This window comes from Paracoccus sp. (in: a-proteobacteria), assembly GCF_046289755.1.
In the GTDB taxonomy this organism is placed as follows: Bacteria; Pseudomonadota; Alphaproteobacteria; order Rhodobacterales; family Rhodobacteraceae; genus Paracoccus.
On sequence record NZ_JBKBVD010000009.1, the window covers coordinates 57,295 to 103,042 of the forward strand.

The 45,748-nt window shown below is 68.2% G+C and carries 30 protein-coding genes; 16 read left to right on the top strand and 14 right to left on the bottom strand.

Translation table 11 applies throughout. The annotated features are described in order from the left end of the window. Positions 1–85 precede the first annotated feature (85 nt). The 4 genes from ACK41U_RS05185 to ACK41U_RS05200 all read right to left on the bottom strand — a co-directional run bounded on the left by ACK41U_RS05185 (position 86) and on the right by ACK41U_RS05200 (position 4,472). Positions 86–1,324 carry a glycosyltransferase family 4 protein gene (locus ACK41U_RS05185; protein WP_409676934.1) on the bottom strand — a complete coding sequence of 413 codons (1,239 nt, stop codon included), beginning with the start codon at positions 1,322–1,324 and terminating at the stop codon, positions 86–88. Positions 1,325–1,700: 376 nt separating this feature from the next. Beyond that, the gene (locus ACK41U_RS05190) at positions 1,701–2,378 is read right to left on the bottom strand and encodes a sugar transferase (protein WP_409676935.1); all 678 of its coding nucleotides are present in this window, start codon (positions 2,376–2,378) and stop codon (positions 1,701–1,703) included. 262 nt (positions 2,379–2,640) lie between these two features. After that, on the bottom strand, positions 2,641–3,483 hold the full coding sequence (locus ACK41U_RS05195) for a glycosyltransferase (RefSeq protein WP_409676937.1): 843 nt from the start codon (positions 3,481–3,483) through the stop codon (positions 2,641–2,643). After that, positions 3,480–4,472 carry a glycosyltransferase family 2 protein gene (locus tag ACK41U_RS05200; RefSeq protein ID WP_409676992.1) on the bottom strand — a complete coding sequence of 331 codons (993 nt, stop codon included), beginning with the start codon at positions 4,470–4,472 and terminating at the stop codon, positions 3,480–3,482. Before ACK41U_RS05200 ends, ACK41U_RS05195 begins: the two co-directional genes overlap by 4 nt. 110 nt (positions 4,473–4,582) lie before the next feature. On the opposite strand from ACK41U_RS05200, the gene ACK41U_RS05205 reads away from it, so the two are divergent. After that, positions 4,583–5,290 (top strand): hypothetical protein, encoded by a 708-nt coding sequence (locus ACK41U_RS05205; RefSeq protein ID WP_409676938.1) that lies wholly within the window; start codon positions 4,583–4,585, stop codon positions 5,288–5,290. Between the two features lie 36 nt (positions 5,291–5,326). Next, positions 5,327–6,754, top strand: a complete 1,428-nt coding sequence (locus ACK41U_RS05210) for a hypothetical protein (protein ID WP_409676940.1) — start codon at positions 5,327–5,329, stop codon at positions 6,752–6,754. 59 nt (positions 6,755–6,813) lie between these two features. Here ACK41U_RS05210 and rfbA read toward each other — a convergent pair whose 3' ends face one another. From rfbA to rfbC, 4 genes are read right to left on the bottom strand one after another with little or no spacing between them, the layout of a single operon-like run. Beyond that, complete coding sequence (gene rfbA, locus ACK41U_RS05215; RefSeq protein WP_409676942.1) at positions 6,814–7,686, bottom strand: glucose-1-phosphate thymidylyltransferase RfbA; 873 nt, start codon at positions 7,684–7,686, stop codon at positions 6,814–6,816. Further along, a complete protein-coding gene (rfbD, locus tag ACK41U_RS05220) occupies positions 7,683–8,540 on the bottom strand; it encodes a dTDP-4-dehydrorhamnose reductase (protein ID WP_409676943.1) in 858 nt (285 codons plus the stop codon). Before rfbD ends, rfbA begins: the two co-directional genes overlap by 4 nt. Continuing rightward, a complete protein-coding gene (gene rfbB / locus ACK41U_RS05225; protein ID WP_409676945.1) occupies positions 8,537–9,574 on the bottom strand; it encodes a dTDP-glucose 4,6-dehydratase in 1,038 nt (345 codons plus the stop codon). The genes rfbD and rfbB overlap by 4 nt, the downstream gene beginning before the upstream one ends. Continuing rightward, positions 9,571–10,131, bottom strand: coding sequence for a dTDP-4-dehydrorhamnose 3,5-epimerase (rfbC, locus tag ACK41U_RS05230; RefSeq protein ID WP_409676946.1), 561 nt, complete (start codon positions 10,129–10,131; stop codon positions 9,571–9,573). The genes rfbB and rfbC overlap by 4 nt, the downstream gene beginning before the upstream one ends. 245 nt (positions 10,132–10,376) lie before the next feature. On the opposite strand from rfbC, the gene ACK41U_RS05235 reads away from it, so the two are divergent. The 3 genes from ACK41U_RS05235 to ACK41U_RS05245 all read left to right on the top strand — a co-directional run bounded on the left by ACK41U_RS05235 (position 10,377) and on the right by ACK41U_RS05245 (position 16,470). Then, positions 10,377–14,336, top strand: a complete 3,960-nt coding sequence (locus ACK41U_RS05235) for a non-ribosomal peptide synthetase (RefSeq protein WP_409676948.1) — start codon at positions 10,377–10,379, stop codon at positions 14,334–14,336. Positions 14,337–14,518: 182 nt separating this feature from the next. After that, entirely contained in the window at positions 14,519–15,289 is a 771-nt protein-coding gene (locus ACK41U_RS05240) for a WecB/TagA/CpsF family glycosyltransferase (protein ID WP_409676950.1), read from the top strand. Continuing rightward, positions 15,286–16,470, top strand: a complete 1,185-nt coding sequence (locus tag ACK41U_RS05245; RefSeq protein ID WP_409676952.1) for a glycosyltransferase family 4 protein — start codon at positions 15,286–15,288, stop codon at positions 16,468–16,470. Before ACK41U_RS05240 ends, ACK41U_RS05245 begins: the two co-directional genes overlap by 4 nt. On the opposite strand, the gene ACK41U_RS05250 is transcribed toward ACK41U_RS05245, so the two are convergent. The 3 genes from ACK41U_RS05250 to ACK41U_RS05260 all read right to left on the bottom strand — a co-directional run bounded on the left by ACK41U_RS05250 (position 16,467) and on the right by ACK41U_RS05260 (position 21,199). Then, positions 16,467–17,792 (bottom strand): oligosaccharide flippase family protein, encoded by a 1,326-nt coding sequence (locus tag ACK41U_RS05250; protein WP_409676954.1) that lies wholly within the window; start codon positions 17,790–17,792, stop codon positions 16,467–16,469. The two genes, ACK41U_RS05245 and ACK41U_RS05250, sit on opposite strands and share 4 nt — an antisense overlap. Before the next feature lie 177 nt (positions 17,793–17,969). Next, the gene (locus tag ACK41U_RS05255) at positions 17,970–19,673 is read right to left on the bottom strand and encodes a GMC oxidoreductase (protein ID WP_409676956.1); all 1,704 of its coding nucleotides are present in this window, start codon (positions 19,671–19,673) and stop codon (positions 17,970–17,972) included. A gap of 122 nt (positions 19,674–19,795) precedes the next feature. After that, entirely contained in the window at positions 19,796–21,199 is a 1,404-nt protein-coding gene (locus tag ACK41U_RS05260) for a hypothetical protein (protein WP_409676958.1), read from the bottom strand. A 178-nt stretch (positions 21,200–21,377) separates the two neighbouring features. Between ACK41U_RS05260 and ACK41U_RS05265 the strand changes: the two genes are divergently transcribed. From ACK41U_RS05265 to ACK41U_RS05280, 4 genes are read left to right on the top strand one after another with little or no spacing between them, the layout of a single operon-like run. Next, positions 21,378–27,755: a type I polyketide synthase gene (locus ACK41U_RS05265; protein WP_409676994.1), complete on the top strand. Its 6,378-nt coding sequence runs from the start codon at positions 21,378–21,380 to the stop codon at positions 27,753–27,755. Next, positions 27,752–28,753, top strand: coding sequence for a glycosyltransferase family 2 protein (locus tag ACK41U_RS05270; RefSeq protein ID WP_409676960.1), 1,002 nt, complete (start codon positions 27,752–27,754; stop codon positions 28,751–28,753). The genes ACK41U_RS05265 and ACK41U_RS05270 overlap by 4 nt, the downstream gene beginning before the upstream one ends. Then, the gene (locus tag ACK41U_RS05275) at positions 28,740–33,416 is read left to right on the top strand and encodes a MupA/Atu3671 family FMN-dependent luciferase-like monooxygenase (RefSeq protein ID WP_409676962.1); all 4,677 of its coding nucleotides are present in this window, start codon (positions 28,740–28,742) and stop codon (positions 33,414–33,416) included. The genes ACK41U_RS05270 and ACK41U_RS05275 overlap by 14 nt, the downstream gene beginning before the upstream one ends. After that, entirely contained in the window at positions 33,413–34,057 is a 645-nt protein-coding gene (locus ACK41U_RS05280; RefSeq protein ID WP_409676964.1) for a 4'-phosphopantetheinyl transferase, read from the top strand. Before ACK41U_RS05275 ends, ACK41U_RS05280 begins: the two co-directional genes overlap by 4 nt. Before the next feature lie 6 nt (positions 34,058–34,063). Here the strand turns inward: ACK41U_RS05280 and ACK41U_RS05285 are convergent, their stop codons facing one another. Further along, positions 34,064–35,014, bottom strand: a complete 951-nt coding sequence (locus ACK41U_RS05285) for a hypothetical protein (protein WP_409676966.1) — start codon at positions 35,012–35,014, stop codon at positions 34,064–34,066. A gap of 187 nt (positions 35,015–35,201) precedes the next feature. Between ACK41U_RS05285 and ACK41U_RS05290 the strand changes: the two genes are divergently transcribed. Further along, the gene (locus ACK41U_RS05290) at positions 35,202–36,158 is read left to right on the top strand and encodes a hypothetical protein (RefSeq protein WP_409676968.1); all 957 of its coding nucleotides are present in this window, start codon (positions 35,202–35,204) and stop codon (positions 36,156–36,158) included. Positions 36,159–36,176: 18 nt separating this feature from the next. On the opposite strand, the gene ACK41U_RS05295 is transcribed toward ACK41U_RS05290, so the two are convergent. After that, entirely contained in the window at positions 36,177–37,352 is a 1,176-nt protein-coding gene (locus ACK41U_RS05295; RefSeq protein WP_409676970.1) for a glycosyltransferase, read from the bottom strand. Positions 37,353–37,508: 156 nt separating this feature from the next. Here ACK41U_RS05295 and ACK41U_RS05300 point away from each other — a divergent pair, with 156 nt between their 5' ends. From ACK41U_RS05300 to tdh, 3 genes are read left to right on the top strand one after another with little or no spacing between them, the layout of a single operon-like run. Further along, on the top strand, positions 37,509–38,801 hold the full coding sequence (locus ACK41U_RS05300; protein ID WP_409676972.1) for a glycosyltransferase family 4 protein: 1,293 nt from the start codon (positions 37,509–37,511) through the stop codon (positions 38,799–38,801). Between the two features lie 49 nt (positions 38,802–38,850). Further along, positions 38,851–40,041 (top strand): glycine C-acetyltransferase, encoded by a 1,191-nt coding sequence (locus ACK41U_RS05305; RefSeq protein ID WP_409676974.1) that lies wholly within the window; start codon positions 38,851–38,853, stop codon positions 40,039–40,041. Beyond that, a complete protein-coding gene (tdh, locus tag ACK41U_RS05310) occupies positions 40,038–41,075 on the top strand; it encodes an L-threonine 3-dehydrogenase (protein WP_409676976.1) in 1,038 nt (345 codons plus the stop codon). Before ACK41U_RS05305 ends, tdh begins: the two co-directional genes overlap by 4 nt. Positions 41,076–41,097: 22 nt before the next feature. On the opposite strand, the gene ACK41U_RS05315 is transcribed toward tdh, so the two are convergent. Continuing rightward, entirely contained in the window at positions 41,098–41,553 is a 456-nt protein-coding gene (locus tag ACK41U_RS05315) for an Lrp/AsnC family transcriptional regulator (protein ID WP_409676978.1), read from the bottom strand. Between the two features lie 122 nt (positions 41,554–41,675). On the opposite strand from ACK41U_RS05315, the gene ACK41U_RS05320 reads away from it, so the two are divergent. From ACK41U_RS05320 to ACK41U_RS05330, 3 genes are all read left to right on the top strand, one after another. After that, complete coding sequence (locus ACK41U_RS05320; protein ID WP_409676980.1) at positions 41,676–43,163, top strand: aminotransferase class V-fold PLP-dependent enzyme; 1,488 nt, start codon at positions 41,676–41,678, stop codon at positions 43,161–43,163. Between the two features lie 280 nt (positions 43,164–43,443). Next, complete coding sequence (locus ACK41U_RS05325; RefSeq protein WP_409676982.1) at positions 43,444–44,502, top strand: alpha/beta hydrolase family esterase; 1,059 nt, start codon at positions 43,444–43,446, stop codon at positions 44,500–44,502. Between the two features lie 191 nt (positions 44,503–44,693). Beyond that, positions 44,694–45,748: glycosyltransferase (locus ACK41U_RS05330; protein WP_409676984.1), on the top strand; the 1,055-nt coding region annotated here is incomplete at its 3' end.

A 45,748-nucleotide genomic window follows, 5' to 3' on the forward strand; every position in this document is an offset into this window, starting at 1 on the left:
ATGTAAAGCAATCGCGCGCATGTTTAGCCCCACCGCACGGTCACTGTCCGTGCGGTGGGGCTTTGCGTGGCAGAGATATGTGGTGTCAGGTCCGGGGGCAGGCCCGGAACAGCGCGGCCAGACGGGCGGCCTCGGTGGTGATGTCATGGCGCGCCAGGGCGCGGTCGCGGGCAGCAAGGCCCATCGTGGTCAGGTTCTGGCGCGGGGTGGCGGCGGCGGTCTCCAGCGCGCGGGCCAGCGCCTCGGCACTGCCCGCAGGCACCAGCCACCCGGTCCGGCCGTCGATCATCAGTTCCGGGATCCCCGCGATATAGGTGGCGATGCAGGGACGCGCGGCGGCCATCGCCTCCATCAGCGCGACCGGCAGTCCCTCGGCAAAGCTGGGCATCACCATCACATGCGCGCGGGCCAGCGCCTTGCGCACCTGCGCCTCATCCATCCAACCGGGCAGCGAGACCCTGTCGGACAGCCCAAGCCGCACGATCGCCGCCCGCAGCGCAGGCGCCAGCGGCCCGTCGCCCACCAGCGTCAGATGCGCCGCACATTGCGCCTGCGCCAGTGCCTCCAGCAGCAACATCTGGCCCTTCTGCTCGGCAAAGCGACCGATGCAGACCAGACGCAGGGGCGCATCGGCGTCGGGTCCGGGCGGCAGGGGGCGCGGGTCTGAAAACATCTGCGGATCAATTCCGCAATGGACGACCTGCAACCGCTGCCACGCCTCGAACGGCGCCCAACGCGACAGCTGACTGCGTCCGAAATCACTGACCGCAACGACAAAGCGGGCCTCGGCGATCTTGTCGTGCAGGACCAGATTGCCGGGCGCGTCGAATTCTTCGGGGCCATGGACCGTCATGCTGTAGCCCGGCCCCCCCAGCAGGCGGGCATAGCGCACGACATCCGCCGAATTGGTGCCGAAATGGGCGTGCAGATGCGTCACACCCAGCTGGCGGCAGCGGCGCGCCATCAGCGCGGCCTCGGCCAGATAGATCACCTGTCGCAGCGGACCGCGGCCGGGGCCACCCCGGCGGCCCGCACGCAACGCCGTCAGCAGCGCCCGTGGACGGCGCAGCACCGCGCCTGCCAGCGCCCCGGCCAGCGCGAATGCGCCATGATCGAGGATATATTCGGTCTGCGCCTGCTCGGCCCGGTCCTCGGTCGAGGTGACGGGCTGCGGGTCGCGGCGCATGGCAAACCGGGTGATGGGAAGGCCCGCCGATTCGAGCGCGATGATCTCGCGCCGGATGAAGGTTTGCGAGGGCCGGGGATAGGTGTTGATCACATATCCGACATGACACACGGCGTCGGGCGCCGAATCCGATGTCATCTGCGTGATCCCAGGCGGGTTCCGGTACCAAAACATGACACTGGGGCGGTTTTCTGCATATTTTCCATCGCGATGTCGTTCTTGTTTTCCATTAGCATAAGAACATGCCAAACTAAATCGTGATGCAACGGAAAGGCAGGACGCCTGTGCTGGTTGGAATGATCGCGATATCAATCGTTGTCGGCCTCGTGCTGACAGGATTGTTGTGGGCTGCCGGGTTCGGCCTGCTGTCAGCGCTGCTCTGGGGATATGTCGGCGGCGGCATACTGACCATGGCGGCGATGGCAATTCGCATGGTCGTCTGCGACCGGCTTGCAGCCCGGTCGCGCCCCGCGGCAGAGGGATCGCCCCGCCGCGAGCCTCGTCGTGCCGATACTTAACAGCCGGTACAGCGTGCCACGACCCGGAAGGTCTGGAAGATCGTCGTCAGATCCAGCCAGAGGCTGACTTCGCGCGAGTAACGCTCGTCATAGAGTGCGCGTGCCGTAAAGGTCGACCCGTTGCGCACAGAGACCTGCCACAGACCTGTCAGGCCGGGACGATGCGCCGCGTAATAGACGCCCGGATACAGCGCCCGCTGTTCGGGCATCATCGGGCGCGGACCGACCAGGCTCATGTGCCCCAGCAGCACGTTGATCAGCTGCGGCAGCTCATCAAGCGAGCTTTTGCGCAGGAACCGCCCGATTTTGGTGATCCGGGGGTCATTCCGCAGTTTCTGATCGCGGTCCCACTCGGCGCGGGCTTCGGGGTTTGCGGCCAGATGCGCCTCAAGCAGCGCATCGGCGCCCGGCTTCATGGTGCGGAACTTGTAAAGCCGGAACGCCTGCCAGTTCCGGCCAAGCCGGTTCTGCGTGAAAAAGGGTGAATTTCCGTCCACCATGACGGCCAGCGCGACCAGCAGCATGATCGGGATCAAAAACGGCAGTGCCAGAACGATCAGGGCCGTGTCCAGACAGCGCTTGCCGCCGCCTTCATACAGACCATGAGGGTAAAGGCTGACGGAGGGCGCAGACTGCTTTGCGTCCACGTCCTGCCGGCTATTGTAATGTACCATTCGAAAACTCCGCACCTTGCACACAGCGCACTGGTTAAAATCACGCCAAATCAGCCGGACACGCTCCAACCTGAGCTTTGGCTTCGACTGACATTATGTGCGTTCTATTGACCGGGCAACCTGTCTAAAAAGGGTGCTTTTGTATGAATTTTATGTCTTTTGCGATAAATATTGAAAAAAGTATCAACTGCTGGTTGTTTGAGCGGAACAGACCGGAAATGTTGACAATTTTTGGTCTTTTCAGCTGATGGTGCAGGAATCGTCAGCGACCGCGATCCCAGCCGCGTGACGGGCGGCGCATGCGGACGGCCGCTGTAACCACAGCATATACTGCGAAACCGACAGGGTCCGCCAATCCGATCCTCAGCGCCTGGGCCCGCGACGGACGGTCACCGCTTGCATTTTGTGCAAGTTCGGGAAACAAGCGCTCCAGCTGGGCAGTGCCTGCATCCTGACGGCGGCGCACCCGGACCAGCGGGCGAAAGCCCTCGGTAATGGGCCAGAAATATGGCACCTCGACCCGCTGCCGCTCGGACGGGGAAAAGTTCAGGCGGACAAAACCATCATCTGAAATCACGTCGGGAAACGCGCCCCATCTGGCGCGCCCCTCTGCATTGACGGCAAACAGACCGGCCCCGGTCACGCCATTTCTGACAAACGGCATCCGTTGCCAGAACCGCGCATATGCCGCCGAGACCGCGCTGCCCGGCGGCGGGATGCGCAGGCAGGCTCCGGCATAGCGCGCGCCCGGCCCCGACAGCGCCGCGTGCAGCCCCGCGATCATCCCCGGCCCGACGACCACATCGGCATCCAGATACAGGCGCAACCCGCCCGTGGCACGCGTTTCGCCCAGATTGATGGCGGCAATCTTGTTGCCGACGGGCGTTTCGATCACCTCATAGTGCCAGCCCGCCGCGGCAAAGTCGGCGGCCATCGCGCGTGCCAGCCGGGCCGTGGCATCGGTGCAGCCATTGGCCACCACGATCACTTCATGGCGCAGCCCTGCGACAAGGGACTGGTCACACAGCGCCCGCAGGCAGGCCCGGATATGCGCCTCTTCCTGATGGGCGGGCAGGATCACGCTGAAATCGGCAGAGGGGGTCATTTATACTCGATCAGACGGGCCTGCCGGTGTGACAGGCGGTTCAGGTAAAAGCCGATTGCGCCGATCGCTTCGGGGATCTTGCCCAGGACGGTAAAGCCCGCGCGGGTCCAGCCCATGCGCGGTGCCAGCCGCAGGATCTGCGCGGGATAGGCCAGTAACAGCAGCAGGGCCGCCGGATGCAGCAACGCCCCGGCCAGCGCCAGTGCCGGAAGCGCCGCACCCCAGAGCAGCGCGCGCCGCGTTTCGGACCGCCAATGCCGTTCCGGGGGGGCACCATGCAGCGCCGCGCCCTCGGCAAAGGCGTGGCCTGCCCGGCGGCTGCGGCGCCACCACTGACTGAACCGCGTCATGTCGGCATCATGCCAGGTCATCTCGTGATCCAGTCGCCGGATCGTCCACCCCGCCGCGCGCAGGCGCACGCACATCTCGGGCTCTTCCCCCGCGATCAGGCTGTCGCGGAACCCGCCGACCGCGGTGATCGCGGCATGGCGCACCAGCATATCGCCGCCGACCGCGCGGGCCGGGCCAACCGGCGTGTCCCATTCGGCATCGCAAAGCGCGTTGTAGACCGAGCGTCCGGGGAACCGCTCGCGCCGGCGCCCGGCAACGGCGGCCAGTTGCGGGTCGGCCTCCATCGCCGCCAGCGCAGGGGGCAGCCATGCGTCACGCAGCGCGCAGTCGCCGTCGATGAACTGTACGAATTCCGGCGGATCAGCCGACAGGGCCGCCAGCCCGGCATTGCGGGCGCGGGCCGCCGTGAAGGGCCGGGTCATGTCCAGCCGCACGACCTCGACCCCGCGCCCCGCCGCCTCTTCCGGGCTGCCATCGGTGGACCCGGAATCGACATAGACGATCCGGCCCACGCGCCCGGACAGCGCCTCCAGACAGGCCCGCAGCCGCGCGCCCTCGTTGCGACCGATGGCCACCGCCGCCACGCGCTGCACTGTGCGTGCATCCTGCGGCGGCGCCTGCGGCCCGTCTTGCGGCATCACCTGCGGCAACGGGGAAATCAGCGTCATTCTAAACTCCACCATCGCCTTGGGCTGATATCATGTTATGACTGTAGTTTATAAGACGGCTTTGTGGAAAAGGCTTTGTAATGGACGGCGGAAATTCCGGTTATCAGGCCGGGGCACAGAGATATTGGGCCGAGCTGCCCCGGCTTGCAATGCCCCGGAACCCCGACAGACGCGCCGCGATTGCGGATGACGGCAATCTGGACGCGGCGGCGCCCTATGATCTGCTGCGCACGCGGTTGCTGGGCGAAATGTCTGCGCGTGAGTGGAAGATGCTTGGCGTCACGCAGGCGGGCAACAGCGTGGCGGCGCCCCTGACCGCCCTGAATCTGGCCCTGTCCGAAGCGCGACGTCCGGGCCGGAATGTCGTTCTGGTGGAACTGGATGTCGCGCAGCAGCCCATCCTTGACCATCTGGGCGGCGACATCACATCGGGCGCTGCGACCTCGTCGGGCGGCGGCGCTCAGTTCAGGGCGTGGCGGCTGGCGGACCGGCTGGCCCTGATGGCGATCCCGACCCCGCCGTCAGAGGCGGCGATCCGGCTGCTGGACCCGGATTTCCGGACCCGGCTGGTCGATTCGCTGTCGCGATTCGCGCCGGATGTGGTGATCCTGCACCTGCCGCCCCTGTTGACCGGCGATGCGGGCCTTGCCGCGGTGCCTCTGGTTCAGGGCGTGCTGCTGGTCGTGAACGGCCGCTCCGATACCGCCGACAGTCTGCGCGCCTGCCAGACCCGCCTTGGCGAGTCCTGCCCGGTTCTGGGCCTGTTTCTGTTTGATGCCGAGGTTTGAATGGGTCCGATTGTCGGAGTGAAAGAGTTTGTCGGCATGGTGCGCCGCCGCGGTCCGCTGATCGCATTCGTGCTGATGGGGGGGCTGTATCTGGCGATCAACCATGCCATGACGCTGCCCCGCGCCTACGAGGCGGTGACGGTCATCCAGATCCAGCCCACAATCCTGACCGGCAGCCCCGGCGCCGAGACCTCGGGCGATACCGCCGCCCGGCTGCGGCTGATCGAACAGCGGCTGATGGCACGCGGCAATGTCCGCGCCATGATCGAGCGGTACAACCTGTTCGAGGACGCCCCCGCCCTCAGTGAGAACGAGCAGATCGCGGCCTTTCGCCAAAGCGCGCGGGTCGAGTTCATCCCTGCCGTCGGCGGCGGTCCGGGCCAGGAACGCGAATTGTCGGCCATGCTGATCTCGGTCCGTGCCGGGCAGGCGGCCGATGCGGCCAACCTTGCCAATGACATGGCCGACCAGATTCTGACCAGCGATCAGGAAACCCGCACCCGGCGCCTGAATGACCTGACCCAGACGCTGATGCGCGAGGATGAGCGGATCGTGGCACAGATCACCGAGGTTCAGGCCCGGTCGGAAGCCTTCCGCGCGCAGAATTCCGATTCGCTGCCCGAGAACCTCGACTATCTGGTCGCGGAACTGACCCGGCTGGAGGCACAGCGAATCGAGCTGACACGCAGCCTGCAGGCGCTGGAGCGCGAATTGCTGGCCCTTGAGGTCGGCGATGAAGACACGGTCCGGGGTCCTTCGGTCGTGCAGACCCTGCGCGGGCTGGAGGTTGAACTGGCGCTGGCCCGCCGCACCCTGCCCGAGGGGCATCCCGAGGTGATTCGCCTCGAAAACGAGATCGAAAGCGTGCGCGAGGGTCAGGTCCGCCAGATGGCCCCCGGTATCGCCCGGCAGGTCGCGCTGATCCGCGAACAGTCCGAGGCCCTGCTGCAAGAGCGCGCGGTGATCGAACAGCGCATGCCGCAGATCGAGTCGACGATCGGCACCATCCCCACGATCGCGGCGCGTCTGGACGAATTCACACGCCAGATCGCCTCGCTGGAGATCGGCCGGGCCGCCATCGCCGAACGCCTGTCGCGCGCCCAGCTGGACCAGCGCCTGTCGGCCAGCGAGCATGGCGAACACATGGTCGTGCTGGAACGCGCGACACGGCCTGAATACCCGCTCAGTTCGGGGCGTGGCCGGGTTGCGATCATGGGGCTGTTCGGCAGCACGGCCGCCGCCCTGCTCATCGCGTTCCTGATGGAGCTGCGCCGGCCGGTGCTGCGGACTCCGGCTCAGATCGTCAAGGCTCTGGGCGTCGCCCCGATTGCGGTCGCGGCTTTCCGCCCGCGCCCGCGTCAGCGGTGGCTGGCCGGACTGCGTGACATCACCAGTGCCGGGATCGTGGCGCTGGGGATTGTGGCGATCAGCCTGCTGATCGGGGGCGGTGGCGGCGAAAGCTGACCTGTGGCGGCGACGGCGGCATGACGAAAGGGGCGCAGGGCGCGCCCCTTTCCCGGTGGTCAGGCCAGCAGCCGCAGCAGATAGGCGCCGTATTCCGTCTTGCGGAACACCTCGGCTTGCTGGCGCAGCTGGGCCTCGTCGATCCAGCCTGCCTCGAATGCAATTTCTTCGGGGCACCCCGTCTGCAGACCCTGCCGGTTCTCCAGCGTACGCACGAAATTTCCGGCATCCAGCAGGCTTTCATGCGTGCCCGTGTCCAGCCAGGCAAAGCCGCGGCCCATCTTTTCGACGCACAAAGCGCCGTCGTCCAGATAGCTCTCCAGCAGCGCCGTGATTTCCAGTTCTCCGCGCGCCGAGGGCGTGACGCGGGTGGCGCGCTCGGGCGCGGTGCCGTCAAGGAAATACAGCCCGGTCACGGCCCATGGCGACAGCGGCTGATCGGGCTTTTCGACGATCTGGCGGGCGCGGTCCTCATCGTCAAAGACCACGACGCCATAGCGTTCCGGGTCGCGCACCCGATAGCCAAAGACCGTGCCGCCGGTCGTGCGGGCGTCGGCTGCGTGCAGCAGGGGCGGCAGGCCGTGGCCGAAAAAGATGTTGTCGCCCAGAACCATGGCCGAGGGCGCGCCGTCCAGAAAATCCGCCGCCAGCAGATAGGCCTGTGCCAGACCTTCGGGGCTGGGCTGCACGATCCATTCGAATTGCAGGCCCCACTGGCTGCCATCACCCAGCAGCCGCTGGAACTGCGCCTGATCCTGAGGTGTGGTGATGATCGCGATCTCGCGGATGCCCGCCAGCATCAGCACCGTGATCGGATAATAGATCATCGGCTTGTCATACAGCGGCAGCAGCTGTTTCGACACGGCTATGGTGATGGGATAAAGGCGCGTGCCGCTGCCTCCGGCCAGAATGATGCCCTTGCGCTGTGTCATGCCTTGTCCTTCAGCTGTTCCAGAACACGGGCCAGACCGGCCCGCCAGTCGGGGCGCGCAATCCCGAAATCCTGCGCGATTTTCGTGCAATCCAGCCGCGAGTTCAGCGGCCGGGCAGCGGGGGTCGGATAGTCGCCCGACGGAATGTCGGCGACCTCGGCGCCAAGCTGCGCCTGCGCCATGATCTCGCGCGCGAACCCGGCCCAGGACGTGTCAGGCGCACCGGCAAAATGATAGATCCCGCCCCTGGCCGCGTCGTTCTGCATGGCGGCGATCATGGTCAGTGCAGCGGCGGCGATGTCTGCCGCCGGGGTCGGGCCGCCGATCTGGTCGGCCACCACGGTCAGCCGGTCCCGCTCGGCCCCCAGCCGCCGCATGGTTTTCACGAAATTGCCGCCATGGGCCGAGAACACCCACGAGGTGCGCATCACCGCCCATTGCCCGCCCGCCTGCGCAATCGCCTGCTCGCCCGCCAGCTTGGTCGCGCCATAGACGCCCAGAGGGCCGGTGGGCGCATCCTCGGACCGCGGCGCCTCGCCCGCGCCGTCAAAGACGTAATCGGTCGAGATGTGCAGGAACGGGATGCCCAGATCCGCGCAGGCCCGCGCCATGGCGGCGGGGGCGTCGGTATTGACCAGCCGCGCGATGCCTGCATCCGTCTCGGCCCGGTCCACCGCCGTATAGGCAGCGGCGTTGATGACCGCCTGCGGGCGGGTCGCCATGATCGCTGCCGCGCAGGCATCCGGATCGGTCAGATCGGCGCTGTCGCGGCCGAGACAAGTCGCGTCAGGCGCCAGCGCCGCCAGTTCCTGCGCGACCTGGCCCGTCCGCCCAAAGACAAGAAGCCCCGTCATGCGGCCCCCAGACGCTGGCCCACGCCCTCGCGCGACAGCAGCGGTTCCCACCAGTCGCGGTTGGCCAGATACCATTCGACGGTGCGCCGCAGCCCCTCGTCGACCGTGACCGAGGGGCGCCAGCCCAGCTCGTCGCGGATGCGGGTCGGATCGATCGCATAGCGGCGGTCATGGCCGGGACGGTCGGTCACAAACGTAATCAGATCGGCATGCGGCGCGCCTGCGGGGTGCAGATCGTCCATATGCGCGCAGATGGTGCGGACCAGATCAATATTCGTGGCCTCGTTCTCGCCGCCGATATTATAGCTGCGGTTCAGCTGGCCTTTTTCCAGCACCAGCAGCAGCGCGTCGGCATGATCCTCGACATAGAGCCAGTCGCGGATATTGCCGCCATCGCCATAGACCGGGATCGGCTGGCCCGACAGCGCCTTGAGGATCACCACCGGCACCAGCTTTTCGGGGAAGTGATAGGGGCCGTAATTGTTGGAACAGTTGGTCAGCATCACGGGCAGGCCATAGGTCTCGGCCCATGCGCGCACCAGATGGTCGGACCCGGCCTTGCTGGCCGAATAGGGGCTGCGCGGGTCATAGGGGGTGGTTTCGGTGAACTGCCCGGTCTCGCCCAACGATCCGAACACCTCGTCGGTCGAGATGTGGTGAAACCGGAACGTGTCGGGCCGCCCTTCGGCAATCCAGAAGGCGCGGGCAGCCTCCAGCATGTTGAAGGTGCCGATCACATTCGTCTCGACAAAGGCGGCGGGCCCGTCGATCGAGCGGTCGACATGGCTTTCGGCGGCCAGATGCATCACCGCATCGGGGCGGTGCTGCGCAAAGATGCGGTCCAGCGCCGCGCGGTCGCGGATATCGGCATGCTCGAAGGCATAGCGGTCAGAGGTGGCGGCCCCGGCCACATTGGCCAGATTGGCGGCATAGGTCAGCGCGTCGAGGTTCACGACGTGGTGGCCACGCGCGATTGCCAGCCGGACAACGGCCGAGCCGATAAAGCCCGCACCGCCGGTCACCAGAATTTTCATGCCGCTTCCTCAAAGGTAAAAGGGGTTTTCCAGTCGCCAAAGGCCGGTGCCGCGCGGTCCTTGTCGGACAGGACCGGTTCGGTCACGCCCCAGTCGATCCCCAGACTGTCCCACCTGACGGCCCCGTCGCATTCCGGCGCGTAATGATCGGTGCATTTATACACCAGTTCACTGTCAGGGGCGCGGGTGACGAAACCATGCAGAAAGCCCGCCGGGATCCACAGCTGGCGCCCGTTTTCAAAACTCAGCTCTGTGCCCACCCATTGCCCATAGGTCGGGCTGCCTGCCCGCGCATCGACCGCGACATCAAAGATGCAGCCCCGCCCGCAGCGCACCAGCTTGGCCTGCGCATGCGGGGGCGACTGATAGTGCAGACCCCGCAGCGTGCCGGTCGCCTGCGACATCGAATGATTGTCCTGCACGAATTCGGGCAGATCCAGCCCCGCTGCACGCAAGGTGCGGCGATTCCAGCTTTCTGCAAAGAAACCGCGCGCATCGCCATGACGGGCGGGGGTCAGAATCAGAACGCCGGGCAGACGGGTCGTCTCTATGTGCATCATAACCTCGGATTGGCCGGTTGCAGGATGATTGTCCCGGCACTCTACGTCGCTGCTTGACCCGAAGACATCCGGGCCACAAAGTTGAACGGAATTTAGCAGATGATCACAATTAATATAGACAAGATAAGCAAAACTGACCTCGACTCTCCGGGCGGGCTGGATGAACTAAAAGACCCGTGGGGCGTTTGCCACAGATATGGCTCGCTTTCGTGAACAGTGACTTGGCGCTCAGGAGGGCCTCAATGCCGACAGGCTCTGGTTCGTCTCAATCGCCGTCTGAATGTCGCATCGCCGGGCTGGCCACCGATAGCCAGATTGCCTTTCTTGTGGCTGACAACGAGGGTCTGCGGCACCGCGTCCATGTCGAGCAGGTCCTGGCCGATGCCGCCGCGGATCTGCTGACCCCGGACCGCCTGCGCGCGGGATGGGAGCGTCTGGCACAGGACCATGATGTGTTGCGGATGGTGCTGCGCGACGATGAGACGGGGCGCACGCGCCTGTGCATCGGCGACACGGCACAGGTTGAAATGCGGTTGTCGGACTGGTCGGCTGCGGATGAGACCGATCACCCCGCGCTGACCGAGGACCTGCTGGAGGCCGACCGCTCGGAAGGCGCAGATCCCCGCAAGGGGCTGGGCTGGCGGGTCACCCGGATTGATCTTGGCCGGGGTCGGGCGCGCATGCTGTGGACGATCCACCACGCGCTGACGGATGGCACCAGCATGGAGATCCTGCTGGCCCGCCTGTGGGATCTGCTGAATGGCCACGATGAGACGCCCGATCCGGCGCCGGGTTTTGCCGATGCGGCGCGGGAACGGGCCGAACATGATCGCGACGGCGCGCGCGAATTCTTTGGCGGAATGCTGGCTCCGCACGACCGGACCGCGCTGCTGCGCCCGCAGCAGGATCAGGCCGGGGGGGTCATGCGACGCCTGCGCGGCACCCTGACGCAAGATGCCTCGCAGGCGCTGGCGGCGGTGGCCGCCGCATCGGGTGCGACGCCCCTGAACGCGGTTCAGGCGGCCTGGGCGATGGTGCTGATGCGCTGGACCGGCCAGCCTGCCGCCTGCATGGGGCTGGTCGATTCGGGCCGGACCGGTGATCCGCGGCTGAACGGGACGGCGGGCTGCCTGATCTCGACCCTGCCCCTGCACGTGGATCTGGCAGATGCCTCATCTCTGGGCGACCTGCTGGCGGGTCTGCGCCGGACAACCGTACAGATGCGCCGCCACACGCATGTCGGCCTGACCGAGGTGCGCCGCTGGTCGGGTCTCAGCGGTGCGGTGCCGCTGTTCGACACGGTCGTGATGTATGCCCGACAGACACTGGCCGAGGCGCTGACGGCCCGCGGCTGCGGCTGGACCGGCCTGCGCCTCGTCGAAGAGGGCGACGCGCTGGTCACGCTGGTCGTCCATGGCGGCGACGAGATGCGGCTGGAACTGGAATATGACGCCGCCCGCCTGTCCGATGACGAGGCTGCGCGGATGCTGGATCATGTCACGCGCCTGCTGCAGGCGTTCGGGCAGGCTGGTCCGGCAGCGCCTCTGGATGCGCTCGACATGCTCTCTGCGGATGAAACGGCCAGCTTGCTGTCGCTGGGGCGGGCCCCGGAACGTCCCGCCGGGGGGCCGCCCTGCATCGCCACCCGGTTCGAGCAGATCGCCCGCGAGCGGCCGGACCGCGCCGCCGTGATCGACGCCGCCACCGGCCTGCAGCTTGATTTTGCCACGCTGGACGGGCGGGCCAACGCGCTGGCGCAGCAATTGTGCGACGCAGACATCGGCCCCGAGGATGTGGTGGCGATCGTTTTGCCGCGCGGGCCGGATCAGATCGCCGCAATGCTGGCCGTTCACAAGGCGGCGGCGGCCTTTCTGCCGCTGGAACCGGACCAGCCGACCGAATACCTTGCCCGTCTGATGGCGGGGGCCGGGGTGCGGGCGCTGATCGCGGCACCGGGCTCGGCCCTTGCGGACGGGATGCTGCATCTGGTGCCGGCCGACGACACCCAGCCGGTGCCGCCGATGCGCCCGCCCCCGCAGGCCGACCGGCTGGCCTATCTGATCCACACCTCGGGTTCGACCGGGGCACCCAAGGCGGTGATGGGGCTGACGGGCGCGTTGGCCGCGCATGCAGATGCGATCATCGACCGCTTTGGCCTTGGCCCCGAGGACCGGGTGCTGCAGTTCGCGGCGCTGGGGTTTGACGTGATGCTGGAAGAGGTCTGGCCGACCCTGCTGGCGGGGGGCACGGTGGTGACACGCGATGCGCGCCCGCTGGCCTCGGTCGACGGGCTGCTGGACCTGCTGACCCAACATCGCGTCAGCGTGGCGAACCTGCCTGCGGGCTACTGGCACCAGATGGTCGGCGCCCTGACCGAAGCGCCGCGCGCCCTGCCCGATGGCCTGCGTCTTGTGGTGACGGGCAGCGAACGCGTGCTGCCGGGCGCCTATCGGCGCTGGCGCCAGCTTGCCCCCGGCATCGCCTTCATGAACGGCTATGGCCCGACCGAAACGACGATCACCTGCACCCTGTGGCAGGCCCCACCAACGGGCGACGGGCTTGCTGGCGACGGGCTGGCCGGTGGCTCGGGTGACCTGCCGATCGGGCGGCCTCTGGGCCATGCCAGCGCGATCCTGCGCGCACCCGATGGCAGCCTGACGCCGCAGGGCGGGCAGGGCATGCTGTGGATCGGAGGCCCTGCGGTCACGCGCGGCTATCTGAATGATCCCGATCAGACTGCCGCCGCCTTTGCCCCGGATCCCTGGGTGCCGGGCGGTCGCCTCTATAACACTGGCGACAGGGCGCGCTGGAACGATGAGGGGCAGCTGATGTTCCTCGGGCGCGGCGACCGGCAGCTGAAGCTGCGCGGCTACCGCATCGACCCCGCCCAGATCGAGGCGGTGCTGACCGAAGAGCCCCGGATCTCGCGCGCGTTCGTCGATGTCGAACCCGGCCCCCCTGCCCGCCTGCTGGCGTGGATCGTCGCGCAGAAGCCGCTTGATACCGCGCAGGTGCTGCGGCGTCTTGCCGTCCGGTTGCCGCATTACATGCAGCCGGTGCTGGTGCCGGTCGATGACATGCCGCTGACCCCGAACGGCAAGATCGACCGCCGGGCACTGCCGGTCCCGGCCCGCGCGCAGGTCACCGGGTCTGCGCCGCAGACCGATGGCATGCCGGGCGACGACCGCGCCCGCCTGATCGCCGCCTGCATGGCCGAGGTGCTGGAATGCGACACCGTCCCGCTGGATGCGGGCTTTGATGAGATGGGGGGCGATTCGCTGCTGGCGCTGCGGCTGGTCAGCCTGATCCACCGGCGCACCGGCTGGACTTTGCGGGCCACCGATCTGCTGCGCCACCCCTCGCCCAGGTCACTGGCCGCAACGCTTGAGGCGGCCCTCGTGGGGGCGCCGCCGCAACCGCGCTATCTGGTCCCGATCCGCACAACGGGCGGCGGGGTGCCCGTCTTTGCGGTGCACGTTCTGGGCCGCAATCAGGAACTGTTCCGCCCTCTGGCCGCGGCCATCGCGCCGGATCATCCGGTCTATGGCCTGACGATCGGCGTGCCCGACGACCTCAGCAAGATCGACATCGGCCGCACCGCCCGAGCCTATTTCGATGAGCTGCAGACCAGCTTTCCGGGTCAGCCGGTCTGTCTGGTCGCGGTGTCGATGGCGGCCTATTTCGCGCTTGAACTGGCGCAGATGCTGCGCGCGGCGGGGCGCGAGGTGACCCTGCTGGCGATGCTGGATTCGATGGGTCCGGGGGGGCGCCCGTCGCTGCGCGGCCTGCCGATGCTGCGTGCGCATCTGCGCCAGTTGCGCAAGCGCGGGCTGGATCACATCCGCGAGGTGATGAACCGCGACCGCGACGACCCAGACCGTCCCCCCGAGTCTGCCCCCCCACCCGAGGGCCTTCCCGCGATGGAGGACCTGATCGAAGCCAATGTCGCCGCGGTCGAGGCCTATGTCGCGCAACCCTATGACGGCCCGATGATGGTCTACCGCGCCGATCGCAGCTTCTGGGATGCCCCCGAGGCGCTGAAAACGGGGCTGGGCTGGGCCTGCGTGGCGCAGGGCGGGCTGGCCTTGCGCGATCTGCCGGGGACCCATCTGTCGATCCTTCAGCCCGGAAATGTCGAGGCGCTGGCACATGATTTACGAGAGCGTCTCGCCCGCTTTTCTCCTCAGGGTGGCGTCAATTGAGGCAGAGTGTCGCAGCCGGACGAACGGTATGATAACAGGGGCTTCGGCCGATTGTGGTGATAGACCAGACACCCTGTTTTCTGATATGTACAAGCTAATCGTTGCCGAGAGCCAGTCATGACATCCTGCCTGCTGCCCGACAGTTTCCGCGCGTCATGTGTGCCCCGCACGGGGACAATCTGATGCGCTTTGACACCGGCCCCGCATCCGTCGAGGTCAATGTCCCCGACCGCGACACTCTGCTGAGCATTGTGTCGCAGCGGATGGCCTGTGGACAGGGCTTTGCGCTGGCCACGCTGAATGTCGATCACCTCGAAAAGCTGCGCCACCACAGGGCGTTTCAGCGCGCCTATGCCGGTCACGATCTGGTCGTGGCCGATGGCAATCCGGTCATCTGGCTGGCGAAGCTGGGCGGGCATGATCTGTCGCTGGTGCCCGGCTCGGAACTGGTCGAACCCCTCTGCCGGATCGCAGCCGGACAGGGGCGGTCCGTCGCCATCATCGCAGGCACGGCTGAGACGGGGCGGCTGGCGGCCGAGCGGCTGGCTGGGCGTCTGCCTGGCCTGACCGTCGCGCTGGTCGCGGCGCCGGGCTTTCCCTTTGACCCCGAGGGCGCCGAGGCCGATCAGATCCTTGATGACGTGGCCGCCAGCGGAGCGGCGTTGTGCCTGCTGGCGGTCGGCGCTCCGCGGCAAGAGATTCTGGCGGCGCGGGGCCGGACGCGCTGCCCCGGTATCGGCTTTGCCTCGGTCGGGGCGGGGATCGACTTTATCGCCGGCCGCCAGCGAAGGGCGCCGAAATTCATGCGCAGGGCGCGGCTGGAATGGCTGTGGCGTGCAGCTCTCAGCCCGATGCGGCTGGGACCGCGCTATCTGCGTGGCGCGCTGATCCTGCCGGGTCTTGCGCGTCGCGCGCGGGCCGGGCGCGTCCGTTACGAAGGACCGCGGGGATGACGGATGTGCTGACACTGATCCCCTCGGTGCCGGCGACCATGCGCGACGGGGTGCTGTGGCTGGACGACAAGTTTACCGAAGGTCTGCGCACCCATGCCCGACACTGGAGCGACGGCAAACCGGGCGCGCAGATGCGGGTGCTGATCCGCCGGACCGATGCCGTGCTGCCCTTTGCCAAACCCCTCGATCCACGCGACCTGCCCTGCGAACTGCGGCTGCTGGCGCCTGATGCGCAGATCGGGGCTGCCGATCTGGCGGGCTCCGGCGTGGTCCTGGCCTCGGCGGATGACCATACCCAACTGGAACTGCCTGCGATCTGTGGGGCGACCGGCGCAAAGCTGGTCTATGTGATCGAATACGACCTGCGCACCCGCATGACCTTTGCGCGGATGGACTCGGCCGGGCGGCCCTTGCGGATGTTGCGCCGCGGCCAGTGGCTGCTGCGGCACGAGCTGCGCCTGCGCAGGGCGCTGAGTGCGGCCGACGGCCTGCAGGCCAACGGGTTTCCGGCAATGGCCGCATATGGTGGCCTGAACCGCAATCTGTGCCTCTATCTGGACGGGCGCATGACGCGCGAGCGGATGGCCAGCCCCGAACAGATGGCCGGGCGCGCGGACCATGCCGGGCCGATCCGGATCATCCATTCCGGGCGTCTGATCGCGGCCAAGGGCTGTCAGGACCTCGTGCCCTTTGCCGCGGCACTGCGCCGCAGAAATGTGGACTTCCGGCTGGACATCTACGGGCATGGCGACATGAAGGACCAGATCGCCGCCGACCTGGCACGGCGCGGGCTGCTGGACGTGGTGCATCTGCACGCGCCGGTCGATTTCGCGCAGGTTCTGGTGCCGCTGATGCAGAGTTCGGCGGATCTGTTTCTGGCGCCACATCGCCAGTCTGATCCGTCCTGCAGCTATCTGGAGGCGATGGGCTGCGGCCTGCCGGTTCTGGGCAGCAACAACGGCATGTGGCGCGCACTTCTGGCGCGGTCCGATGCCGGGTGGATGGCGCCCTCGGGCCGCCCCGACGCGATGGCCGAGTGCTGCGCCGGTCTGACACGCGCCATGCTGACCGAGGCGGGCGCGCGGGCGCTGGCCTATGCGCAGGCCCATGATTTCGAGACCGAGTTTGCGCATCGCATCGACCATCTGCGCGCCACCGCCGCGACAGCCGCTGCCGCCTAGGTCAGCAGCAGCACCGCCAGCCCCAGCCCCAGCAGCGCAAATCCCAGATCGTGCCAGCCGTCCCAAAAGCCGCTGCGCCGCGCCAGCCGTACCAGCATCGGATAGGCCAGTACCGTCGCCACCGCCTGCCCCAGCAGCGCGCCGGGAATGCCGCCGTAATGCGCGCCGGTGATGAAGCAGGTCAGAAACAGCACCGCCCTCACCAGCGTCAGCCAGAAAAAGCCGCGCGAATTGCCCGCCGCCAGCGCCGCCTGATCATAGCTCATCATGACCACCGTCGGCACACTGGCCAGCGCGATCAGCGTCACCAGCGGGCCTGCCTCAAGATACCGCTCGTCATAGAGCAGGTCGACCAGCGGGGCGCCCCAGGCCGCAAACACCGCCAGCAGCAGCATCACCGAAGCCGTCATCCCGGCCCGCATCATCCGCAGCCGCCGCATCCGGTGATCCGAGGGGTCTTCGCGCACATTGCGGTAGATCGGGATCATCAGACGGGAAATCACCGCCATGCCCAGCATCAGCGGAAAGCTGGCGAGGAAAAAGGCGATGTTGTAGATCCCCAGTTCGGACAGCGACAGATAGCGCGCCAGCACCGCCTTGTCGCCCTGCGACAGGGCAAAACCCACCACCGTCGAGGGCAGGATCCACTTGCCAAAGCCGATCAGCTCGGCGGCGGCGCTGCGGTCCCAGCGGAAGCGGTTGACCGGGCCGGGCAGCAGCCGCAGCACCAGCACCACCTTGATGATCGCGCCAAGGATCAGGCCGATGACCAGCGCCCAGGCCGACCCCATCAGCGCCGCCAGCACGATCGTCACGATCGTTCCGATCAGCGTGGACAGCAGTTCCACCATGGTCAGCCGGCCCATGCGCAGATGCCGGTTCGCGGTCTCGATCTTGGTGGACAGCAGCCCGAAGATCACCGTGGTCAGGCCCGCGACGGGCAGGTACCACACCAGTTCGGGCACGTCGTAAAACCGCGCCGCAGGCAGCGCCAGCACGCAGCAGCCCAGCCACAGCACGACCCCGCGAATCGCCTGCATGGTAAAGGCGGTGTCCAGAAAGTCGCGGTCGTCGCCCCGCTTGCTTTGCAGGATCGCCGGGGTGATGCCGACATCGGAAAAATTGTTCAGCCCCTGAATCAGCACCATGATCAGCGCCATCAGGCCGAACACATCGGGAAACAGCAGCCGGGTCAGGATCAGGTTCGACGCCAGCCGGATCGCCTGCGAGCCGCCAAAGCTGAGGATCGTGAAGGCCGAGCCGCGCAGCGCGCGCTGCACGAGGCTTTCACCGCTGATGAGCAGTCCGATTCTGGCCCGCATCGGTCTCAGACAGCCCCGGTCAGAGCGGTGGCGCAGGTGGTGAGATTGGCGGGCGTCATCACGTCTCCTCGGGTGCGGCATCGGCATCGGTGGCGGATCGGTTCGTCACCGTCTGTCTGCACATTTGCGGCGTTCCGGGGCGCTTCGCAACCGGGCATTGCATCTTCAGCATGTTACTCAGGCAGAGGCGTGGCTTTCGCGCCGGATTGCCTCGGCCACGCGCAGGGCATTGGCCACGATGGTCAGGCCCGGATTGACGCCGGTTGAACTGGGCATAAAGCTGGAATCGGCCACATAGAGGTTGTCGACATCATGCGCCCGGCAGTCGCGGTTCAGCACGCCCCGCGCGGGATCATCGGAAAAGCGAAGGGTGCCGCAGGGATGGGCGATGTTCAGCTCGGGCGCGTAGTTCAGATACAGCGACCGGACCCCTTTCAGCCGCTGCTTCAGCAGGCGGCGGAACCGCTCGCGCCGCGCCATCAGATCGTCCGAGATGGTATAGTCGAAGATGATCGTGCCGGGGCGTTGCGGGTCATAGCCGACCCGGTTGGCATCATCGGCCAGATCTTCGACAATGCCGACGAAAATGCGCGCATCGCCCAGAATGCGGGCGGCGACCAGCGCCGGAACGCGCAGAAATTCGCGGCTCAGGCGGGCACGGCCAAGGCGTTTGGCCGCGGCGCGCTGGCGCAGCACATGCAGAATATCGCCATAGCCCGCCCGCAGCCCCAGCGACTGAACCAGCCCCATGCGGACCGTCCCGTCGCGGTAAAGGTCCCGCATCGAGAACGCCTTGCGCGGGCCGGGCGCCGAGGCGGGCGCCCCGCGTGGCGGCCAGATGGCAAGCCGCTCGCTGACGTGAAACATCAGGCCGCGCCCGACCAGCCCGCTGGAATTCGCGCAGCCGTGCGGCCATGCCTCGCTGGCCGATGCCATCAGCAGGCGCGGCGATCCGAATCCCCCCGCGCCCAGCACATAGGTGCGCGCACGCAGCAGGCTTTCCTGCCCGTCGCGGCGGATGCGCACCGCCTCGATCCGCCGCCCCTCGCCCACGAGGGCCAGGACCGTCACCTCGGTCAGCAGCGTGGCGCGGCCGGTCGCCAGCGCCGGTTCGATCCCCGCCGACCGGCCATCCATCTTGCAGGGCCGCGGGCATTTCTTGCCGATGCACTCGGCGCAGCCGTCAAGCTGGCGGATGCCCAGATGGGCGCGGTAGGGGTGCAGGCCCGCCGCCTCGAAGGCACCGCGCAGCGCGTCGTCGCGCGGGTCCAGCGGGCGGGGCGGTGCCAGCGGGCCCGTGGTGGAACCAAGCGGATCGGGCGTGCCGTTGACATGCATGAGGCGGCGCGCGCGATCGAACCAGGGGCCGAATTCGTCATAGCCGACCGGCCAGCCCCCGGTCGGGTGGGCGACCTGGTCGGTGCTTTCCATATCGTGCCGCTCGGGCTGTTCCATCGCTGCGGCGTAAAAGACCGAGGTGCCCCCGACACCGACCCCCTGCGCCCCCCACGAGGCCAGCGACACGCCGTTCACGGTGGCTTCGACCCGTGTGGGCCAGCAGCCCAGCCTGGCGCGTTCGGCCGGGTCTTCGGATTCGCTGTCGATCGAGTTCACGTCGCTGCGGGCCGCGGCAGGGCCCTGCTCGAGATAAAGCACCGACAGCCCGGCCTCGGCCAATGCACGGCCGCAGATGCCACCGCCCAGACCGGCACCGATGACGATGACATCCCAGGTCTTGTCAAAGATGCTGTTCAGCGCACGATCCGCCCATGTCCGGCATTCAGCCCTGCGCCGGCCTGCCCGGGACGCGAAGACGCCCCCATGGGCACAGCCGTGGGGACGGAGATCGCAGCGCGGGCGAGGGTCGCCTGACTTGCGCATGACACTGCGCATCGTGCAATTTCGCAGGTCCTTGTTGCCCGGTCAATTGCAAGCGACGCGCACGTCAACCGGACCGGCCCGATCGGCCAGTTTCCGCCCGCCCGGACCATCCGGCGGCCATGTCAGCCGATGATCGTGCGAAACGGCGGGTGGCTGAGCGCAGGCCGCATTGCGGGCCGCGCGACAGCATCATGCGCCACACCCCGTGCGGCCAGACCTGCCAACGCCCCTGCCCCCAGCCATGTCAGCGGTGTCAGTGTCGCATTCGGGATCAGGTCGATCAGATTGGCCGCCATGATCAGCGCCAGCGCTGCGGTCCAGCGGTCGACCTGCGTTCCCGCCGTCGCGCGCCAGATCCGGATGACCGAGCCACAGAGCAGGCCGAACATTGCGATGAACCCCAGAATACCGTTCAGCGACAGGATGATGATCCACTGCCCGTCGGCGACGGTGACATATTCGCCGCTGTAGGGATCAATGATCAGATTGCGCCCCCAGTCGCCCCATCCGGCCAGAAACTTCTGCGAGGCGTGTTCCATCAGGATCAGTTCATTGTCGAACCGGAAGCGCAGCGAGTGGCCGCGATCCTCATCCAGCTCCATGATGAAATCGGTGATCGCATCGACGGGCACCAACCCGGCATACAAGGCCAGCGGATAGATCAGCACCAGCGTGGCGATCACGCCGGCCACGCGCATCTGCCAGCGGGTCGGTGTCAGCAGGATGAAGGGCACCAGCATCACCGCATAGGCCATCGAGGCCACGCTTTTGCACATGAACAGCACCGCCAGCAGATAGATCAGAACACCCAAGGCGCGCCGCCGTGCCGGACCCTCGGCCTCGCGCAGGGCGGTGGCGGCGGCCAGAACACCCATGACCGCAAACATCGCGATCCACAGCCCATGTGTCAGGAACACCATCGGGCGATAGCCGCCATAACGGATCGACTGGCTGAAATCATGGGCAAAGAAGCCATAAACCCAGACATTGAGCTGCGGGCTGACCCGCACTTCGAGCAACATGGGCAAAGAATAGGCAAGCGTGGCGATGACCAGCGCCCGCATGAACATGCGGATCGATTCTGTCGACGATATGACCATGTAGCCGATCACGAATGGCAGCATCTCGATCCCGGTATACAGCACGCCGTTGATCGCGTCGGTCAGCCGCAGGCCCGGGCGATAGGACAGGCCGCCGGTCAACGGCTCGGGATTGGTGGCCATCGTGACGAACGGCACCAGCAACATCAGCCCCAGAAGCGCCTTGACCCAGCCCTCGGTCGGAATCCACGGCAGTTTCGCGTTCTGGCGCAGCATCAGCACGCCCACCGCCGCGCAGATCCCCGAGATGGCCTCCTTGCCCAGATAGGGCACCATCGGAAACTTGATGCCCACGACCGGCGGCAGGATCAGATAGCCCAGAAGCAGTGTCCAGATCGCGGCCTGACGATATTCCAGCCGGGAAAACAGGACCGCCGCCACCGCAGGCCAGATGGCCAGCATCAGCAGTGACAGAAAATTGCCCACATCCGACCCTTTCGAAACAATCCGGTCTTCTCTGCACCCGGATGCTGCATTTCTATCGCACGTACAATAAAATCACCTATAACATCATGGCAAATGTGCCGATCAAATTGAATTATGTGTGCAAAAGGTGTGCCCGGCAATGCGCGGCACGCCGCCCCGGCCAGGGGCAATGTTGGAGGTGACCTTGTCCGGACTGAATGACAATTCGCGTGATATTGCCGTGATAGGCTTGGGTCTGGACCTGCCCGGCGCATCCGATGCCCGCCAGTTCTGGGCCAATCTGCGCGACGGGGTCGAATCGATCCGCGACCTGACCCCCGAGGAACTGGCCGCCGCCCGCGAAAGCACCGCCCGCACCAGCCATCCCGATTACGTCGCCCGTGCCGCGCTGCTGGACGGCTATGACCAGTTCGATGCCGAGTTCTTCGGCCTCAGCCCGAAAGACGCGGCGGTCATGGACCCCCAGCACCGCAAGTTTCTGGAGACCTGCTGGCACGCGCTGGAGGATGCCGGGCACCGTCCCGACAGTCTGGGCGCGGTGGGTGTCTGGGCGGGCTGCGGCATGGGCAGCTATTTCTCGGTCAATATCTGCTCGAACCGCGATCTGGTCGAGGAAACCGGGCTGTTCCTGCTGCGCCATACCGGCAATGACAAGGATTTTCTGGCCACCCGCGCCAGCCATATCTTTGACCTGCGCGGCCCCAGCGTGTCGGTTCAGACGGCGTGCTCGACCTCGCTGGTGGCGGTGCATGCGGCCTGTCAGGCGCTGAACGCGGGCGATTGCGACGCGGCGCTGGCCGGCGGCGTCACCATCGAACTGCCGCAGGGGCGCGGCTATCTGTACAAGCCGAACGAGATCCTGTCACCCGACGGCCATTGCCGCGCCTTCGACCATCGCAGCGAGGGCACGGTGTTTGGCAGTGGCGCGGCGGTCGTGCTGCTGCGGCGGCTGGCGGATGCGCTGGCGGATGGCGATCACATCTGGGCGGTCATCAAGGGCAGTGCGATCAACAATGACGGCTCGGCCAAGGCGGGCTATCTGGCGCCCTCGGTCGAGGGGCAGGCGGCGGCCATCGCCGAGGCGCATCTGATGTCGGGCGTCGATGCCGCGACGATCGACTATGTGGAATGCCACGGCACCGGCACGCGGCTGGGCGACCCGATCGAGGTTGCGGCCCTGACCGAGGCTTTCGCCATGGGCGGCCCCGGCGGGCGCACCGGCATCGGCTCGGTCAAGACCAATATCGGGCATCTGGACACGGCGGCGGGCACGGCGGGGCTGATCAAGGTCGTCCTGTCGCTGCATCACGCCGAGATCCCGCCCAGCCTTGGCTACGAGGCCCCGAACCCGGTGATCGACTTCGAGGACACGCCGTTTCACGTCGTGGCCGACCGCACGCCATGGCCGCGCCACCCCGACCGGCCCGGCCGCGCGGCGATCAACGCGCTTGGCGTCGGCGGCACCAATGCCCATGCGGTGCTGGAGGCCGCGCCCGAACGGCCCGCAGCCGTGCCCTCGGACTGGCCGGTGCAGCCGCTGGTCGTGTCGGGCCGCTCGCGCGCGGCGCTGGACGCCAATGCGGCAGCCCTTGCGGGATGGCTGCGCGCCAACCCGCAGGCCGATCTGGCCGATGTGGGGTTCACCCTGCAGCAGGGCCGCAAGGTCTTTGACAAACGCCGCGTGCTGGTCGCCGCTGACGCGACTGAGGCCGCCGATCTGCTGGAGCGGAACGATCCGCGCCGCGTCTTTAACCACGATGCCGCGCAGGTGGCCCCAAAGCTGGCCTTTCTGTTCCCCGGCGGCGGCGCGCAGTCGATCCATATGGCGCGCGGCCTTTACGAGACCGAGCCGGTGTTCCGCGACTGGATGGATCGCGGCCTTGCCGTGCTTCAGCGTCTGACGGGCCGCGATCCGCGCCCGCTGTGGTTGCCTCAGCCGGGCGACGAGGCGGCGGCGACGCAGGCGCTGAACCGTCCTTCGGTGCAGCTGCCGCTGGTGATGATCGTGGAATACGCGCTGGCGCAGCTGTGGATCAGCTGGGGCGCCGAGCCGCAGGCGCTGGCCGGGCACTCGATGGGCGAGAACACCGCTGCCTGTCTTGCGGGCGTCCTGGGCTTTGACGACTGCATCGCGCTGGTCGAGCTGCGCGGCCGTCTGTTCGACCGGATCGCGCCGGGCGGCATGCTCAGCGTGCCGCTGCCCGCCGATGAGCTGATGGACGAGGCGGGCGAGGTGCTGGACCTTGCCGTGCGCAATGCCGCCGGACTGTCGGTCGTGTCGGGCCCGCGCGAGATGATCGACGCGCTGCAGGCGCGGCTGACGGCGCGGGGCATCGACTGCCAGCGCATCGCCATCGACATCGCCGCCCATTCCCGGATGCTGGAGCCGATCCTGCCCGAGTTCGAGGCTTTCCTGCGCCAGATCCCCCTGAACGCGCCGCGCATCCCGCTGCTGTCGAACCGCACCGGGACATGGATGACCGACGCGCAGGCCACCGATCCCACCTATTGGGTCGAACATCTGCGCCATCAGGTCGATTTCGCGGGCTGCATGGCGACACTGCGCGAAGACTCCGCCTGTCTGTTTCTTGAGGTGGGACCGGGCCGCGCCATGTCGGCGCTGGCGCAGGCCAATGGCGCCACGCCCGACCGGGTGGTCAGTTCCCTGCGCCATCCTGACCAGCAGATCGACGATGACGCGTTTTTCCTGCTGGCCTTTGCACGCCTGTGGGCCGCCGGTGTGGCGCTGGACTGGTCGCTGATCTGGGGCGAGGGGCGTCTTCGCCTGCCGCTGCCGGGCTATGCCTTTCAGCGTAAACGCTATTTCATCGAGCCAGCCACCGCTGACGCGGCCAGTGTCGCCGCCGATGATCCGCCGTTGCGCCTGTCCGATCCGCAGGGCTGGGGCTGGCGCCCGGCATGGCGGCTGTCGGCGCCGGATGTGGAACTGGACGCGCAGGGCAGGCCCTTGGGTGACCCCGCGCGCTGGCTGGTGCTGGCCGATGCGACGGGGCTGGCCGATGCAGTGACCCGGCGGCTGCGCGATGCGGGCCACGAGGTGATCGAGCTGCGGGCAGGCGACTGCTTTGCGCAGACGGGCGATGACAGCTTTATCGTCGCACCCGAAAACGGCGCGGGCGATTTCGAACTGCTGATCGCGGCGCTGGTCGCGCAGAACCGCCTGCCGCAGCGCATCGTCAGCTTCTGGCTGGTGCCCGATGCCGCGACCGAGGGCGCGCGGGCGGGCTTCAGCCCCTTTCACCGCCATGTCGAGCAGGGCTTCAACACGCTGCTGCACCTGATCCGTGCGCTGGCCAATGAAGGCGGCGGGCAGCCGGTCGATCTGATCGCGGTGACCTCGGACGCCGCGCGCCTGACCGACGACAAGGTGCTGGCCGCGCCGGAAAAGGCGATGGTGCTGGGGCCGCTGGCGGTGGGGGTGCGTGAATTCCCGTGGCTGTCGGCGCGCAGCGTCGACATCGAACGCCCGCGCGGCGCCTCGGATCTGGCGGCCATGGCGGGACGGCTGGTCGAGGATCTGATGGACCCGGCCCCGCCCGCCCGTGCCGCATGGCGGCAGGGCCGCAGGCATGCGCGCCATATCGCGCCGATGGCGCTGCCCGAGGCGGACCGGATGCCGGGCTTCGGGCCCGATGACGTGGTGCTGATCACCGGCGGTCTGGGCGGCATCGCGCTGACGCTGGCGCGCTGGATCGCGGTCGAGCGGGGGGCTGCGGTCGCGCTGCTGACGCGCAGGCCCCTGCCGCCCGAGGATGAATGGGACGCCCGCATCGCCGCCGATCCCGACCACCGCATCGCCCGCCAGATCACCGCCTTGCGGGAATTGCGCGCGGCGGGGACGCGGGTCACGGTGGCCGTGGGCGATGTGACCGACGCGGCCGCGCTGTCGCAGGCGGTCGCGCAGATCCGCGACCAGCTTGGTCCGGTCACCGACCTGATCCACGCCGCAGGCATCGTGGCCGACGCGCCGATGCTGGCCAAATCCAGCGCCGAGATCGAGGATGTGCTGGCCCCCAAGGTGCATGGCACCCGCAATCTGGCGCTGGTTTTCGCCAGCGCGCCCCTGCGCCGGACGGTGCTGTTCGCCTCGACCTCGACCGAGATCGCGGCGGGCGGGCAGGTCGATTATGTCGCCGCCAACGAATACCTGAACGCCGTGGCCGAGACCGGGATTGCGGCGCTTGGCCGCGTGACCGCCGTGAACTGGGGGGTCTGGGCCCAGATCGGGATGGCCGCCGACGCGCTGTCGGGGCGCCGGGACGCGCCCGCGCCGGTGCCCGTGCCGCAACCGCTGCTGACCGCGCGGATCGACGATGGCGCCGCGCCGCGCTTTGTCGGCACGCTGTCGGCCAGCGACTGGATCATCGCCGAGCATCGCACCCGCGACGGGGTGGCGCTGCTGCCCGGCACCGGCACGATCGAACTGGCCGCGCAGGCGCTGCAGGCCGCAGGCCGCGGCTTGCCCTTCGCGCTGCGCGATCTGACCTTTCTCGATCCGCTGATCGTCGAGCCGGGCGGCCAGCGCGATTTCCGCATCACCCTGACGCCGGGCGAAGGGGCGACGGGCTTTCTGCTGGATGCCGATTTCGGCGCCGGGCCGGTCCCGGTGGCCGAAGGCCGGATCACCACCGCCGAGACCCCGGCAGGCAGGCTGGACATCGCGGCGCTGCGCCACGCCATGCCGGTCGATCAGGCGCCCACCGGCCATGCGCTGGAATCGGCGCAAGAGGGGCAGATGGCCTTTGGCCCGCGCTGGCGGGTGCTGCGGGCGACCTGGCTGGACCGTGCCGGGCCGGTGCCCTCGGGTCTGGCCGAGCTGTCGCTGCCCGAGGCGATGCGCGGCGATCTGGATCAGGGCTTTGTGCTGCATCCCGCGCTGATGGATATTGCGACGGGCTGGGCGATGGCGCTGATCCGCGGCTATGACCGCGAACAGCTGTGGGTGCCGCTGTCCTATCACGCGCTGACCGTCCATGCGCCGCTGCCCGCCCAGATCGTCAGCCATGTCCGGCTGCGCGACGATGAGGGCGGCTATGCCAGCTTTGACGTGACCCTGACCGATCCCCAAGGCACCGTGCTGACCGAGGTCGAGGGCCTGACGCTGCGCCGCCTTCAGGCCGCGCCCTCGGCCCAGCTTGGTCTGCGCGAGGTCACACAGCGCCCCGGCCACCGCCCCGGACAGGAGCGCTTGTCGCAGATGGTGGCGCAGGGCATCCCGCCCGCGCTTGGCCCCGATCTGCTGGAACGCGCCATGCGCAGCGGGCGGCCTCAGGTCGTCGTCTCCAGCCTCGATCTGCCCGATCTGATCGCGCGCGAGACCCGTGCCAGCCGCGCCCGCGACCCCGGACAGGGCCACAGCTTCGAGCGGCCCGATCTGGACCACGACTTCGTCGAGCCGCGCACCGATCTGGAGCGCAGCCTTGCCGGGTTCTTCCGCGATCTGCTGGGCGTCAGTCAGGTCGGCGCGATGGATGGGTTCTTTGATCTGGGCGGGCACTCGCTGATCGCGGTGCGGCTGTTTGCGATGATCCGCAAGGCCTATGGTCTGGACCTGCCGCTGGCGACGCTGTTCGAGGCGCCGCATGTCGCAGCCCTTGCCACGCTGATCGAGGCCCGCATCGGCCCGCAACCCGATCAGGGCAGCGCCACGCCCGGTGCGCCCGTCGCTCAGGGCCTGCCCGCCACCACGGGCTTTACCCATCTGGTGCCGATGAGTCAGGGCGCGGCGGGTGGCGGGCGACCGCTGTTCATCGTGGCGGGCATGTTCGGCAATGTGCTGAACCTGCGCGCATTGGCCCAACGCCTGTCGCCCGACCGTCCCGTCTGGGGGCTGCAGGCACGCGGCCTGTTCGGCGATGTGCCGCCGCACGAGACCCTGGCCGAGGCCGCGACAAGCTGCATCGCCGAGATGCGGCAGGTCCAGCCCGAAGGCCCCTATCTGGTCGCGGGCTTTTCCGGCGGCGGCCTGACCGCGCTGGAAATAGCCCGGCAGCTTGAGGATGCGGGCGAGACGGTGGCCCGGCTGGTGATGCTGGACACACCGGTTCCGGTCCGCCCTGCCCTGTCGCGCCGCGACCGCCTGCTGATCCGCGCCGCCGAAATCCGCGCCGAGGGTCCGGGCTTTGTCAGCCGCTGGCTGCGCGACCGTCTGGCCTATGAACGCGCCCGGCGGCGGGGCGGGGCCGAAGCCGACACGACCGGCTTTCACAACGCCGCCATCCACGGCGCCTTTCTGGGCGCACTGCCGCAGTTTCAGATGCGGGTCTGGGACGGGCCGGTCACGCTCTACCGGCCCCGGCTGGACCGGCGCTTCCGGGTCACCGGCGGGCAGTTCGTCAGCACGGCGCGGGAATATGTCTATGACGACAACCTGTGGTCGCCGTGGATGCCCGGTCTGACCGTGACCGAGGTGCCCGGCGATCACGATTCGATGGTGCTGGAGCCTTGCGTCCGCGTGCTGGCCGCGCGGATGCGCGAGGATCTGGCCGCCGCCGACGGCACCAGTGCGACGGACCTGCGGAGGGCTGCGGAATGAGGCCCGGTTCGGTTCACGTCATCATCCTGAACTGGCGCAGCCCGCAGATGTCATTGCGCGCGGCGCAGGCAGCGCTGACCGCACTGGAGGGTGTCGAGGGCTGCATCAGCCTGATCGACAACGATTCGGGCGACGGCAGCCATGAGACGATGCAGGCCCATGCGGCAGCGCAGGGCTGGCAGGAGGGCGGGCGGCTGCGGGTGCTGCAATCGGGTCGCAATGGCGGCTTTGGCGCGGGCAACAACGCCGCCCTGCAGGTGCCGCTGGCGCAGCCGGTCGATTATGTGCTGGTCGTCAACTCGGATGCCTTCGCCGAGCCGGACATGATCACGCGGATGCGCGATTACATGGACGCACATCCGCAGGTGGGCCTGCTGGGCTGCCGGGTCGTGGGCGAGCATGGCAACCATCATGGCACGCATTTCCGCTTTCCCGGCATCGCCAGCGAGCTGGAGGATGCCGCCCGCACCGGCCCCCTGTCGCGCCTGCTGGCGCAGCGGGTGGTGACGCTGCCCATGCCCGAACAGGCGCAGGCCGTGGACTGGGTGGCCGGGGCCTCGCTGATGATCCGGGCCGGGGTGCTGGAACAGATCGGCGGCTTTGACGAGGCCTTCTTTCTTTATTTCGAGGAAACCGATCTGTGCCTGCGCGCGGCGCGGGCGGGCTGGCCCACCCATTACCTGCCCGACGCGCGGATCGAGCATATCGGCTCGGTCAGCACCGGCATGCGGGACTGGACGCTGCCCCCCGATTACTGGTTCGCCTCGCGCGAGCATTACTATCGCAGGAACCACGGCAGGCCCTATGCGCTGGCCGCCACGCTGGCGCATCTGACCGGGCTGGCGATCCGCCGCCTGCGCGCGCTGATGGGCCGGACGGATGCCGATTTTCCGCATGGGCAGGCGGGGGCGCTGCTGCGCCACGCCTTGTCCCCCTCGCGTCCCAGACAGATTCCCACACTGATTTCCCGACCGGAGAGAGCCCGTGACGACATTTGAATTTGCGTTGATCGGAAACGCTTCGCTGGCGCTGGAAGCCGCGCGCATCATCACCGAGCGTGGGCACCGGCTGACCTCGTTCACCGTGGACGACCCGGCGCTGGCGCAGGCCGCGCGCGCGCAGGGCCTGCCGGTCGGTCCCGTGGCCGCCTGCGATTATCTGCTGTCGGTGGCCAATCTGTCGGTGATCCCTGATGCGGTGCTGGCCATGGCGCGGCGCGGCGCGGTCAACTTCCACGACGGCCCGCTGCCCGAACGCGCCGGGCTGAACGCCCCCGTCTGGGCCTTGCTGGAAGGCGCGCGCGATCATGCCATCTCGTGGCACCGCATCGCGGGCGGCGTCGATGAGGGCCCGGTTCTTCTGCGCGTGCCGGTCACGATCGGCGCGGATGACACTGCCCTGACCCTGAACGCCCGCTGCTGGGAGGCCGCGCAGCGCAGCCTGCCCGAGGTGATCGCGATGCTGGAAGAGGGCCGCGATCAGGGTCAGCCCCAGCCCCACGCGCCCGCCCGCCGCCATCTGCGCATCGACCGCCCCGCAGGCGCGGCGATGCTGGATTTCAGCCGCGACGCGGCCAGTCAGGCGCGGCTGGTGCGCGCGCTGGATCACGGTCCCTACTGGAACCCGATGCTGCGGCCCCGGCTGCGGCTGGCCGATGATGTTCTGCTGGTGGCGCAGGCCGAGGTCGCGGCCCCGCCTGCGGGCGCAGCCCCCGCCGCCCCCGGCGAGGTGCTGGAGGCATCGGACGACCTGATGCTGATCGCCTGTGCCGGCGGCGGCGCGCTGGCCCTGTCCGGCCTGACTGGACAGGACGGCCATCCCCGCCCCCACGGGCTGCGCGCGGGCGACCGTCTGCCCGGCCTGTCCGACGATGCCGAACTGGACGCCGCCATCCGCCGCGCCGCCCGTGACGAGCCCTATTGGCGCGCCCGGCTGGCCCGGCTGGCGCCGCTGGTCCTGCCCGAGGCTGTGCCCTCTGACAGCGCCCCCGACTGGCAAGAGGCGCGGCTGGTCCTGCCCCGCCCGCAGGAACCCGGTGAAATTCTGGCAGCACTGGCCGGTGCGCTGGTGCGGATGACCGGCTCGACCGCGTTTGACATTGCCGTGTCGGCCGCCCTGCCGCCCTCGGTGCGCCCGCATATGCTGGGCTTTCAGCCGCTGTCGGTCGAGGCCGATGACGAGACGCTGGCCTCGCTGGCCGGGGCGCTGACCCGCGATCTGGCGCAGACCGCCCGCCGTGGCCCGGTGCTGGCCGATCTGGTCGCCCGCGCGCCCGAGCTGGGCCGTCCCGGCGTGCCGGGGCTGGCCATTGCGTCGGACCCGGCAGATGCGCCGCAAGGTGCCGCGATCTGTGCGGCCCTGCCCGATACGCCGCAGGCCGAACTGCGCGTCTGGTGGGACCGCGCGCGCCTGCCCGAAGGTGCCTGGCGGGCGCTGGCGGACATCGCCGAGGCGCTGGCCGCCGCCGACCCCTCGCAGCCGCTGGCGCAGGCGGCGACGCTTGGTGCCGGGCGCGCGGCCCTTGTCGCGCGCAATGATGACGGCCCCGCAGCGGCGGCCCCGGCCACGATCCACGAGGCCTTCGCCGCCTGCGTGGCCGCGCATCCCGATGCGCCCGCGCTGGTGTTCCGCGATGAGGTGCTCAGCTACGCCCAGCTGGACCAGCGCGCGACGCGGCTGGCGCGGCAACTGGCCGCGATGGGCGTGGGTCCGGGCGATCCGGTGGGTCTGTTCGCCCCGCGCGGGCCGGGGCTGGTCGTGGGCGCGCTGGCGATCCTCAAGGCCGGGGGCGCCTATGTGCCGCTGGACCCGGACTATCCCGCCGAGCGGCTGGCGCATTATCTGGCCGACAGCGGCGCGCCGGTGGTGCTGGCCGATCCCCGCATTGCCGCGCGCCTGCCCGATCACCGCGCCCGCCTGCTGATGCTGGACGCGACCGGCCCCGAGGTTGCGCCCCGCGCCGCGTCGGGCAGCGATCTGGCCTATCTGATCTATACCTCGGGTTCGACCGGGACGCCCAAGGGGGTGATGGTCGAACATCGCAATGTCATCAACTTCTTTGCCGGCATGGACACGGCGCTGGACAGCCCCGAGCCGCAGACCTGGCTGGCCGTCACCAGCCTGTCCTTCGACATCTCGGTGCTGGAGATCTTCTGGACGCTGACGCGCGGCTGGAAGGTCGTGATCGCGGGCGATCTGCTGGGCGGTGCCGACAGCGACCCCGCCGAGGGTCAGGGCACGCGGCAGGGCATGGCCATGTCGCTGTATTACTGGGGCAATGATGACGGCGCCGGGCCGCGCAAATACGAGATGCTGCTGGAGGGCGCCAAGCTGGCCGACCGCCACGGCTTTGCCGCCGTCTGGACGCCCGAGCGGCATTTCCACGCCTTTGGCGGCCCCTATCCCAACCCCTCGGTCACCGGGGCGGCAGTGGCGGCGGTCACGCGCAATATCGGCGTGCGCGCCGGGTCCTGCGTGGCGCCGCTGCACCATCCCGCCCGCATCGCCGAGGAATGGGCGGTCATCGACAACCTGACCAATGGCCGGGCGGGCATCGCCTTTGCCTCGGGCTGGCAGCCTGATGATTTCGTGCTGCGCCCCGGCAACACGCCGCCCGCCAACAAACCCGCCATGATCGACGCCATCGACCAGGTGCGCCGGTTGTGGCGCGGCGAAGAGGTGGCGTTTCCACGCGGCGACGGCTCGATGCACAAGGTGGTGACGCAGCCGCGCCCCGTCTCGGCGGAGCTGCCGGTCTGGGTGACGACGGCGGGCAATCCCGCGACATGGCGCGAGGCCGGGCGGCTGGGTGCCAATGTGCTGACCCATCTGCTGGGCCAGAGCATCGACGACATTGCCGCCCGCATCCCCGATTATCACGCAGCCCTGCGCGAGGCGGGCCATGACCCGGCGGATTTCAGCGTCACGCTGATGCTGCACAGCTATCTGGCCGAGACGCGCGACGCCGCGATGGAAGCCGCGCGCGAGCCGATGAAGGATTACCTGCGCGCCGCCGCAGGGCTGGTCAAGCAATATGCCTGGGCCTTCCCGGCCTTCAAAAAGCCCGCAGGCGTCAGCGATCCGATGGCCATCGACCTGTCCACCCTGTCCGAGGACGAGCTGGAGGGCATTCTGGACTTTGCCTTCCTGCGCTATTTCAACGACAGCGGGCTGTTCGGCACGGTGGACGAGGCGGCGGACCGGATCGCGGCGCTGCGCGCCATCGGCGTGTCGGAAATCGCCTGCCTGATCGACTATGGCATCCCCTCGGACATGGTGCTGGCGGGGCTGGAGCGGCTGGCCGAGCTGCATGACCGGGTGAACCCGATGGTCACGACGGGGGGCGATTACGGCATCGCCGCGCAGATCCGCCGCCATCAGGTCACGCATCTGCAGGCCACCCCCTCGATGGCGCGGCTGTTGCTGGAAGACCCGGCCTCGCGCGAGGCAATGGGGCAGCTGCGCCTGATCGCGCTTGGCGGCGAGGCGCTCAGCCCCGGATTGCTGGCCGATCTGCGGGGCGCCTGCCCGGCGCGGGTGATGAACATGTACGGGCCGACGGAAACCACGATCTGGTCGGCCACCGCCGATCTGGGCCGCGACGGCACCGATGTCTGGCTGGGCGAGCCGATTGCGGGGACCGTGCTGGAACTGCGCGATCCTGCCGGGCAGATCGTGGCCGACGGTGTCGCGGGCGAGCTGTGGATCGGCGGCGCGGGCGTCACGCGCGGCTATTGGCAGCGCGCCCAGCAGACCGAAGGGGCCTTTCCCGACCAGCCCGAGGGGCGCCGCTATCGCACCGGCGATCTGTGTCGCCGCGACAGCAGCGGACGCTTGCGCTTTCTGGGCCGGGTCGACCAGCAGGTCAAGCTGCGGGGGTACCGGATCGAGCTGGGCGAGATCGAGGCCCGGCTGGCCCGCCTGCCCGGCATCCGCGAGGTCGCCGTGGTGGCACAGGATCAGGGACAGGGCGACCGCCAGCTGATCGGATTTGTGACCGGTGATGCGGGGCTTGATCCTGCGGCCCTGCGCGCGGCGCTGTCGCGCGATCTGCCGGATTTCATGGTGCCGCTGCGCATCCATGTGCTGCCCGCCATGCCGCTGACGCCCAATGCCAAGATCGACCGCAAATCGCTGGCCATGGCCGAACCGGCCAGGCCCATGGCTGTGCGTGCCCCGGCGCCCGTGCCCGCCAGCAATCCGGCACCCGCGGCCAGCGCCAGCGTGACTGCCGGTCCCGGCAACGGCGCGGATACCGCCACGCAGGCGAACGAACTGCAGGACCAGATCGGTCAACTGATGGCGCGGATTCTGGGGCTGCCCTCGGTCCAGCCGGGCGACAACTTCTTCCAGCTGGGCGGGCATTCGCTGCTGGCGGTGCAGCTGCACCGCGCGGTCCGCGACGAGCTGGGCCTGCGCCGCAGCTCCATCACCGACATCTTCCGGTTTCCGGTGATGCGCGATCTGGCGGCCCATCTGGCCGGAAAGCGCGAAGGATCGCCGCCCGCTGCACCGCAACCCGCACCGCAGCCCAACGGTCAGGCCGCAGCACCCACACCCGCATCGCCAGCACCCGCAGCAACCGCCGAACCCGTGCGCGATCTGATGGCCGAGCGGCGCGCGCTGCGGGCCCGGATGCGCCCTCAGGGCCCCGGAAAATGATCGCGGGCCCGCTGCGCGCCATGCTGCCGTCCACGGTGGGCATGGCGCTGCGGGCCATCGACGACCCGCCGCCGCCGCTCTGGCCCGGCGAGGCCAGGGCGGTCGCGCGCGCCGTGCCGCTGCGACGCCGCGAATTCGCCGCCGGGCGGGCGGCGGCGCGGGCGGCACTGTCCGATGCGGGACTGCAGGCGGCGGCGCTGCCTGCCGGTGCCGACCGCGCGCCCTGCTGGCCTGCGGGGCTGTGCGGCAGCATCAGCCACACGCGCGATCTGGCCGGGGCGCTGGCCGCGCGGCACAGCGACTGGCCCTCGGTCGGGCTGGATCTGGAACCGGCGCAACCTCTGGATGCCGCGCTGGCCGATCTGATCCTGTCACCGGGTGACGACGATGGCGGCATCCTGCCCGCGCCCCTTGCGGCCAAGCTGATCTTTTCCGCCAAAGAGGCCGCCTTCAAGGCACAGTTCCCGCTGACCGGGCTGTGGCTGGACTATCCGCAGGTCGCGCTGCGCCTGTCGGCCGATACGTTCCGGCTGACCCTGCGCGGCACCGAGCTGTGCGGCAGATGGTGCATGGCCGGGGGGCTGTTCGTGACCGTGCTGATCGTCAGCCCCGGACAGGCACGCCGCCTGACCGGGACCTGACGGCTTTCACGCGCCGCCGGTATAGCCCGCATCGGGATAGGCCAGCAGCACGTCGTGGACCAGTTGCTGCATCCATTTCGCCGTCGCCGGATCATGCGGGCCAAGCCGCCCGATGCCGCCCGTCAGCGTGCGCGGATCGGTGTCGTAAAGCACCGCGAAATGCGCCAGCGCGATCAGATAGGCGCCGTCGTGGTTCACATGGATATTGTCCGAGAAAAGATCCTCGATCGCCGTCACGCCCGGCGCCTGTCCGGCGGTGATGGCGTCATACGCAGCGGCCATGATCAGCGGCCCGGGAATCACCCGCATTGCAGGCGAGCCTTCGGGGCGGTTGTCGTTCACATGATCCGCCATGGTCTGCCAGCGCGCCATCTCCAGCGGCAGCCGGTCGCGAAAGCTGATATGCGCCTCGGGGTCGTTATGGGGGTTCTCGTTCTGCGGTCCGCTGTCGACCTCGACCCAGGAGGCATAGAGAATGGTCTCGGCGCCCGCGCCGCCTTTCCCGTGGGTCCAGGTGTTTTCGAACCATGTCAGCGCCATCTCATCGGAATGATGCCAGGGCTGGGTGTTGGCCAGCGACACGCGCTCGGTGATGACCATCACGTCGAAGTCGGCGATGTCGGTGCGGGCATCGGGGCCGGGTTCCATCCGGTGCTCCCACCGCCACTCCATCGGGCTGCCGGGAATGGTCGAGCCCGCGATCGGTTGCGGACGAGAGGGCGGCACACCTGCGGCGGCCAGCAACCCGTTCAGCGCGGGCACGATCGGGTCGGTCAGCGAGTGGCCGGACTGGATCACCCGCAGCGCGAACTTGTCCTTATCCGCCGCCGCCGCCGCGGGCGTCAGGGCCGCCAGCCACAGCGCCGGGGCCGCCGCCAGGGCCCCCAGAACGGCACGGCGGCCGCACAGGCTGCGCGCCGCGCGCGCCTGCAGTTTCGGATCAGCAATCATGGTCATCCCAGTCAACCCCTCAAGACATACAATCGCCGGACCATGACATGTGGTGCAGGCCGGACGGTTATGTACAATCTTGGCGGCGACGGCGCAGAAGGGCAAGGTGAATTGCCGTTCCCGTCGTGCAAGCGTGATCTGGCGCGCAGACCATGCCAGTCTGGGGGGCAGAACAGAGATGAAAGGACGACGCATGAATCGCAGGCTTGCCATGGGATCACTGCTGGTCGCGGCCGCAGGACTGGCCGCCGCCGCAATCGGCTGGCGACGCAGGCAGGGTGCCCTGCCCCCGCAGATGGCGCTTGCGCCGCGTGTGGTTCTGTCGCCGCCCGACAGCATCGGCGCGGTCTATCATCTGGGTCACAGCCTGGTGGGCCGCGACATGCCCGCGATGCTGGCGCAATTCGGCGGTCATGGCTACGCGAGCCAGCTGGGATGGGGCACGCCCCTGCAGACCCACTGGACCGAGGGCGAGGCTCTGCCGGGATACGAGCTGCACGCCAGCGGCATCCCCCCCGCCCCGGCCCGTCAGGCGCTGGCAGCGGACGGCTTCGACGTTCTGGTGATGACCGAAATGGTCGAAATCCGCGATTCGCTTCGCTATTTCGACAGCCCGTACTGGCTGGCGGAATGGGCGGCACTGGCGCGGCAGGGCAATCCTGCCATCCGCATCTATCTGTACGAAACCTGGCACAATCTGGACGACCCGGATGGCTGGCTGGAGCGGATCGACGCGGACCTTGAGGCACATTGGCTGGGCCGCGTGATCGCCCCCGCCGAGGCGACCGGGCGCAGTGGCGGGATTTTCCTGATCCCCGGCGGACAGGCGATGGCGGCCGTCGCCCGCGCCGCCGAGGCGGGCGATCTGCCCGGCCTCACCTCGCGCGGGGATCTGTTTGCCCGGACCGAGGATGGCGGGCTGGACACCATCCATATCAACGATCTGGGCGCCTATGTGGTCGCGCTGACGCATTGGGCGGTGATGTATCAGCGCAGCCCGGTGGGCCTGCCCCATCAGATGCAGCGCGCCGACGGGTCGGTGGCGCAGGGCTTTGGCCCCGAAGCGGCACTGCGGGTACAGCAACTGGTGCGCGATGTGGTGGCGGCCCTGCCGCAGACCGGCGTGGCGCCGGCGCGGATGGCGGGCTGAGCCGCCGCGCGGGGGGCCTCAGCCCGCTGTGATCCGTGAAAGCAGTTTGGCCGCGTTGGTCCGGCTGTCGAAACGCTCCAGCGCGGTGGCACGGGCGGCGGTGCCGATGCGCTGCGCGACTGCGGGGTCGCGGGCCAGCCGCATCACGGCATCCGCAATCGCCGCGACATCCTCTTGCGGGACCAGCAGCCCGTCATGGCCGTCGCGGATCATGTCGGGCGTGCCGCCGATCACGGAACAGATGACGGGCACGCCGCAGGCCATCGCCTCCATCACCGTGACCGGCGCTGCCTCGCCCTGCCCCACCGAGGTCAGCGCCAGCGCATCCACCCGATGCAGCAGCGACAGGATGTGGTCTTCGTCCAGCGCGCCCAGCATCTGCACCTGATCGCCCAGCCCAAGCTGCCCGATCAGCGCCTCGATCCCGGCCCGCGCCGGGCCGTCGCCCGCGATCAGATAGCGCACGACCAGCCCCCGGTCGCGCAGCAGCGCCAGCGCCTGCAGGAAAAAGCGGTGCCCCTTGGTCGGGTTCAGCCGCGCCACCGTGGCGACGGTGAAAACCTCGTTGCCGGGCGCCGCGCCCGGCGCAAAGCGGGCGCCATCGACCCCCATCCAGATCACCGGCGCGTCGGTGGCCGGGCTGACCGTGGCGATCTGCTTCGCCAGCGGCGCGGTGACGGCGGCGACAAAGCGCGCGCGTGCCATCTTGGCACCGTGATCGGTGCCATAGACCGGCAGATCGCCATGCAGGGTCAGGCTATAGGGCAGCCCGTCCAGAATATGCGCCAGCGCCCCCAGATGCGCGGCATTGGCGCAGGAATGGATATGCAGATGCGTCACGCCGTTTAGCCGTGCATCCTGCGCCAGCATCGCCGCCGAGGGCAGCAGCCCCAGCAGCTTTGCCCGGCCCGCCAGGGGCGTCTCGCTCAGCCCCAGCACATAGGCCTTGGCCTTCATCACCCGCAGGGGCCGCCGCACCATCCATGCCAGTGCCGCGCCGGGGCGGGGCGGAAACAGATAGGTCGTGCGCGCCGTCATCCGTTCGGCAAAGGCATGGGGGCAGGCGCCGGGGGCGGGGCGCCGGGTCGAATAGATCCGCACCGGCGTGCCCGACGCCTCGATCGCCTCGATCTCGCGGCAAAAAAAGGCGTGGGTCTGATTTGGGAATTCCGGGACGAGATATCCGAGTGTCATGGCGCTTCCCCTTCCTGCCGCCCTTCCCGTTCGTGGACCTGCCCAACGGGGCGGCAGCGGGAAAGAACAACATGGCCTTGCGATAATGTTTGGACTAATCTGACCCTGTTCGTCGCGCCTGCATATCCCCTATTTAACCAGTCCTGAAAGTTGAAAATGACCTCATCACGCCCGCGCGTTCTTGTCATCGCCGAGGCGGCCAACCCGGAATGGGTGTCGGTGCCGCTGGTGGGCTGGTCGCTGGCCTCTGCGCTGCGCCGCCATGCCGATGTCCATATCGTCACCCAAAGCCGCAACCGCGACGCCTTTCTGCGCGCAGGTCTGGTCGAGGGGCAGGACTTCACCTCGATCGACAGCGAGGCGGTGGCCGCGCCGCTCTATCGGCTGGCCAGCCTGTTGCGCATGGGTCAGGGCAAGGGCTGGACCATGGTGACGGCCATCGCCGGGCTGGCCTATCCCTATTTCGAACGTCTGGTCTGGAAGCAGTTCGGCCCTGCGATCCGGGCGGGCGACTATGACATCGTCCACCGGGTCACGCCGCTGTCGCCCACCATCGCCTCGTCGCTGGCACCAAAGGTCGCGGCGGCGGGGGTGCCCTTCGTGCTGGGGCCGCTGAATGGCGGCGTGCCATGGCCTGCGGGGTTCGACGCCGAACGCCGCCGCGAACGGGAATGGCTGTCCTATGTGCGCGGCGCCTACAAGCTGAACCCCGCCCATCGGCGGATGCTGCGGGCCTGCGCGCTGATCCTGGCCGGATCGCGGCATACGGCCAGTGAAATCCCGGCGGCGTATCAGGACAAGGTCGTGTTCCTGCCCGAAAACGCCGTCGATCCCGCGCGTTTCAACCTGATCGCGCAGCAAGGGGCCGAGGGGCCGTTGCGGGGCTGCTTCGTGGGGCGGCTGGTGCCCTACAAGGGGCCGGACATGCTGCTGGCGGCGGCGGCGCCGCTGGCGCGCGACGGGCGGCTGGTGCTGGACATCGTGGGCGACGGCCCGATGATGGAGGGCCTGCGCGAACAGGCGCGGGGGCTGGGCATCGCCGATGCGGTCACCTTTCACGGCAACCTGCCCCATGACCGCGTGCAAGAGGTTCTGGCCTCGGTCCATCTGCTGACCTTCCCCTCGATCCGCGAGTTTGGCGGCGGCGTGGTGCTGGAGGCGATGGCGCTTGGCGTGGTGCCGATGGTCGTGGACTATGCCGGGCCGGGCGAGCTGGTCACCGAGGCCACCGGCTATCTGGTGCCGATCGGCACGCGCGAGCAGATCATCGACCGGCTTGCCGAGGCGCTGGCACAGGTCGAGGCCGACCGCAGCCCCCTGCCGATCAAGGCGCAGGCCGCGCGGGCGCAGGTCCACCGCGACTTTACCTGGGATGCCAAGGCGGCCCGGATCGTGGGGCTGTATGACCGTCTGCTCACGGACGCACCCCGCGCCGCGCTGTCGGCTTGATCTCGGGGCAGGGCTGGGACAAGCTTGCCCCGATACAGGAGGGCATGACATGTCGCGCGAGGATTTTCTGGGCCATCTGGGGGCGGCCCTGTCGGGGATCGACGCCGACGGCCTGTACAAGCACGAGCGGCTGATCGCCTCGCCGCAGGGCACGCGGGTCACGGTGGACGGCACCAGCCTGCTGAACCTGTGCGCCAACAATTATCTGGGGCTGGCCAATGACCCGGCCCTGATCGCCGCCGCGCACCGGGCGCTGGACGACTACGGGTTCGGCATGGCCTCGGTCCGGTTCATCTGCGGCACGCAGGATCTGCACCGCGCCTTGGAACACCGGATCGCGGGCTTTCTGGACATGGACGATTCGATCCTGTTCGCCGCCTGTTTTGATGCCAATGGTGGGCTGTTCGAACCGCTTCTGGGCCCCGAGGACGCGGTGATCTCGGATGCGCTGAACCATGCCTCGATCATCGACGGCATCCGGCTGTGCAAGGCACGCCGCTATCGCTATGCCAATGCCGATATGGGCGATCTTGAGACGCAGCTGCAGGCGGCGCGGGCGGACGGCGCCCGGTTCATCATGATCGCCACCGATGGCGTCTTTTCGATGGACGGCTATCTGGCGCCGCTGCCGCAGATCACGGCACTGGCCGAGGCCTATGGCGCGGTGACGATGGTCGATGACTGCCACGCCACCGGCTTCATGGGGCCGCAGGGGCGCGGCACGCCCGCCCATCACGGCGCCCCGGTCGATATTCTGACCGGCACGCTTGGCAAGGCGCTTGGCGGCGCGCTTGGCGGCTATGTCGCCGGTCCGCAGCCGGTGATCGACCTGCTGCGCCAGCGGGCGCGGCCCTATCTGTTCTCGAACGCGCTGCCGCCGGCGATCGTGGCGGCGGGGCTGGCGGCGCTGGACATTGTCGAGGCCGCCGACGACCTGCGCGCGCAGCTGTCCGACAACACCGCCTATTGGCGCGCGGGGCTGACCGAGGCCGGGTTCGACCTGCTGCCGGGCGAACATCCCATCGTGCCGGTGATGACCGGCGAGGCGCGGCTGGCGCAAACGATGGCGACCGAACTGTATCGGCGCGGCGTGTTCGTGTCGGGGTTCTTCTTTCCGGTCGTGCCCAAGGGGCGCGCGCGCATCCGCACGCAGATGAATGCCCGCCTGACCCGCGACGATCTGGACATGGCGCTTGAGGCGTTCCGTGACGCGGGCCGCGCGGCGGGGGTGATCGCATGAGCAACCAGATGAAGGCGCTGGCCAAGACGCAGCCCGCGACCGGGCTGTGGATGGAACAGCGCCCGGTCCCCGAGCCCGGCCCCGACGACGTGCTGATCCGCATCCGCAAGACCGGCATCTGCGGGACCGACATCCATATCTGGAACTGGGACGAATGGGCCGCGCGCACGGTGCCGCTGGGGCTGGTGACCGGCCACGAATTCGCCGGAGAGATCGTCGAACTGGGCCGCAATGTCCATGACCTTGCGATCGGCCAGCGCGTCTCGGGCGAGGGGCATCTGATCGGCAAGCAATCCCGTCAGAGCCGCGCGGGCAAGTTTCATCTGGACCCGGCCACACGTGGCATCGGCGTCAACGAACAGGGCGCTTTCGCGCAATACCTGCGCCTGCCCGCCTTCAATGTCGTGCCCCTGCCCGACGAGATCGACGATGACATCGGCGCCATCCTCGACCCGCTCGGCAATGCCGTGCACACTGCGCTGTCCTTTGATCTGGTGGGCGAGGATGTGCTGATCACCGGCGCAGGCCCGATCGGGATTATGGCCGCCGCCGTCGCCCGCCATGTCGGCGCCCGCCATGTGGTCATCACCGATGTCAATCAGGACCGGCTGGACCTTGCCGCACGGGTCACCGATCTGATCCCCGTCAACGTCGCCCGGCAGGACCTGCGCGACGTGGCCGCCCGGCTGAAGATGAAAGAGGGGTTCGACGTCGGCATGGAGATGTCGGGCAATCAGGCTGCGCTGGACCAGATGGTCGAGAACCTCGTCATGGGCGGGCGCATCGCCATGCTGGGCATCCCGCCCGGAAAATCCCCCGTGGACTGGAGCCGCATCGTCTTCAAGGCGATCACCCTCAAGGGCGTCTATGGCCGCGAGATTTTCGAGACCTGGTACAAGATGATCGCCATGCTGGAAAACGGTCTCGATATCCGGGGCGTCATCACCCACCGCTTCCCCGCCGACCGCTTTGCCGAAGGGTTTCAGACGATGCGTTCGGGCAGCAGCGGCAAGGTCGTGCTGGACTGGGGCTGAGGCAGCCGTCCGGCAGGTGCTCTCAGAGAAGACGGGCCAGATCGGCGGGGCGGTTTTCCAGAATCCGTTCCATCGCGAAAAGGCCGGTGACCTTGTCGAACTCGAACCCGTCGATCAGCTTCTGGTAAAAACGGTCATACCCCGCCATGCCCTGTGCGACCACCTTGAGCAGATAGTCCCATTCGCCCCCGATCCGGTGAAAATCAATCACCTCGGGCAGACTTTCGACATGGCGTGCAAAGCGGTCGACCCAGTCGCGGGAATGATGCCGCGTGCGGATCATGACCACCACCGTCAGATCCAGCCCCAGCGCCGCCAGATCGACCCGCGCCTGCGTTCCGGCCAGAACTCCCGCCGCCTGCAGGGCCTGCAGCCGCCGCCAGCAGGCGTTTTGCGACATGCCCACCCGCTCGGCCAGTTCGCGTTGCGATAAACCGCCATCGCGCTGCAGGGCGGTCAGGATGCGAAGATCAATCATGTCGATTTTTTCCATGAAACAGATCATATGATCCGATCAGACCGGTGAACAGCGAAAAACAGGCGATGATCCTTGATCCTCTTCGATCCATTCTGTGACCAGGCGGTACAGGGGCGGAACAGATGACACCGGACGATGAAATGATGGCGCATCCGTTCGCGGCGCTGGACGCGGAAATCGACCCGGCAGACCCGATTGCGTCCCTGCGCGCGGGGCTGATCGGCGAGGGAACCCTGATCCCCGGACCGTTTGGCCCCAAACCGCTGATCTATGCCGATTACACGGCCTCGGGCCGCGCCCTGCAGCAGATCGAGACTTTTGTGATGGATCACGTCCTGCCCTATTATGCCAACAGCCATACCGAGGCCTCGTTCTGCGGGCAGCGCATGACGCTGATGCGGCGCGCGGCGCGGGCGCAGGTGGCGCAGTCCTGCGGGGCGGGGCCAGCACACGCGGTGATCTTTTGCGGCTCTGGCGCGACGGCGGGGATCAACCGGCTGGTGGCGCTGCTGGGCGCCGGACCCGGGACGCGGGTCATTCTGGGCCCCTACGAGCATCATTCCAACATCCTGCCCTGGCGCGAAAGCGGCGCCGAGGTGATCGAACTGGACGAGGACCCTGACGGCGGACCGGACCGCGCGGGCCTAGCGGCGGCGCTGGCAGAGGCGCAGGCGGAAACTCAGGGGCGGCGCGTCATCTGCGCCTTCTCGGCGGCCTCGAATGTCACCGGCACCGTCTCGGATATCGAGGGGCTGACACGGCAGGTGCGTGCGGCGGGCGCGCGGATGGTGTGGGATTATGCCGGTGGCGGACCCTATCTGCCGATCCGCATGGATGCCGCGCCCGACGCTCGGATCGACGCGGTGGTGGTCTCGCCCCATAAATTCGTGGGCGGGCCGGGCGCATCGGGGGTGCTGGTGCTGCGCCGCGACGCGGTGGTCGCCACCCGCCCGACCTGGCCGGGCGGCGGCACGGTGCGGTTCGTTTCGCCACAGGGCCATGACTATGCCACCGGGCTGGAGGCGCGCGAAGAGGCGGGCACGCCCAATATCATCGGTGACATCCGCGCGGCACTGACCTTCCGGGTCAAGGATCTGATCGGCATGCCCCGGCTGGACCGCGCCAATGCCGCGCTGGTCGGTGCCGCGATGGTGGCCTGGCAGGGCAACCCGCGCATCCGGTTGCTTGGCCGGCTGCAGGGCCCGCGCCTGCCGATCTTTGCGTTCCGGCTGCGCGACCCTCGGGGCGGATTTGTGCATCAGCAGCTGGTGACCCGTCTGCTGTCGGATCGCTATGGCATTCAGGCGCGCGGCGGCTGTGCCTGCGCGGGTCCTTATGTCCACCGCCTGCTGGGGATCGGGCCTGCCGAATCGGCCCGGCTGCGCAGGGCGATTCTGGCCGGGCAAGAGGTCGAGAAGCCCGGTTTTGTCCGTCTGAACCTGTCCCCTCTGATGACGCGGGACAAGGTCGCGACCATTCTGTCGGCGGTGACCGAACTTGCCGCCCTCGCACCCGGCCTTGCCTGTGACTATCGCTGCGACCCGGCGCGCGCGATCTTTTCGCCCGATCCGGCAGGTCCGTCTTTTGCCGGTATTCCTCACTCTATTTGATCATACATTTGATATGTGAGAACAAAAGGGGAAGTTCGGCCGGGTTTTTTGAATTGACGCGAGTGAGAATAAGGATATACAACTTTAAGGATATGCATCCGGCCGTGGAGGGCATCAGCCTTTTTGCATGCCAGCCCTGCGTGGCGAAAACTGCTTTGTGAGTTGCGGGGTGAGCGGATGCGTGCGAGCCATATGCACATTCCTCAGCAAGGCTTCCGTTGCCATGATCAAGCGCTTTCGCCTCAGATCGCCACGGCGCCCTGCAAAAAGCAGCGCCGGGATGGCGATCAGCCTCAGCTCGGCCATGTTCCGGTCAGCCACTCAGATTGCAGCTCAGGCGATGAAGCGGGCCGCAGCCGCACCGGCCGCAACCGCCAGCGCCCTGTCGGTGGCACCGAGAACCGCCGCGCCCCCGAAACCAAGAAAACAGGCATCGCCCCGGCCACGCCCGGCTGCGGCGCCGCGCAATGCCTCGTTTCGGTCGGCGGTGCATGACTGCGCCTTCGGGCAGCGCCGCTACAAGATCTATACGCCCAAGATGGCGAAAGAGGCCGGGCCGCTGCCGTTGGTGGTCATGTTGCACGGATGCGGACAGACGCCGGATGACTTTGCCAAGGGCACGCGGATGAACGCGCTGGCCGAGGAACTGGGCCTGATGGTCGTCTATCCGGCACAGCCGCGCGATGCCAATTCCAGCCGCTGCTGGAACTGGTTCCGGCGCGGCGACCAGTCCCGTGGCGCGGGCGAACCCGCGCTGATCGCCAGCCTCGTGAGCGAGGTGATCGCGCAGCATCCTGTCGATCCTTTGCGGGTCTATGTGGCCGGACTGTCGGCAGGCGGCTCGGCGGCGCTGATCCTTGCTGGCGCCTATCCCGACATTTTTGCCGCCGTCGGCACCCATTCCGGTCTGCCCGCCGGGGCCGCGCGCGACAAGACCTCGGCCATGATGGCGATGAAGCAGGGCAATCCCGGCGACCGGCGCGCGGCGGCAATGCCGACGATCATCTTTCATGGCAGCGAAGACAGGGTCGTCAGCCCCCGCAATTCGCGCTTTGCCGCATTGCGCGCGCTGGAGCCGTTCCCGACCCTGCGCGCCACCGAGGTCACGCGCAAGGCCGCCGAGGGGCGCAGCTATGTCAGGACCACCCATCGCTTTGGGCAGGGCCGTCCGCGTGTCGAGTACTGGCTGGTCAAGGGATCGGGACATGCCTGGTCGGGTGGCTCGCCCGCCGGGCGGTTCGTCGACCCGCAAGGGCCGGACGCCTCGCGCGAGATGGTGCAGTTCTTTCTGCGTCACCGGCTGAACGCCCGCAAACTGCCCACGCGCCGGCCCGGCTGACACGCCCCACCGCCGTCGCCGCATTGGCGCATTGACCGGCCCTGTTTGGACAGACATATTGCCCGTGCGGCAAAGGTCTGCCGCGCAGGCCCTGTTCTGAAATGGTGGTAGTTGTGACATCCCGAGACACGCAAGACAGGGTCCGGGTGCTGCTCTGCGCCCCCAATCTCAGCCGCGCGGGGGCCGAGCGCATGTCGCTTCTGCTTCTCGAAGGGCTGGACCGCCAGCGCTTTGATGTCGAGATGTATGTCCACGAGCGGTTGCCGGTCCAGTTCGATCCCGACCCCCGCTTTCAGGACGATGTCATCTATGGCCGCGTCGGCGAATACAACCGCCGCGACCTGTTCCACCACCTGACCCAGACGATCCGGCGCGCGCGCCGGGCCGATGTCGTGGTGGGCGTGGCCGAGGGGCGGGCGTCGGGGCTGGCGCTGTTGGCCGGTCTGGTCGCGCGCCGTCCGGTGGTGCTGTGGCTGCATGCGGACTGGTCGCGCTTTGCCGCCGTTCTCAGCTGGCGCGTCAAGGCGACGATGCGTGCCTTTCGCCGCGCCGCCGTGATCGTGGCCTGCTCGGACGGGGTGGCCCAGTCCCATGCCGCCGCCTTTCCGGAAAACCGCCCCCTCTTGCGGGTCATCACCAATGGCATCGACGTCGCACAGGTCAAGGCGCGCGCCGCCGAACCGCTGCCCCCCGAGGCCCTGGCCCTGTTTGCGCGACCGACGGTGGTGGCGGTGGGCCGCCTGAACCGGCAAAAGGGCTTTGATCTGCTGATTGCCGCGCATGCCAAGGCGCGCCAGATGGGCGCCGATCATGAACTGGTCATTCTGGGCGAGGGGGATGAGCGTGGGGCGCTGACGGAACTGGCGGCGCAGCTTGGTGTCAGCGCATCGGTGCACCTGCTGGGCTTTCAGGAAAACCCCTACCGTTTCATGGCGCGCGCGACGCTGTTCGCCTCATCCTCGCGCTTTGAGGGCTTTGGTCTGGTGATTGCCGAGGCGCTGGCCTGCAAGGCGCCCACAGTGGCCTTTGACTGCCCCTCGGGGCCTGCCGAAATTCTTGATGGCGGGACATATGGTGCGCTGGTTCCGCCGCAGGATGTCGGTGCCATGGCAGAGGCTATCGCGCAGCTGCTGGGTGATCCCGATCGCCGCGAGGCGCTGGCCGACAGCGGGCCGGGCCGGGCGCGCGCCTATGATGTCGCCGCGTTTGCGCAGGGCTGGGGCAGGCTGCTGGACGAGGTCGCCGC

What these genes read in the sequence shown, in the direction of transcription:
- ACK41U_RS05185 (WP_409676934.1), bottom strand. Translation starts at nt 1,324, where the DNA reads ATGACATCGGATTCGGCGCCCGACGCCGTGTGTCATGTCGGATATGTG.
- ACK41U_RS05190 (WP_409676935.1), bottom strand. Translation starts at nt 2,378, where the DNA reads ATGGTACATTACAATAGCCGGCAGGACGTGGACGCAAAGCAGTCTGCG.
- ACK41U_RS05195 (WP_409676937.1), bottom strand. Translation starts at nt 3,483, where the DNA reads ATGACCCCCTCTGCCGATTTCAGCGTGATCCTGCCCGCCCATCAGGAA.
- ACK41U_RS05200 (WP_409676992.1), bottom strand. Translation starts at nt 4,472, where the DNA reads ATGCCGCAAGACGGGCCGCAGGCGCCGCCGCAGGATGCACGCACAGTG.
- ACK41U_RS05205 (WP_409676938.1), top strand. Translation starts at nt 4,583, where the DNA reads ATGGACGGCGGAAATTCCGGTTATCAGGCCGGGGCACAGAGATATTGG.
- ACK41U_RS05210 (WP_409676940.1), top strand. Translation starts at nt 5,327, where the DNA reads ATGGTGCGCCGCCGCGGTCCGCTGATCGCATTCGTGCTGATGGGGGGG.
- rfbA (WP_409676942.1), bottom strand. Translation starts at nt 7,686, where the DNA reads ATGACACAGCGCAAGGGCATCATTCTGGCCGGAGGCAGCGGCACGCGC.
- rfbD (WP_409676943.1), bottom strand. Translation starts at nt 8,540, where the DNA reads ATGACGGGGCTTCTTGTCTTTGGGCGGACGGGCCAGGTCGCGCAGGAA.
- rfbB (WP_409676945.1), bottom strand. Translation starts at nt 9,574, where the DNA reads ATGAAAATTCTGGTGACCGGCGGTGCGGGCTTTATCGGCTCGGCCGTT.
- rfbC (WP_409676946.1), bottom strand. Translation starts at nt 10,131, where the DNA reads ATGCACATAGAGACGACCCGTCTGCCCGGCGTTCTGATTCTGACCCCC.
- ACK41U_RS05235 (WP_409676948.1), top strand. Translation starts at nt 10,377, where the DNA reads ATGCCGACAGGCTCTGGTTCGTCTCAATCGCCGTCTGAATGTCGCATC.
- ACK41U_RS05240 (WP_409676950.1), top strand. Translation starts at nt 14,519, where the DNA reads ATGCGCTTTGACACCGGCCCCGCATCCGTCGAGGTCAATGTCCCCGAC.
- ACK41U_RS05245 (WP_409676952.1), top strand. Translation starts at nt 15,286, where the DNA reads ATGACGGATGTGCTGACACTGATCCCCTCGGTGCCGGCGACCATGCGC.
- ACK41U_RS05250 (WP_409676954.1), bottom strand. Translation starts at nt 17,792, where the DNA reads ATGCGGGCCAGAATCGGACTGCTCATCAGCGGTGAAAGCCTCGTGCAG.
- ACK41U_RS05255 (WP_409676956.1), bottom strand. Translation starts at nt 19,673, where the DNA reads ATGCGCAAGTCAGGCGACCCTCGCCCGCGCTGCGATCTCCGTCCCCAC.
- ACK41U_RS05270 (WP_409676960.1), top strand. Translation starts at nt 27,752, where the DNA reads ATGAGGCCCGGTTCGGTTCACGTCATCATCCTGAACTGGCGCAGCCCG.
- ACK41U_RS05280 (WP_409676964.1), top strand. Translation starts at nt 33,413, where the DNA reads ATGATCGCGGGCCCGCTGCGCGCCATGCTGCCGTCCACGGTGGGCATG.
- ACK41U_RS05285 (WP_409676966.1), bottom strand. Translation starts at nt 35,014, where the DNA reads ATGACCATGATTGCTGATCCGAAACTGCAGGCGCGCGCGGCGCGCAGC.
- ACK41U_RS05290 (WP_409676968.1), top strand. Translation starts at nt 35,202, where the DNA reads ATGAATCGCAGGCTTGCCATGGGATCACTGCTGGTCGCGGCCGCAGGA.
- ACK41U_RS05295 (WP_409676970.1), bottom strand. Translation starts at nt 37,352, where the DNA reads ATGACACTCGGATATCTCGTCCCGGAATTCCCAAATCAGACCCACGCC.
- ACK41U_RS05300 (WP_409676972.1), top strand. Translation starts at nt 37,509, where the DNA reads ATGACCTCATCACGCCCGCGCGTTCTTGTCATCGCCGAGGCGGCCAAC.
- ACK41U_RS05305 (WP_409676974.1), top strand. Translation starts at nt 38,851, where the DNA reads ATGTCGCGCGAGGATTTTCTGGGCCATCTGGGGGCGGCCCTGTCGGGG.
- tdh (WP_409676976.1), top strand. Translation starts at nt 40,038, where the DNA reads ATGAGCAACCAGATGAAGGCGCTGGCCAAGACGCAGCCCGCGACCGGG.
- ACK41U_RS05315 (WP_409676978.1), bottom strand. Translation starts at nt 41,553, where the DNA reads ATGATTGATCTTCGCATCCTGACCGCCCTGCAGCGCGATGGCGGTTTA.
- ACK41U_RS05320 (WP_409676980.1), top strand. Translation starts at nt 41,676, where the DNA reads ATGACACCGGACGATGAAATGATGGCGCATCCGTTCGCGGCGCTGGAC.
- ACK41U_RS05325 (WP_409676982.1), top strand. Translation starts at nt 43,444, where the DNA reads ATGGCGATCAGCCTCAGCTCGGCCATGTTCCGGTCAGCCACTCAGATT.